Annotated in this window: 46 protein-coding genes and 1 pseudogene; 28 read left to right on the top strand and 19 right to left on the bottom strand. The window is 59.1% G+C overall.

Features of this window, described 5'->3' with window-relative positions; genetic code table 11:
* Positions 1-125: 125 nt before the first annotated feature.
* The 6 genes from hflX to Q0I19_RS10315 all read right to left on the bottom strand — a co-directional run bounded on the left by hflX (position 126) and on the right by Q0I19_RS10315 (position 7,771).
* Positions 126-1,418, bottom strand: a complete 1,293-nt coding sequence (gene hflX / locus Q0I19_RS10340; RefSeq protein WP_294760338.1) for a GTPase HflX — start codon at positions 1,416-1,418, stop codon at positions 126-128.
* On the bottom strand, positions 1,415-1,993 hold the full coding sequence (locus Q0I19_RS10335) for a GNAT family N-acetyltransferase (protein WP_294760336.1): 579 nt from the start codon (positions 1,991-1,993) through the stop codon (positions 1,415-1,417). The genes hflX and Q0I19_RS10335 overlap by 4 nt, the downstream gene beginning before the upstream one ends.
* Positions 1,994-2,000: 7 nt before the next feature.
* Positions 2,001-3,455 carry a hypothetical protein gene (locus Q0I19_RS10330; protein ID WP_294760334.1) on the bottom strand — a complete coding sequence of 485 codons (1,455 nt, stop codon included), beginning with the start codon at positions 3,453-3,455 and terminating at the stop codon, positions 2,001-2,003.
* Positions 3,456-3,964: 509 nt separating this feature from the next.
* Complete coding sequence (locus tag Q0I19_RS10325; RefSeq protein WP_294760333.1) at positions 3,965-5,278, bottom strand: surface carbohydrate biosynthesis protein; 1,314 nt, start codon at positions 5,276-5,278, stop codon at positions 3,965-3,967.
* Between the two features lie 12 nt (positions 5,279-5,290).
* Positions 5,291-6,235, bottom strand: a complete 945-nt coding sequence (locus Q0I19_RS10320; RefSeq protein WP_294760330.1) for a hypothetical protein — start codon at positions 6,233-6,235, stop codon at positions 5,291-5,293.
* Between the two features lie 36 nt (positions 6,236-6,271).
* Positions 6,272-7,771 (bottom strand): MBOAT family O-acyltransferase, encoded by a 1,500-nt coding sequence (locus tag Q0I19_RS10315; RefSeq protein ID WP_294760328.1) that lies wholly within the window; start codon positions 7,769-7,771, stop codon positions 6,272-6,274.
* A gap of 574 nt (positions 7,772-8,345) precedes the next feature.
* On the opposite strand from Q0I19_RS10315, the gene Q0I19_RS10310 reads away from it, so the two are divergent.
* From Q0I19_RS10310 to Q0I19_RS10300, 3 genes are all read left to right on the top strand, one after another.
* Positions 8,346-9,170, top strand: a complete 825-nt coding sequence (locus Q0I19_RS10310; protein WP_294760326.1) for a transporter substrate-binding domain-containing protein — start codon at positions 8,346-8,348, stop codon at positions 9,168-9,170.
* A gap of 82 nt (positions 9,171-9,252) precedes the next feature.
* Positions 9,253-10,020 carry an amino acid ABC transporter permease gene (locus Q0I19_RS10305; RefSeq protein ID WP_294760325.1) on the top strand — a complete coding sequence of 256 codons (768 nt, stop codon included), beginning with the start codon at positions 9,253-9,255 and terminating at the stop codon, positions 10,018-10,020.
* Complete coding sequence (locus Q0I19_RS10300; protein ID WP_294760323.1) at positions 10,007-10,723, top strand: amino acid ABC transporter ATP-binding protein; 717 nt, start codon at positions 10,007-10,009, stop codon at positions 10,721-10,723. The genes Q0I19_RS10305 and Q0I19_RS10300 overlap by 14 nt, the downstream gene beginning before the upstream one ends.
* Before the next feature lie 56 nt (positions 10,724-10,779).
* On the opposite strand, the gene Q0I19_RS10295 is transcribed toward Q0I19_RS10300, so the two are convergent.
* A complete protein-coding gene (locus tag Q0I19_RS10295) occupies positions 10,780-11,808 on the bottom strand; it encodes an acyltransferase (protein WP_294760321.1) in 1,029 nt (342 codons plus the stop codon).
* Between the two features lies 1 nt (position 11,809).
* The gene (locus Q0I19_RS10290; protein WP_294760319.1) at positions 11,810-13,045 is read right to left on the bottom strand and encodes an aminopeptidase; all 1,236 of its coding nucleotides are present in this window, start codon (positions 13,043-13,045) and stop codon (positions 11,810-11,812) included.
* A 215-nt stretch (positions 13,046-13,260) separates the two neighbouring features.
* Between Q0I19_RS10290 and Q0I19_RS10285 the strand changes: the two genes are divergently transcribed.
* Together Q0I19_RS10285 and Q0I19_RS10280 are read left to right on the top strand one after the other, a co-directional pair.
* The gene (locus Q0I19_RS10285) at positions 13,261-13,989 is read left to right on the top strand and encodes a VTT domain-containing protein (RefSeq protein WP_294760316.1); all 729 of its coding nucleotides are present in this window, start codon (positions 13,261-13,263) and stop codon (positions 13,987-13,989) included.
* A gap of 47 nt (positions 13,990-14,036) precedes the next feature.
* Positions 14,037-15,407 carry an MATE family efflux transporter gene (locus tag Q0I19_RS10280; RefSeq protein ID WP_294760314.1) on the top strand — a complete coding sequence of 457 codons (1,371 nt, stop codon included), beginning with the start codon at positions 14,037-14,039 and terminating at the stop codon, positions 15,405-15,407.
* A 64-nt stretch (positions 15,408-15,471) separates the two neighbouring features.
* Here Q0I19_RS10280 and Q0I19_RS10275 read toward each other — a convergent pair whose 3' ends face one another.
* Genes Q0I19_RS10275 through Q0I19_RS10250 form a run of 6 tightly spaced genes read right to left on the bottom strand, consistent with a single transcriptional unit; the run spans position 15,472 to position 23,528 of the window.
* Positions 15,472-16,125 (bottom strand): hypothetical protein, encoded by a 654-nt coding sequence (locus tag Q0I19_RS10275; protein ID WP_294760313.1) that lies wholly within the window; start codon positions 16,123-16,125, stop codon positions 15,472-15,474.
* Positions 16,122-18,212: a hypothetical protein gene (locus Q0I19_RS10270; RefSeq protein ID WP_294760311.1), complete on the bottom strand. Its 2,091-nt coding sequence runs from the start codon at positions 18,210-18,212 to the stop codon at positions 16,122-16,124. The genes Q0I19_RS10275 and Q0I19_RS10270 overlap by 4 nt, the downstream gene beginning before the upstream one ends.
* A 12-nt stretch (positions 18,213-18,224) precedes the next feature.
* Positions 18,225-18,869 (bottom strand): hypothetical protein, encoded by a 645-nt coding sequence (locus Q0I19_RS10265; protein ID WP_294760309.1) that lies wholly within the window; start codon positions 18,867-18,869, stop codon positions 18,225-18,227.
* Positions 18,866-20,851 carry a hypothetical protein gene (locus Q0I19_RS10260; RefSeq protein WP_294760307.1) on the bottom strand — a complete coding sequence of 662 codons (1,986 nt, stop codon included), beginning with the start codon at positions 20,849-20,851 and terminating at the stop codon, positions 18,866-18,868. Before Q0I19_RS10260 ends, Q0I19_RS10265 begins: the two co-directional genes overlap by 4 nt.
* An 18-nt stretch (positions 20,852-20,869) precedes the next feature.
* Positions 20,870-22,543 carry a DUF2142 domain-containing protein gene (locus tag Q0I19_RS10255; RefSeq protein WP_294760305.1) on the bottom strand — a complete coding sequence of 558 codons (1,674 nt, stop codon included), beginning with the start codon at positions 22,541-22,543 and terminating at the stop codon, positions 20,870-20,872.
* Position 22,544: 1 nt separating this feature from the next.
* The gene (locus tag Q0I19_RS10250) at positions 22,545-23,528 is read right to left on the bottom strand and encodes an NAD-dependent 4,6-dehydratase LegB (RefSeq protein WP_294760303.1); all 984 of its coding nucleotides are present in this window, start codon (positions 23,526-23,528) and stop codon (positions 22,545-22,547) included.
* 106 nt (positions 23,529-23,634) lie between these two features.
* On the opposite strand from Q0I19_RS10250, the gene Q0I19_RS10245 reads away from it, so the two are divergent.
* The gene (locus tag Q0I19_RS10245; RefSeq protein ID WP_294760404.1) at positions 23,635-23,811 is read left to right on the top strand and encodes a hypothetical protein; all 177 of its coding nucleotides are present in this window, start codon (positions 23,635-23,637) and stop codon (positions 23,809-23,811) included.
* 116 nt (positions 23,812-23,927) lie between these two features.
* Here the strand turns inward: Q0I19_RS10245 and Q0I19_RS10240 are convergent, their stop codons facing one another.
* Positions 23,928-26,870 carry a glycoside hydrolase family 2 TIM barrel-domain containing protein gene (locus tag Q0I19_RS10240; protein WP_294760301.1) on the bottom strand — a complete coding sequence of 981 codons (2,943 nt, stop codon included), beginning with the start codon at positions 26,868-26,870 and terminating at the stop codon, positions 23,928-23,930.
* A 340-nt stretch (positions 26,871-27,210) separates the two neighbouring features.
* Here Q0I19_RS10240 and Q0I19_RS10235 point away from each other — a divergent pair, with 340 nt between their 5' ends.
* The 21 genes from Q0I19_RS10235 (at position 27,211) to Q0I19_RS10135 (ending at position 51,483) form a co-directional block, all read left to right on the top strand.
* Complete coding sequence (locus Q0I19_RS10235) at positions 27,211-27,930, top strand: LytTR family DNA-binding domain-containing protein (RefSeq protein ID WP_294760299.1); 720 nt, start codon at positions 27,211-27,213, stop codon at positions 27,928-27,930.
* Positions 27,931-27,939: 9 nt separating this feature from the next.
* Entirely contained in the window at positions 27,940-29,271 is a 1,332-nt protein-coding gene (locus tag Q0I19_RS10230; protein WP_294760297.1) for an ATP-binding protein, read from the top strand.
* Positions 29,272-29,343: 72 nt separating this feature from the next.
* The gene (locus Q0I19_RS10225) at positions 29,344-30,051 is read left to right on the top strand and encodes a LytTR family DNA-binding domain-containing protein (RefSeq protein WP_294760294.1); all 708 of its coding nucleotides are present in this window, start codon (positions 29,344-29,346) and stop codon (positions 30,049-30,051) included.
* Between the two features lie 4 nt (positions 30,052-30,055).
* The gene (locus Q0I19_RS10220) at positions 30,056-31,390 is read left to right on the top strand and encodes an ATP-binding protein (RefSeq protein ID WP_294760292.1); all 1,335 of its coding nucleotides are present in this window, start codon (positions 30,056-30,058) and stop codon (positions 31,388-31,390) included.
* Between the two features lie 277 nt (positions 31,391-31,667).
* On the top strand, positions 31,668-34,211 hold the full coding sequence (locus Q0I19_RS10215) for a family 78 glycoside hydrolase catalytic domain (protein ID WP_294760291.1): 2,544 nt from the start codon (positions 31,668-31,670) through the stop codon (positions 34,209-34,211).
* A 54-nt stretch (positions 34,212-34,265) separates the two neighbouring features.
* The gene (locus Q0I19_RS10210) at positions 34,266-35,726 is read left to right on the top strand and encodes an MFS transporter (RefSeq protein WP_294760289.1); all 1,461 of its coding nucleotides are present in this window, start codon (positions 34,266-34,268) and stop codon (positions 35,724-35,726) included.
* Between the two features lie 52 nt (positions 35,727-35,778).
* Positions 35,779-38,856: a glycoside hydrolase family 3 C-terminal domain-containing protein gene (locus tag Q0I19_RS10205; RefSeq protein ID WP_294760288.1), complete on the top strand. Its 3,078-nt coding sequence runs from the start codon at positions 35,779-35,781 to the stop codon at positions 38,854-38,856.
* A 13-nt stretch (positions 38,857-38,869) separates the two neighbouring features.
* Complete coding sequence (locus tag Q0I19_RS10200) at positions 38,870-39,295, top strand: hypothetical protein (RefSeq protein WP_294760287.1); 426 nt, start codon at positions 38,870-38,872, stop codon at positions 39,293-39,295.
* A 122-nt stretch (positions 39,296-39,417) separates the two neighbouring features.
* Entirely contained in the window at positions 39,418-41,175 is a 1,758-nt protein-coding gene (locus Q0I19_RS10195) for a leucine-rich repeat domain-containing protein (RefSeq protein ID WP_294760286.1), read from the top strand.
* A complete protein-coding gene (locus tag Q0I19_RS10190; protein WP_294760285.1) occupies positions 41,172-41,378 on the top strand; it encodes a hypothetical protein in 207 nt (68 codons plus the stop codon). Before Q0I19_RS10195 ends, Q0I19_RS10190 begins: the two co-directional genes overlap by 4 nt.
* Positions 41,375-42,706, top strand: coding sequence for an MBOAT family O-acyltransferase (locus Q0I19_RS10185; RefSeq protein WP_294760283.1), 1,332 nt, complete (start codon positions 41,375-41,377; stop codon positions 42,704-42,706). The genes Q0I19_RS10190 and Q0I19_RS10185 overlap by 4 nt, the downstream gene beginning before the upstream one ends.
* Positions 42,707-42,734: 28 nt before the next feature.
* Positions 42,735-44,108 (top strand): hypothetical protein, encoded by a 1,374-nt coding sequence (locus Q0I19_RS10180; RefSeq protein WP_296023702.1) that lies wholly within the window; start codon positions 42,735-42,737, stop codon positions 44,106-44,108.
* Positions 44,109-44,272: 164 nt separating this feature from the next.
* Positions 44,273-44,851, top strand: coding sequence for a GntR family transcriptional regulator (locus Q0I19_RS10175; protein WP_294760281.1), 579 nt, complete (start codon positions 44,273-44,275; stop codon positions 44,849-44,851).
* On the top strand, positions 44,848-45,504 hold the full coding sequence (locus Q0I19_RS10170; protein ID WP_294760280.1) for a GntR family transcriptional regulator: 657 nt from the start codon (positions 44,848-44,850) through the stop codon (positions 45,502-45,504). Before Q0I19_RS10175 ends, Q0I19_RS10170 begins: the two co-directional genes overlap by 4 nt.
* An 866-nt stretch (positions 45,505-46,370) precedes the next feature.
* Complete coding sequence (locus tag Q0I19_RS10165) at positions 46,371-47,645, top strand: SLC13 family permease (protein WP_294760279.1); 1,275 nt, start codon at positions 46,371-46,373, stop codon at positions 47,643-47,645.
* Between the two features lie 44 nt (positions 47,646-47,689).
* The gene (gene ttdA, locus Q0I19_RS10160; RefSeq protein ID WP_294760278.1) at positions 47,690-48,589 is read left to right on the top strand and encodes a L(+)-tartrate dehydratase subunit alpha; all 900 of its coding nucleotides are present in this window, start codon (positions 47,690-47,692) and stop codon (positions 48,587-48,589) included.
* Positions 48,589-49,221, top strand: coding sequence for a L(+)-tartrate dehydratase subunit beta (gene ttdB / locus Q0I19_RS10155; RefSeq protein WP_215691275.1), 633 nt, complete (start codon positions 48,589-48,591; stop codon positions 49,219-49,221). Before ttdA ends, ttdB begins: the two co-directional genes overlap by 1 nt.
* Positions 49,222-49,316: 95 nt before the next feature.
* Entirely contained in the window at positions 49,317-50,594 is a 1,278-nt protein-coding gene (locus Q0I19_RS10150; protein ID WP_294760276.1) for an SLC13 family permease, read from the top strand.
* A gap of 65 nt (positions 50,595-50,659) precedes the next feature.
* Positions 50,660-50,830, top strand: a complete 171-nt coding sequence (locus tag Q0I19_RS10145; RefSeq protein ID WP_294760274.1) for a tyrosine-type recombinase/integrase — start codon at positions 50,660-50,662, stop codon at positions 50,828-50,830.
* A complete protein-coding gene (locus Q0I19_RS10140; RefSeq protein ID WP_294760272.1) occupies positions 50,820-51,038 on the top strand; it encodes a hypothetical protein in 219 nt (72 codons plus the stop codon). The genes Q0I19_RS10145 and Q0I19_RS10140 overlap by 11 nt, the downstream gene beginning before the upstream one ends.
* A 145-nt stretch (positions 51,039-51,183) precedes the next feature.
* A complete protein-coding gene (locus Q0I19_RS10135) occupies positions 51,184-51,483 on the top strand; it encodes a transposase (RefSeq protein WP_294760270.1) in 300 nt (99 codons plus the stop codon).
* Here Q0I19_RS10135 and treC read toward each other — a convergent pair.
* Entirely contained in the window at positions 51,480-53,114 is a 1,635-nt protein-coding gene (gene treC / locus Q0I19_RS10130) for an alpha,alpha-phosphotrehalase (protein WP_296023698.1), read from the bottom strand. The genes Q0I19_RS10135 and treC overlap by 4 nt on opposite strands.
* Before the next feature lie 18 nt (positions 53,115-53,132).
* A complete protein-coding gene (gene treP / locus Q0I19_RS10125) occupies positions 53,133-54,548 on the bottom strand; it encodes a PTS system trehalose-specific EIIBC component (protein ID WP_366012792.1) in 1,416 nt (471 codons plus the stop codon).
* Positions 54,549-54,776: 228 nt separating this feature from the next.
* Here treP and treR point away from each other — a divergent pair, with 228 nt between their 5' ends.
* On the top strand, positions 54,777-55,502 hold the full coding sequence (gene treR / locus Q0I19_RS10120) for a trehalose operon repressor (protein WP_294761746.1): 726 nt from the start codon (positions 54,777-54,779) through the stop codon (positions 55,500-55,502).
* 93 nt (positions 55,503-55,595) lie between these two features.
* On the opposite strand, the gene Q0I19_RS10115 is transcribed toward treR, so the two are convergent.
* Together Q0I19_RS10115 and Q0I19_RS10110 are read right to left on the bottom strand one after the other, a co-directional pair.
* Positions 55,596-55,847 (bottom strand): DUF6061 family protein, encoded by a 252-nt coding sequence (locus Q0I19_RS10115; RefSeq protein WP_294761745.1) that lies wholly within the window; start codon positions 55,845-55,847, stop codon positions 55,596-55,598.
* A gap of 848 nt (positions 55,848-56,695) precedes the next feature.
* Positions 56,696-57,535 (bottom strand): annotated as a pseudogene (locus tag Q0I19_RS10110) (hypothetical protein); the annotation flags it as partial.

Raw genomic sequence — 57,535 nt, 5'->3', positions numbered from 1 at the left:
ATAACAAATACAATCAACAGAATGAGACTCACAATGTTGCATATCATAGGTACTTTCTGTTTCATTCTAAACACCTCAATAAATTCCGATTTGTCCATCTTACACCAGCCCAACCTCCCGCCGCGTTATACCAAAAACGGCTCAAAGCGGTGCAGGTCGTCAATTTTTACGGTGGCACGGTAAAAAACGCCGTCCTCGCGGTATTCCTCTGCCGCCACGCTGCCGCGGCTGCGCAGGATATCCGCCAGCGCCAGCTTGTCATAGGGCAGCAGCAGCTCCAGCGTGCGCACGCGGTGCGCCAGCACATCGTCCAGCTTTGCCAACAGCTCGGGCAGACCGCGCCCGGTTTTGGCGCTGGTCAGCAAAATATCGGGGTCAAAGGAAGAAAGATTCGCTGTATCGCACTTATTGTAGACGACCAGCTGCGGGATATCGCCGCAATCCAACCCGGAAAGCACCTCGTCGGTCACGGCAAGCTGCTCGGCGGCCTGCTCGTCCCCGGCGTCCGCCACCTTGATGATGACATCGGCAAAGGCGGCCTCCTCCAAGGTGCTGCGGAACGCCTCGACCAGATGGTGCGGCAATCGGCTGACAAAGCCGACGGTATCCACCAAGATGATTTGCAGCCCGCTGGGCAGGGTCAGCTTGCGGGCGGTCGGGTCCAACGTGGCAAACAGCATATCCGCCTCAAAAATCTGCTCGCCGCAAAGGGCGTTCAGCAAACTGGACTTGCCCACGTTGGTGTACCCCACCAAAGCTACCACAGGTACGTTGTTTTTTTGGCGGGCGCGGCGGGTTTCGCCCCGGCGCTTTTCCAGTTCCTTCAGCTTTTCTTCCAGATGCTCAATGCGGTGGTGCAGGTGGCGGCGATCCAGCTCCAGCTTGGTTTCACCGGCGCCGCGGCGCGCGCCGCCCCCGCCGCCACCGCCGCCGCCCTGACGGCTCATCGACTCGCCCAAGCCCTGCAGGCGCGGCAGCTGATAGCGCAGCGTGGCAAGCTCGGTCTGCAATTTGCCCTCGTTGGTGGTGGCGCGGGCGCGGAAAATCTCCAAAATCAGCAGCGTGCGGTCCAGCACCTCCACCTGCAAAGCGGCGCTTAAATTGCGGATCTGGCTGCCGGTCAGCTCGCCGTCAAAAATCGCGGCGGCGGCATGGACGTTCTGGCAGACAAGGCGCGCCTCGGCGACCTTGCCCTCGCCCAGCAGGGTGGCGGCCTCCGGCGTCTGGCGCTTTTGCACAACCTCCGCCACTGCCTGCATCCCGTTGGCGTCCGCCAAAGCGCGCAGCTCGTCCAGACTGCGGGGCATATCGTATTTGCCTTGGTCCAGCGCCAGCAGCACCACGGGCAGCTTTTCGGCGGCGGTGGCTTTTTGCGCGGTGGTGCCAAGGTCGAGTTGAATCACATTTTCTTCGCTCATACGTCCTCTTTCAATACCTTGCAGGCGCGGCAGGCTACCGCTGCGCCGTTAAAACGGTGGATGGTCACATCGTGGTCGTAGGTAAAACCGGCTTTTTGCAGCACGGCGCAGCTGGCGTCGTTGCCGTTGGCAAAGCAGGCGGTCAGCCACGGCGCGCCCACGGCGGTAAACCAAAAATCCCGCACCGCGCACAGCGCCTCGGTCATATAGCCGCGGTTGTGCCACTTGCGCCCCAGCGCAAAGCCGACCTCATACGGAAAGCCCAGCAGCTCCAAATTGGCGTGCCAGCCGGTGCGCATGTCGCTGCTGGTAAAAATGCTGATGCTGCCGATCAAAATGCCCATGCTTTTTTCGCAGATGCCCCACTGGTAGTAGTCCGGCTCGGCGTAGTGCTTTTCCCACTCGTTCAAAAGCTCGGCGGTGTACGCCCAGCTGGGGTGGGCGTCCCAGCGCAGATAGCGGGTGACTTCGGCGTCGCCTGCCCAGTTGTTGAACATCATTTCGCAGTCGTCCATGCGCAAAGGGCGCAGCAAAAGACGCGGGGTTTCCAGCGTTTGGGTGCCGCAGTGTTTCATAGTTGCCTCATTTCTTGGCGATGCTGCGCAAAATACCGCAGCCGATGCGCCACAGCTTTTTCAGCTGCGGCAGGTACATGGTGCAATAGATAAACAAAATCGCAGCGGTTAAAAGCAGCTTCAGCAGGAAGTTGCCGTAAAAAATCGTGCCGACGGCGGTCACGGCGAACGCCAGCAAAAAGCCGGAGATCGTGCGCGGAAAGCTGGGCACTGTGCGGTAATACGCCTGCCCGGTGATGCTGCGGTACAAAAACGCTGCGCCGTTGCCGCCCGCCAGCGCCAGTGCCGCGCCGCGCAGCCCGTAGACGGGTACCAGCAGGGCGCACAGCCCCAGGTTGGCAGCCGCGCCCACGGCGATGCCGATGGTATCGTGCCACGGTCTGCGGGCAATCGAGTTGCCGTAGACGGTACCCTCGCACAGAATGTTGAACACCACCGCCAGCATCAGCAGCGGGAAGATGGTCATACAGCCCTGCTTGTCGCGGAAGATGACGAAAACGATATCCTCCAGCATGACCAGCACGGTGAAAAACGCAAAAATCAAAAAGTTCAGCACGTCATGCACACTGCAGATGCGCTCCTGCTCGTCCTGATAGTGGGCGTACACATACGGACCCCAGTAGGTCGAAAACCCTGCCTGAATGGCGGTGACCAGCTGCGCCAGGCTGTACCCGAAGGCGAACAGCCCCTGCGCGGTGGCGTCGCAGTAGTTGCTGACAAAGGACAGGCAGATGCCGCTGGACAGGCTGAACAGAATCTGCGCAGGTGCCAGCGCCACGCCGTAAGGCACGGCGACCTTGGCGATGCCGCCCAGCGTGTCGGCGGGCAGGGGCGCCAGCGCGGCGCTGCGGTACTTGTACCCAAAGGCGATGGCGACCACGCCAAAGCTCAATATGGCTGCCAGCGCCAGCAGATATACATTGGCGGTAAAAAAGCCCGGCAGCAGGTAAAACAGGTTGAAGCAGCCCTGCATCCACAGGGTTTCGGCGGTGTAGGCGCGGATGTCGTTTTCCAGACGCAGCAATACGTTCAGATACCGCACCAGCATATACAGTGCGGCGTTGATGAACAGCAGCGGCACAATACCGGGACCGGCGCTGCCCAGACCCAGCGCGGCGGCCAAGGGGCGGGCAAAGAACACGCTGCCGCCGACGCCCAGCACCAGCATAAACGCGCCGGAAATGCGGGTGCAGGCGGCAAACAGCTGGCGCGGCTCGGCCCCGGCGGGCGGCTCGTGATAAAAGCGCAGCAGCGCCTGATCCAGACCCAGGATGCCAAGGTTCATCACGGTGGCGGTGTAGGTCATAAAGGTCACGGGTGCGCCCAACGCCTCGGCGGGCAAAAGTCCCTTGACGATCAGCGCCACACCGGTAATGACAAAGCCCAGATAGGTGGCGACGGAGTATTTCATGACGTTGCCGGCAAAGGATTCGCCGGACGTTTTTTTGGAATCAGCAGACATAGTGAGGTCCTTTGTTGAGAGTGGAGAGTTTAGAGTTTAGAGTTAAGAGTTGAGATAAGGTGTGTCCGCTATGCGGACACGGTTTTATTTTGTTGCAAGTGTCCCTTTGGTTGTAGGGGCGAGCATTGCTCGCCCGCGGGGGTTACCCGATAGGTTGGCGTTACCGCAAAGCAGCACGGGCGGTCAATGACCGCCCCTACAAATCGGCGGAAAGTGAGCGGTTATAAGGCAAAGTATCCGTTTCCGGCAGGTTTGTAGGGGACGCATAGTTGCGTCCCGCAGCTTGTGGAAAAAGTCTGTTACCGGAAGATTTGTAGGGATGGGTCTTGACCCATCCGCACATATGGCCGCGCGCAGCGCATAAAATCGCGCCGAATGGCGCGTGGTTTTCTCGCTGCGTCGTGCTTTTGGTGAAGCGGCACGGAACGGTCAAGACCGTTCCCTACAAACTAACCGAAAGGTCGCGAAGGATTCATAAGGTCAAATAAGGTTTATCGAACATGCAGCCGTTACTTCACAAACGGACGAATTCTCGCTTCCATGGCAGCAACCTGTTCGGGCGTGACGTGCGCCTTGTCCACATAGCCGTAGATGCGCTGGGCAAAATTGGCCAGCGGCGGGCAGAAGGCAAATACCCGCTTCGGCTCCCAGCCGCGCCGGTAGAGAAAATGCACACCCGCCAGGGCACAGAATTTCAGCAGATTAAAATGCGGATGAAACCCTTCGCCCATGGGGGTGTCGCGCGGCGGGTTGCGGTATACATCCTCCAACAGATCCGCCATCCGGCGGTAGGCAGGTTCGGCGCAGGGGTCAAAATACCCCTCGATCACCTCGCGCGCAATGGGGAAGGGCGGGTCGTTTTCTGCCATGGCAGCGTCGAATTCCTCGTAAGAGGTCACATACTGCGCGTCCTTGTAGATGACGGGGTCGTACTCGTGCTCAATGGGTACGGGGCGCAGGATATGGCAGCTTTTGCCCGCCATGTACACCTCAGCGATGGCGGTGCTCATCCAGATGGAAATCGAATCTGCCGCCACGATCCACTGCTTGACCGAATCGGCAAAAATCACATGGAAGTTCGGGCGCTTGCGGCTCAATTCCTCCAGCGCGGGGCTGTTCCACTCGCTGGGGTGGCGGCGGTAGACCAGCTCCACCTCAGGGTGCGCGCCCAGATATTCATCGAACCAGCGCAAGGTTTCCGCCATCGAAACGCGGTTGGTCTTGGCAAAGCCGGTAAAATCCGTGCCCGCCATCTTGGAAAGCTCAGCCACCTCGTCGTCGTTCATGCTGGCATAACCGAAACTGGAAATATACAGGTGCAGCTTTTTGGCGGGGTCCAAACCGAACTCTCGGCACAGGGCGGCCTTGTCCTTAAAATAGCCCGCAAATTCCGGGCGCAGAAAGTCCATCATCACCGCGCCGGTCACGGGGGTGTTTTTGGCGTCCATGCCGTGCGCCTGCAGGCGGGCGGCGGTGCGCTTGCCCCAGCAGGTTTGCACACACTTTTTGGCGTTGCCGTTCATGTTGAACCAGTCGCCCTCCTCCTGCGTGTCCGAAAGCATCTGCTCCCAGTGCAGGTTGACGATCTTGTTGCAGCGGCCGATGTTGTTGTACACATGGCTGTTGATGGCCTCGTTGTCGTACATGCAGCTGGCCACCAGTACCTCCGGCTTGTCCTTGCCGAACAGCCGCAGATGCTTGGGGTCCAGCAGCTGGCGGATCTCGGCGGTGTAGCCGCGGCGTTCCAGCTCCAGCTTTAACAGCAGGTCACTCTCATATTCGCGCACCGTGTGCTCGTACAAAATCAAAAAATCCAATGCCATAGTTTTTTCCTTTTACTTTTGCATATCCTCAAACAGCTGGCGTGTCCAATCGGGCAGGCCGTACAGCTCGTCCAAATGAAATCCGTCAAAAAACTGCGTGTCATCGTCTGTAATGCAGCTGCCCTGCCATTCGTAATCCAGCAGGGTAAAGCCGTAGGTATCGGCGGCGGTGTGCAGTGCGGGCAAGACCGTGTCCTGCATCGCCTGCGTGATGCCAAACTCGTCGCACACCTCGGTACGCACGTTCTGCGCCATCGGCGGCATGACCACCGTCAGCGCAATGCCGCGCTCACGGCAGGCATCGGCCACGCGGTACAGGTGTTCCAGCTGCGTTTCGTTCAGTGCCCACGCCTTACACTTGGGTGTGATGATGGCGGGGTAGTCGTATAATTTGCGGTGCAGCGGCAAAACCGTGCCGTCGTCCGCTTGGTAATCCGCCGCGACCCAGTCGCCGGATTCGATCGCGTCCGGCGTGCCGCGCAGGGTGTCCATGGCGGCGGTCAGGGCGTTGACGTTGTATTCCAGGTTGAAACAGTACGCCAGGGGGTTGTTCAGCGTGGTTTCCAGCGTCGCAAAACGGTCGGTGTTGTAGCCCTCGTTCAGCGTATAGAACGAGACCGCCAGCAGCAGGCGGTCGACCTCGTGGTCGCTTTGCAGGATGTAATCGGCCAGGTCCAGCGATTCTTTCAGCGATGCACCGCCAAAAGCAAGGTTCTGCCATTCCTGCCCCGAAACCTCCTGCACCAGCGCAAGGTCAAGGTGCGCCAAGCGGCTGTCGCCCAGGATCAGGTTGCGTCCGGGGTGCTGCTGGTACGCGCGCACCCGCGCCACGGGCTGAGAGGACGACGCCGACGATTTCAGCCCAAAATAGTTGTTCGGCTCAAAGGCCGCAAAAAATACAAACCACACCGCCAGGGGAATTGCCAGCAGCGCCAGTTTTTTGCAGATGGATTTCACGCGGGCAGACCGCCTTTCCTTATAATATAGAACACATCAGAAGTTGGCATACATGCCGAACCCTGCGTCGGCAAAGCCGCCGCTTTGCATAATGTAGCCCGCCAGCAGGCCCAGCACCAGCAGATAATACACGACCCAGCGGTGTTTTTCGGCGGCAAGGCAAACCTCGGACGGCTTGTTTTTATAGATAAAGGCGCGGCGATGATCCAGCACAAAGCAAAACGCCAGGCCAAACACCGTAAACGCATAGTAGAACGCCACCATAATGGGGTTGGCGTAAAAGGCCGTGTACACGGCGCTGTACAGCTCGGCCGCAAAGCGGGCGGGTGCCCAGCCGGCAAACCACCCCGCCAAAATGCCAAAGGCATCGGCGGTGGACATGTTGTACATACCTACGCAGAAAAACACCATGCTGAAGGTCCACAGCACAAACACGCCCGCGCGCTTGGCCCACAAGACCCGCGCGGGGGCCTTCTTTTTGGGCTTGCCGAGGCGGCGGTGCAAAAGCTCCTCGCCCAGGCGGTAGACGGCCTGCAAAAGCCCCCAAATGACAAACGGCAGCGTGTTGCCGTGCCAGAAGCCGGACACAAAAAACACCGTGAACACGCAAAATTCTGCGGGCAGGCGGCTCAGGCGGCCGCCGGTCACGCTGCTGACATCGGCCCACGCCAGCGGCATAAACAGGTAATCCTGCAGCCAGGACGAAAAGCTGATGTGCCAGCGGCTCCAAAAGCCGGAAAAGTTGGTGGCGTAAAAGGGCGTTTTGAAGTTTTCGGGCAGGTCAAGACCCAGCAAAAGACCCACGGCGCGGGCAACCTCCGAATAGCCCGAAAAGTTGAAATACAGCTGGAATGTATAAAAAACCGCCGCCAAAATCAGCATCGGCCCGCCGTAGCTTTGGTAGCGGCCGAACACCTCGCCCACAAAAACGCCCAGCACATCGCTTACGGCGACCATCTTAAACAGGCCCAGCGCCAGCAGCCGCAGGCCGCGCACGGTGCGGGCAGCGTCAAAGCGGTGCTCCTGCTTAAACTGGGGCAAAAGCTGCCCCGCACGGCAGATGGGGCCTTGCGTAACGGTGGCAAAAAATGCGGTATACAGTGCAAAATCGACAAAATTGGTTTCCGGCTCGCAGTCGCCGCGGGCGGTGTCGATCAGGTAACTGATGGCCGCAAAGGTGTAAAAGCTGATGCCCAGCGGCATGGCAATGCCCTGCCAGCCGTCGGGGGCGGCAAAGGCGCCGTTGTACTTAAAAAAGGCCAGGATCGCCAGCAGCCCCACAACGCCGATGCGCAGCACGGCAGTTTTGTGCGCCCCGCCGTGCAGGTTCAGCGCCCGCCCGCACAGGTAGGCAAACCCGCTTATGGCAATGCAAAGCGGCAGCATGGCGGGCATGTCCATGGCTTTTCCCGCTGCAGCGTAAAAAAACCAGCTGGCCGCCAGCAAAAACGGGCTTTGCAGCCGTTTGGGCAGCAGCAGGTAGATAAAGACCGTCACCGGTAAAAAACCAAAAAATGTAAAGCTCTGCAGGCTCACCGCAGCAGTCCTCCTTCAAAAAATGACACTAAATCATCTTATTATACATTATTTTATTATATAGCGCAAGGGGGGAGCGCAGAGTGGAGAGGTTAGATTTGATGTGTCCGCTTTGCGCGGATACGTTTTTATGCAGTGCGATGCAAGGCTGCAAGGAGGGGTCAAGACCCCTCCCTACGAATTGCCGGAGGGTGAGCAGTTATAGGCAAAACGCGTATTTCCGACAGGTTTGTAGGGGGACGCATATATACGTCCCGTGGGGGTTGCCCGGTAGGTTGATTTGTCGGGATGGCTGCGGCGGGCGGCATATATGCCGCCCCTACAAATAACCCGGTAAATAGTGGTTATCGTTATGTCGCGGGCGGGGAATGCCCCGCCCCTACCGCGCGATGACTGGTTCCCCGCGTAAGTCTCTGCTGTTTTGCACAAAAAACGGCGCGTGCGGCGCGCGCGTACACGCAAAACGCCAAAGTTTGTATTTATGCATTGACTTTGCATAGTTATACAGCTATACTATCCTCATAGCCAAGTGAGGGCTTGGCCGATATTTGATTTAAGAATAGAGGGAACATCCATGAAAAAACTGTCTGCTGTATTGATGGCCGGTGCCATGATGATGAGCCTGGCCGCCTGCGGTTCCGCCGCAAGTTCTGCCCCCGCTTCCTCCGAAGCCGCTTCTTCCGAAGCCGCTTCCTCTGAGGCCGCCTCCGCTGCCGAGCTGACCACCGTCACCCCCGGCAAGCTGACCATGTCCACCAACGCTGCATTTCCTCCGTATGAGTCCACCGACGACAACGGCAACTTTGTCGGCATCGACATCGACGTAGCCGCCGCCATCGCCGAAAAGCTCGGCCTGGAGCTGCAGGTCGATGATATGGACTTTGACGCCGCCCTGCTGGCCGCCCAGAACGGCAAGAGCGACTTGGTCATGGCCGGCGTCACCGTCACCGAGGATCGCCAGCTGGTCATGGACTTCAGCGATTCCTACGCCACCGGCATCCAGTCCATCATCGTAAAAGAGGATTCCGATATTGCCACCCCCGACGATCTGGCTGACAAGATGATCGGCACCCAGCGCGGCACCACCGGCTACATCTACTGCTCCGACGATTTCGGCGATGAGCACGTCACCCCGTATGACGACGGTCTGACTGCCGTTCAGGCGCTGGTCAACGGTCAGGTGGACGCTGTCGTTATCGACAATGCCCCCGCCAAGGAGTTCGTCGAGGCCAACCCCGGCCTGAAGATCCTGGACACCGCCTATGCCGAGGAGGACTACGCCATCGGCGTGGCCAAGGGCAACACCGCGATGCTCGACGCCATCAACGGTGCGCTGGAGGAGCTGAAGAACGACGGCACCCTGCAGGCGATTGTTGACAAGTACATCAAAGCAGAGTAAAATCTGTTGTAACGTCCGAAATAACGGGCACGCCGGTTGACCCGGCGTGCTCTTTTTATTCAAAAGGAAAGGTTGTGGTGAGATGCAGGCACAGTACGAGCTGCTTTCACAAATGGCCAAAAGCGGGCAGACGCTGAACGTTTTGCAGGACTTTTTTGTAAAGTTCTATCAGGCGTTTATCGTGGCGGACCGCTGGCAGCAGTATATCAAGGGCGTGGGCACCACGCTGATGGTCACGGCCATGGCGCTGGCACTGGGTGTCGTGCTTGGCTCTGTGGTGGCCATGATCCGTGTGGCGCACGACCAGCAAAAGCCCCATCACCGCAACCCGGTATTGGGCATTTTTAACGCTGTTGCGAAGGTTTATGCCACCATCATCCGCGGCACGCCCATGATGGTGCAGCTGCTGATCATGAGCATGGTCGTCTTTAAGAGCAGCCGCGAGTTCACCCTCATCGGTGCGCTGACGCTGGGCATCAACTCCGGCGCGTATGTGTCGGAGATCATCCGCGGCGGCCTGATGGCGGTTGACCCCGGCCAGATGGAGGCGGGGCGCAGCCTGGGTCTGAATTATATGACCACGATGCTGGAAATCATCATCCCGCAGGCGATCCGTTCGATTTTGCCGGCGCTCGGCAACGAATTTATCGTCCTGCTGAAGGATACCTCGCTGATCACGGTCATCGGCGGCAAGGAGCTGCTGTACGCGGCGCAGGGCATCATGAACCGTACCTACGAGGCGATGTTCCCGCTGCTGGGCATTGCGTGCATCTATCTGGTGCTGGTCATGCTGCTGAGCTGGCTGCTGAGCAAGGTGGAAAGGAAGTTGGCGCAAAGTGATAGACGTTAAAAATCTGAAAAAAGACTTCAACGGTCTGCAGGTTTTGCGGGGCGTAAACCTGACCATCAACAAGGGCGACTGCGTCGTGCTGGTGGGACCGTCGGGCTGCGGCAAATCGACCTTTTTGCGCTGCCTCAACCACCTGGAAGAGCCGGACGGCGGCGAGATCATCTTCAACGGAAAGCCTGTCACCGACCATGACATCGACCATGTGCGGCAGAAAATGGGCATGGTGTTCCAGCATTTCAACCTGTTCCCGCACCTGACCGTGAAAAAGAACATCACCTTAGCGCCTGTGCGTCTGGGCCTGATGAAACAGGACGAGGCGGACAAAAAGGCGATCGAGCTGCTGGAGCGCATCGGTCTGGCAGACAAGGCGGACACCTACCCCAATATGCTGTCCGGCGGGCAGAAACAGCGCATTGCCATTGTGCGCGCGCTGGCCATGAACCCCGACGTGCTGCTGTTTGACGAGCCGACCAGTGCGCTGGACCCCGAAATGGTCGGCGAGGTGCTGGAGCTGATGAAGGAGCTGGCGCGCGGCGGTATGACGATGGTATGCGTCACCCACGAGATGGGCTTTGCCCGCGAGGTCGCCAACCGCATCATCTTTATTGACGAGGGCGTTGTCAAGGTGGACAAGCCCCCGCAGGAATTTTTCACAAACCCCGAAAACGAGCGCCTGAAGGCATTTTTGTCCAAGGTGCTGTAAAAAAGCGCGTCCCCTGCCGAACTCGGCAGGGGACGCGTTTTTTGTGCGGTATGGTTTTAGGTTTCGTGTGCCCGCCCGGCGGGCGCATTTTGTTTGCGTGGGAAAGGACACTTGACCATCCACGGCAAAAAGCGGTTGACAGGCCAGACGATGCACACGCAGGTCAGCGCCGCACCGAACAGGCGGTACAAAATCGCGGCCCAGCCGACGGGCTGCAGCGGGGCAAACCCGGCGCTCTGCCACAGGTAGGGCGGAACGATTTCGGAAATTTCCTCGCAGCAGCAAAGAATTACCGTGCTGCGGCCCAGCCTGGCCAACAGCGATGCGTTTTGCAGGGCATGGGCGGCGGTGTACAGCAGGCAAATCAGCGAAAGCGTGGTCACAAACTGCTGCAGGTACTGCCCCGCCAGCGGCAGCGGGCGGCCCAACAGCCGCTGCGGCAGTTCGCCCGCATCACGGAGTGTCAGCGCCGCCCACGTGCAGCCCACCACCAAGGCGGCATACCGCGCCCGCTTGGACAGCGCCGCGCCGTGTTGCGCCAAAAAATCCCCCAGCGCATAGTAGATGAGATACCGCGCCGCCATGTCAAGGCCCCAGGGCAGAACAGGTGCCTCGTGCAGGATCTTTACCGCGCAGCTCAGGGCAAAACATAACGCCAGAACGCCGTATTTGTTTTTTACAGCCCGCGAAATGCCGTAATAGTACAGCGTCATCACAAACAGGCACGGCAGAAACCAAAAGGTGATGCTGCAGCAGTAGCTGCGGCTGCCGTATAAAAAGCTCTTGATAAAATCCGCAAGGTCGACCTCGGTCAGGCGGGAGCGCACCGCCAGCGTAAGCAGCGCAAAGGTGGTGTACGGCCAGAAGATCGCCACAAATTTATCCCGCGCAAACTGCCAAAAATTGCGGGCGTGGTGGCGGGACGCCACATACCCGGAGCAGAAAAAGAAGGCACCGTTGATGTAGGCAAACAGCGCCATATAGTGCGGCCCCGCACTGCTGTGGTTGCAGTACACCCCCAAAATGCAGAGCAGCTTCATGACGTCCAGCCAGTTCAGGCGGCGGTTTTGCACAGCGTTTTCCATATCAGAACGCCCACTCGCCGCCGTCGAAAATCAGCACCTCGCGGCCGTCCTTGGTCAGGCCGGTGATGCGGGTGTCGGGCGCGCCGATCATGACATCCTCGTGGATGGCAGAGTCGTTCAGGCCTTTTTCCAGCAGCTGGGCGCGGGTCTGGGCGCTGCCGTTCCTGATGTTGGTGGGGTAGCCCGCACCGAAGGCAATGTGGCAGGCGGCGTTTTCGTCAAACAGGGTGTTGAAGAACAGCACGCCGCTTTGGTTGATGGGGCTGGACGCGGGCACAAAGGCAATTTCGCCGATGCGGTCAGCGTTTTCGTCGGTGGAAAGCAGCTCCGCCAGCAGGGCGGCGTTTTCCTCGGCACCCTGCTCAACGACCTTGCCGTCCTTAAAGGTGACGTGCCAGCCTTTGATCAGCTGCCCGTTGTAGACGTAGGGCTTGGTGCCGTAGACCGTGCCGTTGACGCGGTCGCGGTGGGGCGCGCAGAAAACCTCCTCGGTGGGGACGTTGGCGATGAACTCAAAGCCGCGGTCGGTCTTGCTGGAGGCACCCTCCCACACGGCGTCGTCGGCCAGGCCGATGGTCAAATCGGTGCCGTTGGCGCTCTGCAGATGCACGCTGTCCAGCTGCCACTCGTTCAGGCGGTCGCGGCGGGCGGATGTCTTAGCGACGTGCTGCTGCCACTCGCCCACGGGGTCGCCGCCGGTGACGCGGCAGACAGTAAAGATGACCTGCCACAGCTTTTCCACGGCCTCGTCCTGCGGCAGGTCGGGGAACACCTTGGCAGCCCAGCCGGGGGCGGGCACGGCGGCCACGCACCACTGCACGCGGTCGTTCATCGTGTACTCCTGCCAGGGTTTCATAAAGGTGCGGCGCGCCAGATTGACGCGGTTGATCTTGCCGGCATCCAGCCCGGCCAGCGCCTCGGGGTCGGCGGCGTGGATGGCCAGCGTGCAGCAGCCGTCCGGGTCCTCGGCGTAGTCGAGGTAGCTGCGCAGTTCATAGGGTTTCATCTCGCAGAGGTCCTGCTCCTGCGCAAGCTCCATCTGCAGGCGGGTCAGCTGCTCGTCCTCCCAGCGGACAACGACATTTTTGGCGCCGGCCTCATAGGCAGAGCGCACGCAGGCGTGGGCAAAATCCGGCATGGTGACGGGGCAGCGCAGGATCATGGTCTGGCGCGGGCGGACGTGTACGCCCACCTTGACGATGAAATCGGCGTAAAGCTGCAAAAACTTCTGGTTCATGGTTGGTTCTCCTTTTGATAGGTAATACCGCATAATTCTAAGTGCCGCAGCCGCCGGAGCGGTGCTTAAGCCGTAAGGCGGGAATTGTGCGGTGTTGCCGATGGTTTTGTTACCAGTATACACGATTTTTGCGGTTTGGAACAGGGGTTTGCTTGCTTTTGTCAAGATTTTTTGCTATGATATAAAGTAGCGGATTCTACCAAAGAGGGTTTTACATGAACGAAGAACTGACCAAACGCGAAAAATTCTGGCTGCGGCTGGCGCTGGTTGCCGTGTTCACCGTGACCGCCGGGCTGATCATAGAGACCTTCCGCCTGCTGCTGCCGGGGCTGTGGACGGCGTTTTCCTCCGGCGATGAGGCGGCGCTCAGTGCCTATCTGGCCGGGCAGGGGCGGCTGCGCAGCTACCTGACGCTGTGGTTTTTGAGCTTTGTGCAGGTGGTCTCGCTGGTCATACCCGCCATGCCGGTGCAGCTGGCGGCGGGGCTTGCCTACGGCCCGTGGAAGGGCTTTGTGACCAGCTTTTCGGCGTCGGCGCTGGCGAATTTTGTCGTGTTTTTGCTGGCACGGCGGCTTTCCCGCGTGATTTTGCGGCTGGCGGCGGGGCACCCCAAGCTGGCGGCGCGGCTGAACAGCATCCGCAACAGCCGCGACCCGTGGTTTTACACGATCCTGGCGTTCATCACGCCGGGGCTGCCCAACGGGCTGATCCCCTACGCGGCGGCCAATGCGGGGATGCGCCCCGCGCATTTTGCGGCAGCCATCTGCCTGGCGCTGCCGGTGCCCACCCTGCTGACCTGCCTGGCGGGCAGCTTTTTGCTGACGGGTGACTGGCACATTACCGTGCTGATCGAGGCGGGGCTGTTTGCCTGCGTGGGGCTGCTGTTTTACAAGCGCAATGCGGTGATCGCCTGGGCCAGACGCACCTTAAAAAAGAACGGGTAGTTTTTGGGGCCTGCCCCCTGCATGATAAAGAAGAAGGAGAATTCTCAATGACTGCTGCAAAAACGAAGGACATGGGTTCCGGCAGTGTCGGCAAACTGCTGCTGCAGCTGGCGCTGCCCGCCGTGGTGGCGCAGGTGGTGAACCTGCTGTACAACATCGTGGACCGTATCTACATCGGCCACATGGCGGAGGTCGGTGCCTCGGCGCTGACCGGCGTGGGCCTGTTTACCCCCATTTTGATGCTGCTGACCGCCTTTGCCATGCTGTGCGGCGCGGGCGGTGCGCCCCGCGCTGCCATCGCCATGGGCCGCGGTGACAACGATGCCGCCGAACAGATCATGGCCAACTGCTTTACCCTGCTGCTGATTCTGGCCGCCGTGCTGACCGCCGTGTTTTATTTTGCCGCGCCGAGTCTGCTGGTGATGTTCGGTGCCAGCGCCAACACCCTGCCTTTTGCGCTGGACTATGCGCGCATCTACGTTTTGGGCAGCGTGTTTGTGCTGGTGGTGCTGGGCATGAACCCCTTTGTGACCACGCAGGGCTTTGCGGCGTTCAGTATGCTGACGACCGTCATCGGCGCGGTGTGCAACATTATTCTTGACCCCATCTTTATCTTTGTGCTGGATATGGGCGTGCGCGGCGCTGCCACGGCCACCGTGCTCAGCCAGGCCGTGGGTGCCGTGTGGGTGCTTGAATTTTTAACGGGAAAACGCACAAAATTAAAGCTGCGCGCCCAAAACATGCCGCTGCGCGCCAAGGTGCTGCTGCCCTGCCTTGCCTTGGGTGTTTCGACCTTTGTCATGATCTCGACCGAGAGCATTTTGTCCATCAGCTTCAACGCCAGCCTGGCGCGCTACGGCGGCGACCTGGCGGTGGGTGCCATGACCATTCTGACCAGCGTGACCCAGCTGCTGAATATGCCGCTGCAGGGCATCTGCCAGGGCGGCCAGCCGCTGATGAGCTTCAACTTCGGCGCGGGCAAAACCGACCGCGTCAAAAAGGCGTTCTACCTGCAATTTACCTGTTGCGTGGCGCTGGCCGCCGCGTTCTGGGGTGTCAGTATGCTGGCGCCGCAGGTCTTTGCGGGCATCTTTACCACCGACGCCGAGTTGGTCAACTACACCGCCTGGGCGATGCGCATTTACATGGCGGGCATTTTCTCCTGCGGGTTCCAGGGCTGCTGCCAGCAGAGCTTTGTGGCGCTGGGTCAGGCGAAGATCAGCCTGTTTATGGCGTGCCTGCGCAAGCTGATTTTGCTGATCCCGCTGATTTTCATCCTGCCGACCTTTATCCCCAACAAGGTGTTTGCGGTGTTCCTCGCCGAGCCGATCAGCGATATTCTGGCTGCGCTGGTCACCAGCATTGCATTCTTTACCCGCTTCAACAAAATTTTGGCCGGTGACGCCAAGCAGGCGTAACGGCAAGAACCAGACGCAAAAAACCGCCCCTCCGATTGGAAAATCGGAAGGGCGGTTTGCTGTTTTATGCCTTGAATCGTTTTACCACCGCGCACAGCCAGCTTATGGCCGCTGCCGCAAGCCCCGGATAGAGCACCAGGCAGAACAGCTGATACCAATCGGGCACCAGATAGCCCAGCCCTGAGGGCAGGGTGTCCTGCGCGTTAAAAACGATGCTGCCGGGGGTAAAGGTCAGCGTCACGGCGTGGCCTTCCACAGGGCTGCAGGGGTCGATGCGCAGCGCGTCCAGGCGGGTGCGGGGCAGTTCAAACAGGTAGCGTCCCTCGCCCAGATATTGGGCGTACACACGGCGGTCGGGGCTGTAATCCTCGCCGGGCTTGGTCGTGTAATACACGCAGACCTCCCGCGCCTGGTCGTCCATGCTTACCGTGTAGCTGATGGTGCGCACCGTGCCCTGTACGCCGTCCAGCAAAAGCTGGGGGTCCATGTCCTGCGTGCGCAGTGTCACGCTGTCGGGCTGTTCGTCCAGCAGCTCCAGCGCCACGGGCTGCCAGTCCGTCACCGACAGGGCGCGCTGCTCCAGCTTGCCGCTTGCTGCGGCTGCGGCGTCCTGCAGGGCAAACACCAGCGCCGATGCCACCCACAGCAGGGCGGCGGCCAGGTAGCAGGTCAGCGGCAGCGCCCCGCGGCGGGAAAACCAATGTTTCAGCTTGTTCATGCGCCGTTCACCTCCATCTGCATCGGGGTGTAGCCCGTCGGTGTCACGCGGTACAGCAGGGTACTGCCGTTTTGCGCGGCGGCCAGGCCGTCGGTAAACAGCTCCGCGTAGCTCTTGACAAAAATATCGTCGATATGCTGCAAATACAGCACCGTGCAGCCGTTGCGGGCAATGACGTCGGCCAGTTCCTCGGCGGTGTAGGCGTGGTAGTAGCGGCTTTCCAGCCCGCCGTCGGCGGGGTTCAGCTCGGCCAGACCCAGCGTGCCGCCGCCGCCGTTCATGCCGGCCGTATCGCCGGAGTAATCCACCAGGATCGGGTAAAAATCAAACACGGCGGCGAACCAATCCTGCCCGTCCTCGCCCTGATGCACAAAAAACACGCGGTCGTCGTCGGTCAGGTATTCGCTGACCAGCGCGGCCTCCTGACGGGCGTTGCGGCGGTCGGTAAATTCGCTGTCGGAAAATCCCAGCACACTCAGCTGCGGCAGGATCATCTGATTGCTGCGCAGCAGCATACCCGCCGCCAGCAGCAGCAAAACGCCCTGCCCGGCCAGTTCGTGCTTGGGTGCAGTGCGCGTGGAAAGAAAAACGGCGGTCGGGCCGTCCGGCTCGGAAACCTGCCGCACGGTAATTTGGGTGCGGAGTGCCGCCAGCAGGCAGCCCAGCGCCAGCAAAAACCAGCCGATGTAATAGCTGTAAATGTAGCGGTTGTAATCGACCAGCTGCGCGGCCTGGCTTGCCTTAAAGATAAACCCGTAGCTGAGCGCCAGCTCCAGATTGTACCCGCCGAAGCAGACCAGCGACAGCACCCCCATGGCACCGATGCGCGCCTGCAGCCGGCGCGAACCCGCCACGGCGATGGCCGCCGCAAAGACCAGCAGAATGAACACCACGACATTGCGGCCCTGGCCGATCATGCTCAGCCGGCCGGCGGGGGTCCAGAACTGCTCGCCCATCTGGGCCATGGCCGTGCGGAACTGCTCCTCCCGCGCGGCGTAGTAGGCGGGCACAGGCTTGCCCAGCAGGAGTTTCAGGCCGTTGATGACGACCGCGGCCAGCGGCTCGGAGGTTTCGCCCACGCCGCTTTCCAGCGATTTCTGCGCCACGACCCAGCTGATGTAGCGCACGTTCCAGATATAGTACACGGCCATGGGCGCGGCCAGGCAGCCCACGGCAAAGCCCGTGCGGCGCGCAAGGCCTTTTTTGAACGGCCCCTCGGCAAAAAGCCAGGCGTCCACAGCCACAAGACCCGCCGCCACCAGCGACAGCACAAAGTCGTTGGCCTTGATGTTGGCCGCCAGCGCCAGCACGGGGAACACCGGCCAGCGGGGGGCGTCCTGCCCGCGCAGGTTCAGCCACAGCGCCACCGCGCCGCCAAACACCATGCCCGCGGGGATATCCCCGTAGCAGGACATATACACCGTGCTCAGGTACAGGGTGTGGTTGTAGGTGGTAAAAAAGTAGGGCACAAACCACAGCACCGCCGCAGCGGGCACCGCCGTGCGCCAGCTTTTCCACGGCAGGGCGCCCAGCACCGCCGCATACACGGCAAAGTACAAAACGTTGTAGGCAAGGTAGATCTTCCAGTCGGCATAGTGGCCGAAAAACTGGAAGAAATAACTCAGCAGCGGCAGACCCGCGTTTTGGGTGGCTGCCCACGGGGTGCCCAGCTCGACCGTGGTGTGCAGCCGATGGCTGACGGTGGTGGTTTTTACCGCCGTGGCCCACAGGCTCAACTCGTCATAGCCGGTGCACAGCGGCTGCCGCACAAAAAAGTACACCGCAAAGCCCAGCACCGCCGCCCAGAACAGCACGGTGGCGGGGCAGAAAAGCTCTTTGGCGCGGTGGCGCAGCCCGTCGGCCCCGTTAGGCCAAAGTGCCCACACGCCGCCCGCCAGGCATAAAAGGTACAGCACCCACAGGGTCGGGTACAGCAGGTTGGCGATGCCCGCCAACGTCAGCACCGCAGCCAGACACCCCAAGGCCGTAAGCGGCGCGGCAGAGGCGGGGATATGCAGTTTCAGGGTAAGCACCGCGCAGAAGAAAAACAGCGCTGCAACGGCACAAAGCACAGCCAAAAGTTCCATAGGCAAGGCTCCTTATGCGTTTTCTTCACCGGGGTATCCCAGTGCCCTGGCGGCAAGCCCTGCCAGGGCGGCGGCCGCCGCAGGTGCCGTAAGCAGCAGCACCCACTGCCCGATATCGGGCAAAATACGGCGCAGGTAAGAGGTATTTTCGTTCAGGTAAATACCGTCCAGCCGGGTGGGCACACCGCCGCGGCTGTCGGGGTCGATGCGCAGCCCGGTGACATAGCGGCCGCCCACGTCAAAATACACGCCGCCGTCCACGACCTTGCCGAACACCTTTTGCTTTTCGGTGTAGTCGGTCTGGCCGGGGGTCAGGTAGTACAGCACCACGGCGTCCGGCGGCAGCTTGTAGTGTACCTTCAGCGTCACGTTGTCCAGGTAGCCCTGCCCCTGCCAGTAGATGCGCGGGTCAGAGTCGGTCGAAATGCACCAGTTGCCGCCCTCGTCGGGGGGCGTCCAGCCGTTTTCGGCGTAGAAGGCCACGCCCTCATAGCGCAGCTCCTGCGCGTCGGCCGCGCCGCGGGGCATCTGCCCCTGCAAATTCCAGCGCAGCAGCACAAAGCCGCCCCACAGCCAGCTTGCCACCCACAGGGCGGCGGCCAGGCCGTAGCAAACCGCCAAAAGCTGGCGCAGACGCAAGGGTTTGCGGTCGTTCATTGTGCCACCCCGCTTTCCTGTGCCGCCGGTACAAAGGGCACGGCGGCCTGTTCGCCCACAAAGCGATAGAGCGTTGCGGGCATGGATTCCTGCAAGCCGCCCGCAAAATAGGGGCTGAACGCCTGTGCCAGATACCCGTCCGAACGGTCCAGCAGCAGGTACTCGCAGCCGATCTCCTGCATATAGGCGATCAGCGCTTCGGGCGTGCAGACGGTGTTGTCGCAGGGGTACAGCGATGTGCTGTCCGCAGCGACAAGGTTCATAAAGTCGCCCTTTTCGCGCAGGGCGGTGTCCCCGGCTTCGGTGTAGCTGCCGGAAAATCCGTCTGCCACCGTGCCGGTCAGCTCATAACGGTAGTAGTACCAGCGGGTGGCGTCGTCGCCCTGGCTGATGACCAGAACCTTGTCGTCAACGGTCAAGGCAGGGTTCAGCGCTGCCGCCTTGGCCTGTACGTCCTGCCGGACGGTATAGCGGGTGGAGGCATCGCTCCAGAAACCGGCGGCGGGCACACCGCGCCAGGCAAAAATACCCAGCACCGCCGCACCGACGGCGCACAGCGCTCCCGCACCGCGTCGGCTGCGGGCATTTTGCCCCAAAAGCGCCAGCAGCGCCAGCATCCACGCCTGGTAGTAGGGCGTCAGGTAGCGGTCATAGCCCTTCAGGGCCAGGGCCTCGGACTCGGCAAAGTTGTAGTTGTACAAAATCAGGTGGAACAGATACAGCGCGGCAAAGCAGAACGCAAGCCCCAGATGCACGACGACCACACGGCGGCGGGCAGGGCCTTTTTCGGCGCTGAACCAGGCGGCCGCCGCAGTCAGCGTCAGGCAGGCGACCGCCGCCGCACCGCTGCCCAGCAGGCAGACCTTGCGGGTAAAGAACGCGCGGAACATCAGCGACAGGAGTGCGGCAAATTTTTCTTCCCGCCCGATGCCCAGCAGCTGGCGCACACCGCCCAGCAGCACGGCACCGTAGCTAAGCCCCTCGCTGCCCACGGCGGCGGCGGTATCCTGCAGCGGCGTGACAGCCGCCGTGTACCGCCCCCAGCTGACAAAGGCCAGCACCACGGCCACGGCAAGCGGCAGTGCCCGACCCAGCGCAGGCAAAAAGCCCTTGCGCGGGCCTTTGTCACCTGCCAGCCAGAGATCCAGCCCGATGATAAATACGGCGATCAGCCCGTAGGCAAAGCAGATATCCTTTGTAAGGGTCAGCAGCATCAGCGGCAGTGCCGTCAGCCAGTAGGCGCGGCCCTTGCCGCCCAGCGCAAAATACAGGCACAGGCAGCCGCCGAACAGCATAAACAGCGGCAGGTCGGCCATGGCGTTGGCGTACTGCCCCGCGTAGCTGCCCGCAGGGGTATCGGCAAAAAAGTAGGGCAGCACAAACCCGCAGGCAAACACCGCCACACCCGCCGTGCGGCGGTCCCCGGGCAGGGCCGATGCGGCGGCCAGGCAGGCCATGGCCAGGGTGTCCAGCGCAGCCATGCAGGCCCACTCGCTCCAGCGGGCAAACGGCTCAAACAGCACCGTCACCACACTGGTGGCGGGGTAGGTGAAGCTGGCCTTCAGGTTGCCGGGGCGGGCTGCATAAAAGCAGCCGTTTTGCACGACCATCTTGGGCGCAAGACCCCAGGCGGTAAATTCGTCCCACTGGAAAAACATCGGCTGCAAACAGAACAGCACGATCCACAGCAGCGCCGCGCCGCCCAAAAACAGCATAAGACCGCTGCTTTCCGTCAGTTGGCGCAGGGCCTCACGCCGCAGGCGCACAGCCCCCCAGACGGCCAACGCCGCCCAGGCGGCCACCGTCACAAAAACGCCCGCCCGCAAAAAGCCCGGCATGGCCAGAAGGTAGACCGACAGCGCCCCCGCACTGAGCAGCGGCAGCGGAAAAACAGCCGCCGGACGCCGGAATTCAGCGGCCAGCACGGCACTGTCCCAACCGAGCAGCGCCACAAGGCAAAGCCCCCATGCAAGCTGCAACACGGCAGACACCTCCCTTTTTCAGGAATAGATCACATACACCGGCCCCACAAAATAGTGCCGGAACAAAAGCACCGCCGATACCACGGCCAGCCCTGCGCACAGGCGCAGCGCCGTGCACTCGGCTGCGGCGATGCCGTTCTGCCGGCGCGCACCGCGCCGCAGCAGGGCCGAAAGCACCACGGCCAAAACCAGCCAGCAGGCCAGGAAATACCGCGTTTGCAGCCCCACGATGCGCACCATGCCCACGGGGGTATAGGTGATGTACATGGCGGTCATCGCACCGACCATGTACACGGCGGCAAAGATGCCCAGCCACGCCGTGCGGCGGCGGCCCAGCGCCTGTTCCTGCCCTGTGCAGAGCAGGGCGGCAGCCGTCAGGGCGGCCAAGGCCAGCAGGTTCACGACGGTGATGGGCATGTCCTTCCAGCCAAAAAGCCCCAGTTGCCCCACAAAGCCCTGGTTTTCATACAGTGTGCCCCACAAAACGGCCAGATACCGCAGCGGGTTGCGCAAAACAAAGGCAAGCTGCGCGGCACCGTTCACGGCCTCGCCGCCCTGGCGGGCGACCACGCCGTAATTGCGGCGCAGCAGGGTGCCGTATTGCTCCACAAAAACGGTCAGCCCCAGGCTGCCCGCCAGCATGGCACCGCACCATGCGCCGCGCCTGGCTTTGGCTTTCCACTCGCACCTGCGCACCGCCAAAGGCAGCAGCACCCACAGCAGGTTGATGTAGGGTTTGGTGCCGTTGGCAAACACACAGGCCAGCGTGTAGCACAGCGCCGTGCGGCCGTTCCATTCGGGCACGGTCAGCAGCGCCAGCATCAGGTAATAGCAGCCCAGCAGGGTGGCATCGTAGCTCAAGGACGCCCCCATAAACAGCGATACGGGCAAAAACATGACGCAGACAAACGCCGGGCGGCAGCGCCTGGCGGTGCGCAGTGCGGCAAAGCAGAGCAGCGTGTACGCCAGCAGATTGCACAGACGCCCGCCGTACAGGCAGCCCAGCGCACCGAAGCCCAGCAGCCGCGCCGCCACCATGCCGAGCGCGCCCGGCAAAAACGGCAGGATCAAAAAGCTGATGGGTTCCTTTGCCTTTGCGGCGGTGCCGTCGTGGGCAAGGTACTGGGCAAAGCTGTCGGCTATGCCTTGCACGGCGCCGTCCTTGCCGTACTGCTTTAAGGCGTACCCGGCGGTGTCGTAGGTCTTTTCGGCGCCTGTGTCGGGGTCGGTGCCGATGCCCACCGAGGTGTGCGCATTGACCCATGCCCCGGGAAATGCCGCCAGCAGATCGGAGACATCGTCGGGGTAGCCGCGCGCGGCGTCAAAGTCCAAACGACCCATGGAAATCGCGTAGGTGCGCAGATAATGGTCGCTTTCATCGGGGGTTTGCAGCGGCGGGTTGGCAAAGGCAAACACCACGCCGCACAAAAACAGGCAGACCGCGCTTTTGGCGGCAAAATCCCGGATATGCCGCACGGCCAGCCCCGCCGCAGCCACGGCAGCGCCAAACGCCGCGCAGCCCGCCGTGACCGCCAAGGCCGACACGCCGCGGGCGTCCAGCTCGTACAAAACGCGCCAGAAATAGCTGACGCCCACGCCGAGCACCGCGCCCGCAAGCAGCACAAAAGCCCACCGCGCGGCGGGGTGCCATTCGGTGGGTGAAAAAGCTCTTTTTTTCCAAGAATGTTCCATATTACAGGATATACTGCCCGACCTTGTACTGGTCCAGGTTGCCGCGCAGGAACTCGATGGTCTCGGCCAGGCCCTGTTCAAAGGTGTAGTTGGGTGCCCAGCCGGTCAGGCTGCGCAGCTTGGTGGCGTCGCCCAGCAGGCGGTTGACCTCGCTCTTTTCGGGGCGCAGGCGCTCGGCCTCGCAGACGATCCTGGCGTTGGGGTTGATCTGGGCAATCAGCTCGTTGGCCAGATCGCCGATGGAATGTTCCACGCCGGTGGCAATGTTCAGCTCCTGGCCGATGGCGGCATCGCAGTCGGCAATGGTCATAAAGCCGTTGGCGGTGTCCTTGACGTAGTTGAAATCGCGGGTGGGGGTCAGGCTGCCGAGCTTGATCTCGGTCTGCCCGGCCAGCAGCTGGGTGATGATGGTGGGGATGATGGCGCGGCCGCTCTGGCGCGGGCCGTAGGTGTTGAAGGGACGCACGATGGTGACGGGCAGGTCAAAGCTGCGGTAGAAGCTCTCTGCCAAACGGTCAGCGCCGATCTTGGTGGCAGAGTAGGGGCTTTGCCCCTGATAGGGGTGTTTTTCGTCGATGGGCACATACTGCGCGGTGCCGTAGACCTCGCTGGTGGAGGTGACCAGTACACGTTGGGTGTCCAGTTCGCGCGCGGCGTTCAGCACGTTCAGTGTGCCCTTGATGTTGGTGTCAACATAGCTGTCGGGGCTGTGGTAAGAAAACGGAATGGCGATCAGCGCGGCCAGATGGAACACGCGCTCCTGCCCGCGCATGGCGGTGCGCACACCGTTGGGGTCGCGCACGTCGCCCATGAAAACGTCGATCTCGCTGCGGATCTCCTTGGGCAGGGTGTCGATCCAGCCCAGGGAGCCAAACGAATTGTACAGGCAGAAGGCGCGAACCTTCTCGCCGCGTTTTACCAATTCCTCGGTCAGGTGGCTGCCGATAAAACCGTCTGCGCCGGTTACCATTACGGTGTGTGCCATAGCTATACTCCTTTTATAAACAGGTATATTTTTGCAATGTACAATACTTGTAAAACAGTATACCTTATTTTTATGAAAAATTCAAGGCAATACAGCATAATTCTAAGTGCCGATACGGCATTGGGACTTGACCTTTGCGGACGGGGACGAGCCGCGCGATTCCTCCGCCGCGGCGATCGCCGCCTGCGGTATGCTGGCGATGGCGCCCTATCTGAAAAAGGCAGACGACCCCAGCCCCTTCCCCGCGCTGACGCAGGTGGAGGTCTGGGGAACAAATTTGTGACAGAAGCAGCCTTGTGCCTGCACACCTGCACCCAAAACAAAAAGCCTGTTGTCGGTTATCACAACAGGCTTTTTTGTTTTGTGGTGCTGCCGCACAGCAGTGGTCAAATGGGTAGGTTACACTTGCTCCACCCGGACAAGGAATTGCAGGATGCAATCCTTTTTTAAGGTATACTTGAACTCCGGCATGATTCCCGGACCGCAGGCCCCGGTGCCGATGCCCTGCTGGAATGCCTGAATCGTCACATACGTTCCCGTGCGGGTCTCGTCCTCGCGGTGCTTCATGGTCAGCAGGGCGCGGTCGGTGTAGGGCTTGATGGCAAGTTCAAACGGCCTGTCCACAGCCTCAAACACCACGCGGGTCTTGCCGTCGGAAACCGAAGCCACGGTGCAGTCCATGCGGTTGCCGCTCTCCTGCGGGCGCAGGTTCGGCTCGGTCATATCGGCTACGGTGCAGTCCACCCTGCGGATGGGGAACTGGTCCTTCATGTCGCAGTAACTCTCGCCGCAGCGGCCCAGATACTGCACGGCGTCAAAGGCCTCGTCCAGGCGGAAGCATTTGCCAAAGCGCGGCAATTCCCGCACGCCGAAGTCACAGTGCAGAACGCTTGTCACCAGCACACCGCGGTCGGTGCCCTGATAGGTGTCGGTTACAGTGTATGTGCCGCGCTTGTTCTTCACCCTCGTCACGACCTGCCAGCCGTCAGCGGTCTGCGCTGCGGAAAGCATTTTCTCCGTCTGACAGGTGTACGGCTGCATCAGCTTGCGGAACATCAGGTCCGTGTCGTTGTCGGTGGGGGCACGGTACAAAAGTGTACCCTCGTCGGCCCCGACCACGACGACCGCGTTGTCCTTGCGGCAGACGAGCCGCCCGTTCTCGACACACGCTTCGGGCAAAAGCGGCTTGACATCGGGCGCGGCGGCGACATCCTGCGCCAGCACCAGCTGTTCCTCAGACACAACCCGCCCGGTGGTCAGGTCGGTGGTTTCCACTGTGACAGCCAGCAGACCGTCCACGGCGCTGCCGAGCGGCACAGGAACAGTCTGCTTGGAGAGAGGCGCAGTCTGCGGCGTCAGGCGCTTTTCGCTGCCGTCATTCCAACGGAATGCCAGCGAATAGCGCCCGACAGAGAAGGCCGTCGTGTTGAAAATCTCGAACTGCTCGCCGCCCAAATGAGCCACACGGATGGGCCGATAGATGAACCGCATGAGTTTGGCACCCGTGGACGGTGTGCGGTCGGGGTAGAACAGGCCGTCGACGCAGAAGTTGCGGTCGTGTTCCCACTCGCCGTGGTCACCGCCGTAGGTGTAGCTGCCGTCGTCGTGCAGCACGGCGTGGTCGACCATCTCCCACACGCAGCCGCCCATCAGGCTGTCATAGCGGTAAATTTCCTGCCAGTACGCCTCGGTGTTGCCGGGGCCGACGCCCATCGCGTGGGCGTACTCGCACATGAAATAGGGGCGATCGTTCAGCCGCGTCTGCTTGCGGCGCTTTTCGCCCACATCGTGTACCATCTGCACGCTCGGGTACATCTCGCTGCCTACATCGTAGGCTTGGCGCTTGCAGTGGACAGCGCTCTCGTAGTGTACGGGCAGGGGAGAGTGCTGCTTGAGGTAGGTGTACATCGCGTCGGTGTTGTGATAGCCGCCCGCCTCGTTGCCAAGGCTCCACATGATAACGGACGTGTTGCCGTGAATCTTGTCGCGCTGATAGAGCCGCGTGATGCGGTCCATGTAGTGGCTTTCCCACTTGGGGTCGTTGCTGATGGAATTGTACGTCATCGACAGCTGCATCGCAAACGTGCCGTGCGTTTCGAGGTCGTTCTCATCCACAAGGTAGATGCCCAGTTCATCCGCCAGCTCGAGCAGCAGCGGGTCGGGCGGGTAGTGCGACGTGCGCACCGTGTCCATGTTGAACTGCTTGCAGAGCAGCATGTCGCGCTCAATGTCGTCGGGGGACATGGTGTAGCCGTTCTTGGCGTCGGTGTCGTGGTGGTTCACGCCTTTGAACTTGATTTTGCGCCCGTTCAAAAGGAAAACATCCCCCTTGATTTCCACGGTGCGGAAGCCGATGTGCTCCTTGACGCAGGAGGTCGCCGTCTCGTAGTACATATCGTACAGCGTCGGGGTCTCGGCGTTCCACTCGGTCACGCCGGGGCAGTTGAACACAGCCTGCGCCTTGCCGTTCTCGGCGCGCACGGTCTGCGTCAGCTCCAAGCCGTGGCCGCGCACGGTGAACGTCACATCGGTGTCGGAGAGCATTTCCGCGGTCATCGTCAGCACATAGCCGTCTGCGGTTTTCTCGGTTTTGGCATCAATGTCCCACAAATCAGTGGACTCTTCGGTGCGCAACAGTACATCGCGGAAAATGCCGTTGTTGCGGAACATATCCTGGTCTTCCAAATAGGTGCCGTTGCACCAGCGGTGTACGACGACGACCAACTCGTTCCGGCCCGCTTTCAGCTTGCCCGTCAGGTCAAACTCGGCCGTGTTGTGTGCGCCCTCGGAATAGCCGACGAAGAAGCCGTTGACATACAGATCCATGCAGCTGGCCACGCCCAAAAAAGAGATGACGCGGCGCTTGTCGGCATCGGCAATGTCCACAAAGCGGCGGTAGATGCCCACGAAGTTGTATTCATCGCCGGGGTCCTTCCACCGTGGACGGATGCCCGTATCACACCCCAGCCACGAGAATACGCGCCCGACTTTGCCCGTGGTGGGGATGACGGGCGGCTTGTAGGGGAACTGATAGCGGATGTTGACATAGAACGGGCGGTCATACCCGCGAAACTGCCAGCAGGACGGCACATCGAGCTTGTCAAACTGCACGGCGTCGGTATCAAAGGCGGTGGGCAGTTCGGCGGGGCGGGGGTAAAATTTAAAATCCCATTCGCCGTTCAGGCATTGTACCTTCGGCGACGCGTAGCGCTTTTGCTTCGGCGCCACGACGTCCGCGGCGGCGCGGCCGGGGTAGGGGATAAAGTAGCTGCGTGCGGGCAGCTTGTTGACCGCGAACGTGGAAAAATCGCAGTAGTTCGTTGTGTTCAGCTGGTACTTCATTGTGTGTCACCTTTTTCCGTTTGGCAATGGCGGCCCGCTCGGCGGTCATGGCAGAGCAGGACAAATTCGTTGTATATAGTATACCATGAGGCGCGGGGCTGTGCGCATTTTTTTCCTCGAATGTATGGTTTTATTTCGTAAGTGATGCGGAATTTACAAAAGAATGGTAAAGCCGCAGATAAGAATCGGCAATCTGTACCAATGTCCGGCGGCGCGTTTGTGCAGCCTGCGCATAGCACGACGCTCCAGGATATCGCACACAAAAATCCGAAAACAGCAGATTGAAATACGGCGAGGCACTGTGCTATACTGATAGCAGCAAACTGACGGGAGGTTCTGTATGGTACGCATCAAAATACTGGAAGATGACCCGACGGACCGCGACATGCTCATCGACTGCCTGCGCCGCTGCGAGCGGGAGCAGGGGCAGAACTTTTCCATCACGGTCTACGAGAATCCGTCCGATTTTATAGACAATTACCATATGGACACCGACCTGATTTTTATGGATATTGAGTTGCCCGGTATGAACGGCATTGAGACCGCCCGCCAGCTGCGTGCCGCAGACCCCGTGGTTGTGCTGGTGTTCATCACGAATATGGAGCAGTACGCCATCAACGGTTACGAGGTCGACGCGCTCGACTTTGTCATTAAGCCCATCAACTATTTCCGCTTCTCGTCCATGATGCTGCGCGCACTGCGCAATCTGCCTGTGCGCGAGGAGAAAGAAGTGATTTTGCAGGCTGCAGGTACGATTCACCGCCTGCGCATCTCGCAGATTTATTATGTTGAGATTCAGGACCATCTGCTGCTGTACCATACAGACCAGGGCAGCATCAAGGCGTGGGGCAAGCTGTCCGATGTCGAGGCCGAACTGGGCACCTGCAATTTTGCGCGGTGCAGCAGCGCACACCTTGTCAATATGCAGCACATCACGTCTGTGACAAAGACCGAAGTCATCGTCGGCAGCACAAAGCTGCCCATCAGCCAGCGCAGGCGCAAGGCATTCAGCGACCGCGTTATCGCCTACCTGAACAAAACCTCCCGAAAGGACGGGTGATGTGCTGTGATGCCGCTTTCGCTTATCCGCCGCTTTCTTTTTCATGTGAAGTTCTGGGACATCTTTATGGCGTTCCTGCTGGCGACAGTGCCGTTTATCTTCCGCTGCGGCCGCCGCCCGCATTTTGTGCGGCGGGCCGTTGTCTGTCTTGTGCCGGTACGCCTGCTGTGCCTGCTGTTCGCCTACACCTACGGCGGCAGCATCGCTGTGGAGGCAGTTTACTCCGGTATCCTTCTCGTTATAATGATCTGCGGGCTTCTGTACTGCTTTGAGGAAAGGCTCTCCAATGTGCTGTTCTATTTCAGTGCGGGCTTTGCGACGTGGTATATCTCCGACCGTTTGTTTTTGGTCGTCGCGTCCGTCTGCCGCCTGAACAGCAGCCTTGTGCCCTATTTTGTCGAGCGCACACCCTCGCACATCTTGGTGTATATCAGCTGTTTCTGCGTCGTGTATCTGTTTATCTATTTTACCGTCGGCAAAAAAATGCACGCGCTGGGCGACAGCGAGATCCCGATGCAGAACGCGCTGCTGTTCCTGCTGCTGGACAGTATGCTGACGCCGATTTTCTATTTTGAGAGCGGCGCAATTTCCCGATACAACTTGTTCTTTTACAACCTGTTGAATGTCGGAGAAATAATTTTCTATGTGTTTATGCTGCTTTTGCAGGTGCAAATGCTGGCCGCAGCCAAGGACCGCTTGGAAATCGGTACGATGAAAAAACTCTGGGCCGAGGAACAGAAACAGTATCAACTCGTCAAGGAGAACATCGATGCCATCAACATCAAGTGCCACGATTTGAAGCACCAGATACGCAATCTGCGAACGACGGGGCAGGTCGACCCCGCGTATCTGGACGACCTGGAAAAGTCGGTGTCCCTCTATAACAGCGCCGTGCGCACCGGCAATGAGACGCTGGACATTGTGCTGACCGATAAGCGCCTGCACTGCGCGACGCATGAGATTCAGTTCACCTGCATGGCTGACGGCAGCGGCGTGGCGTTTATGGAGACGATAGATATTTTCTCGTTGTTCGGCAATATTCTGGACAACGCCATAGAGTGCGAAACGAATCTGCCGCCCGATACGCGGTTCATCCACCTCGCGGTGCGCACGGTCAACCGTATGCTGACCATCCACGCCGAGAACCACTTTGAGGATTCGCTGCAATTCAGGGACGGGTTGCCCATCACGACCAAAGCGGATAAGGATTCCCATGGTTACGGCATGATGAGTGTGCGCCATATCGTTGAAAAATATAACGGCAGCTTCTCGATTTCGACGCAGGATAAGCTGTTCCAAATCGACATTGTGATGCCGATACCGGAAATTCAGAAAAAATAAAAACGGAAATGCTTTCCTTGCAACTTCCCGGCGAATATGCTACAGTTACTATAAAAAGGGGGTGTGCCGGATATGATTCGTTTGGCCCTTGTCGAGGATGACGAGCTCTACCGCAGCCAGCTGCGCGAATATATTGACAAATACAGTGCGGCGTCGGGCGAAAAATTTACCGTGACCGAATTTTCCGACGGCGACGAGATCGCACTTGGCTATAAGGCGGTCTATGACATCATCCTGATGGACATCGAGATGAAGTTTATGGACGGCATGATGGCTGCCGAGGAGATCCGCAAGGTCGACACCGAGGTTATCATTATCTTTATCACAAATTCGCCGCAGTATGCTATCAAGGGCTATGCCGTCGATGCACTGGACTATGTGCTGAAGCCGGTCAATTACTATGCGTTTTCGCAGAGACTCGGCCGCGCCGTGGAGCGCGTGGCACGCCGCGCACGGCACTTTTTGCAGATCAACGCCCACGGCACGGCCCATAAGCTGGACACCTCGGCCATTTATTGGATCGAGAACTGCGGGCATGACTTGATCTTTCACACGGCGGAAGGGGAATTGACCGCCCCGGGCTCCATGACGGAGACGGAGGAAAAATTGGCGCAGGACAGTTATTTCCGTGTAAACAAGGGCTGCCTTGTGAATCTGGAACACGTTGATCGAATGGACGGTGAGGATGCCATCGTCCACGGCGACCGTGTGCCGTTGGCGCGCGCGCGGCGCAAGGCATTTCTGGATGCGCTGAACGATTATATCAACGGGGCGGGGTGACGATATGCCGCTGAAAATCCCTTATTACGAGATGGATATTCCGCGCCTTGTCACGGCGCTGGCAGACTGGCTGGCCTGCCTTTTGTACCTGCGGTTTCTGCCGCCGCGCTACGGCGGGGTCAAGCGCGCGGCGCTGTACGGGGGTGCCTTGGCGGCCTTGGCGGTCTATCTTGTGGCCACCGACGGCTTTAGCGGCTGGCGGTTCAATGTGCTGTACGCGGTTTCTGTCGCACTTATGCTGCTTTTTATGGCGGCGGCCACCCGTGCCGACCGCTGGCAGGTGGGGTATTTCTGCACGCGGGCGTTTATTCTGGCGGGTTTTGCCGGGGCGCTGACGTGGCAGATGTATGTATATTTTGCGCGTGACATCGCGGTATTGCAAAGCCTGCCTGCGCTGGTGCTCTTTATTGCGGCGGGGTTCGGCATCATCTTCGGTCTGATGTGGCTTCTGGAGGATGGCGGCAGCACGGGCAGTGTTCAGTTTGACATTCGACCCCGCACGACCTGCATTGCGGCGATCATGGCGACGGCCATCTACATTTTGTCCAGCATCAGCTATACGCAGCTGAACACGCCGTTTTCGGCCCGCGGCACGATGGAAATTTACACAATGCGCACAGTCGTCTACTTCGGCGGCGTGGCGCTGCTGTTTGCGTATCAATCGCAGCTGCGCGATTTATTGACACAGCGCGAGGCGGATGCCCTGCGAAATATGCTGCACATCCAGTATGAAACCTACAAAATCCGGCAAGAGAGCATTGACCTCATCAACCAGAAATATCACGACTTAAAGCACCAGATCGCGGTGCTGCGCGCCGAGAGCGGCGAAAAACGCAATGCCGTGCTGGACAATATGGAGCAGGAAATCAAAGCCTACGAGGCGCAGAACGACACCGGCAATAAGGTGCTGGACACAGTGCTGACAGGCAAAAGTCTGACCTGCCGCACCAAAAACATTCAACTGACCTGTGTGGCTGACGGCACAGCGCTGGACTTTATGGACGTGATGGACATCAGCAACCTGTTCGGCAATGCGCTGGACAACGCGATCGAGAGCGTCGACAAAATCACAGACCCGGAGCGCAGGCTCATCCACCTGAGCGTGGCGAGGCAAAAAGGCTTTGCGGCCATCCGCATTGAAAACTGCTTTGACGGTGAGCTGAAATTTGAGAAGGGGCTGCCCGTCACAACGAAAAAGGATGTCTTGTACCATGGCTTCGGTGTAAAAAGCATACAAAACGCCGCCGCAAAATACGGCGGTACCGCGACAATTACGACCCGCAAGGGCTGGTTTGAGCTGCGCGTGCTGATTCCGCTGGGGCAGCCGCAGCAAGAATAAATAAATGAAGAATTGCGCCCCCTGCATCGGCAAACGCCGTGCAGGGGGCGTTGTTTGTGCGGTATTGCCCTATGTTTGGATGCCGCGTTGAGCAGTGTGCACAAAAAATAAACGAAGACCCTTGTGAAATCCGACGAAGCCCAAAACCGTTTGTGCGAAAAAAGGCGCATTTCGTGCAAATTATGTGCCGCCGTACGATTTTTGTGATAAGGTAGGCTTACAGAAAAAGAGAAACAATCTCCGGATGGGCTGCCCGTCCGACGAAGGAGGAGAGCCTATGTTTGAAATCACACGCCTGACGGTGGAGCATCTGACCGCCGGCTGCGTGACCGACAGCCCGGCCCCGCGCATTGCCTTTGCCGTCAAGAGCGACCGCAGCGGCGCACAGTTGGCCGATGCCGAGTTGACCGTCGGCGATTGGTCCGCCCATGTGACCAGTGGTCAGAGCACTGCCTATGTCGGTCCTGCGCTGCTGCCTTTCACCACCTACAGCGTGCGCCTAAACGCCACGGACGACGCAGGCGAGACCGCCACCGCCGCCACCACCTTTGAGACAGGCCGCATGGAAACGCCTTGGAAGGGGCAGTGGATCACCGACGGCGACTATCACTTCACCGAGGCCAAGGTCAGCCCCGTGCCGATGGTTTTCCGCAAGGAAATCACAACGAACAAACCCGTTGCCCGCGCGCGGCTCTACGCCACGGCTATGGGCATCTACGAGGCAGAGCTGAACGGTCAAAAGCTGGGCGAGCAATACTTCGCCCCCGGCTTTACGAGCTACAAGTCCCACTTGCAGTATCAGACCTACGATGTAACGCCGTTTTTGACGGGAAACGACACGCTGACCTTCACGGTCGCAGGCGGCTGGGCTGTGGGCAGCTTTGTGTTTACCCGCAAAAACCGCGTGACCGCTGACCGTCAGGCGCTGCTGGCAGAGCTGCGCATCGAGTACACGGACGGCACAGTGGAGACCATTGGCACCGACGCCACATGGCAGGTCAGTGAGAACGGTCCCGTGCGCATGGCGGATCTGTACGATGGTGAGACCTACGATGCTACGCAGGAAATCAGCGATTGGCACAACGCCGCGCCCGAAACGCTGAAAGTCACCCCCGCCATCACGGCGGACTACGGTGCCCCGGTCAAGGCCCATGAGGTTATGAAACCCGTGGCCGTAACTGCCACGAAGGACGGCGAGACGATTTACGACTTCGGCCAGAACTTCGCAGGCGTCGTCCGCATGAAGATTCACGGCAGGGCGGGTCAGGTCGTGACCGTGCGCCACGCCGAGATCCTGAACCCCGACGGCACGCTGAATGTCACCTTCCTGCGCACGGCCAAGGCGACCGCCACCTACACCTGCCGCGACGGCGAGCAGACCTACAGCCCGCGGTTCAGCTACATGGGCTTCCGCTATGCGGGGGTCAAGGGCATCGATGCGAAGGATCTGGAAATCGAGGCCGTGGCGCTCTACTCCGACGGGGAACACAGCGGTTCCTTCCGCTGCTCCGATGAGATGCTGAACAAATTGCAGTCCAACATTACATGGAGCGCCAAGTCAAATTTCGTTGATATACCGACGGACTGCCCCCAACGCGATGAGCGCATGGGCTGGACCGGAGACATTGCCGTGTTCTCGCCCACGGCGCTGTACAACTTTGAACTGAGCCGCTTTTTGGAGAAGTGGCTGCGCGACGTCAAGGCGGAGCAGCTGCCCACCGGCGGCATCCCCAACACCGTGCCCGTGCAGGGCTACGGTTTCCCCGCCACAATGCCCGAGATGGCCGTGGACTGGTGGGGCGATGCCTGCGTGCTGGTGCCGTGGGCTTTGTACGAGGCCACGGGCAGCCTGGACGTGCTGCGTATGATGTACCCCACGATGCAGAAGTACGTCAAGGCGTGCTGCTTCTGGGCCGGGTTCGGCATCGGCAAGCACCGTTACATCTGGCACACGCCGTCGGTGCTGCATTTCGGCGACTGGGTCGCCCCCGATGTGCCGAAGATGAGCCAATGGCAGGCGCGCAGCAAGTACACCGCCACGGCGTCCCTGTGCAACACCAGCGGTACGCTGGCGAAAATTGCACGCATCCTTGGCAAGACCGAGGACGCCGCCAAGTACAAGGAGCTGAGCCGCAAGGTGGCCGATGCCTATTGCAGCGTGCTGACCGACGGCAGCGGCAAGACGAAGGAAGAGTTCCAGACCGCCTATGTGCTGCCGCTGTACCTGAATATGTTCCCCGAGAACGTCAAGGCGAAAGCTGCCGAGAATCTGGTCAAGCTGGTCGAGAAGAACGACTACAAGATCGGCACAGGCTTCCCGGGTACGCCGTACATCCTGTTTGCATTGACCGACAACGGTCACGCCGACACTGCCTACAAGATGCTGCTGAACACACAGTGCCCCAGCTGGCTGTATGAGGTCCGCGTGGGCGCAACCACGGTTTGGGAGCGTTGGGACGGTCTGGACGAGAACGGCGAGTGCCCCATCGGCGACGACGGCACCGACAAGATGATCTCGTACAACCACTACGCCAGCGGCGCGGTGGGCGCCTTCCTTTACCGCCGTGTGCTGGGCGTGGAACCCACCGAGGCCGGGTACCGCAAGTTCAGGTTTGCGCCGGTGGTCGGCGGCGGCATCACCGAGGCCGAAGGCACGGTGGGTACGCCCTACGGCGTGATCAAGGCGGCATGGAAGGTCGCGGACGGCGAGATGACGATGACCGTGGCGGTACCCGTCGGCACCGAATGTACCGTCGTGCTGCCGAGCGGGGAAGAAAAGGTGCTTGGCAGCGGGGAATATACCGTTGCGGCAAAGGCGTAAAAGCATACGGTAAACAAATTGCATCTATACACAAAGAAGGAGTGACTCTCTATTATGTCAACCTCGAAATCCAATTTCTGGTCGTCGCCGCTGACGAAGTCCCGTATCACCGGCGACGACGTCAAGATGCCGGAAATGCTGCTGGGCTACTTTATCGGTCCCTTCGGCGCACTGCTTTCCTCGGGCATCTTCACCAGCATCCTGCAGAACTACTTCACCGATGTCCTCAAGCTGGATCTTGGCTTTTTGACGACCCTGCAGCTGATCTCCACGGTACTCATCGTGGCGTCCAACCTCATCGTCGGCCAACTGATCGAGCGCACCAAGGCTCTGGCCGGCAAGGCGCGCCCCTGGATCTTGCTCTCTGCACTGACCCTTTCCGTCGCCAGTGTGCTGATGTTTATCGTGCCGTTTGAAGGCATGGCTAAGATGGTCTGGATCGCCATCGCGTATAACCTCTATTACGCCGTGGCCTACCCCATCTACAACACCGCCAACTCCACCATGATCCCCGTTTCCACCCGCGACAGCAAACAGCGCGGTGCGCTGGCCTCCTTCACCAACGTGGCGGGTCTGGGCGTTATGGGCTGCGGCTCGATGGTATTCCCGATGCTCGTTTCCTTCGCGCTGAAGGAGAACCAACACCTGTGGTTCCTGACCATGCTGGCCGTCGCCATCTTCAGCGCACTGACCATCTACCTGCAGTTCCTCTTCACCCGTGAGCGCGTCACCGAGGAAGGGCGCACCGACACCGAGACCCCTGCCAAGTCCGCCACGCTGGGCGAGCAGCTCAAGGCCGTTACCGGCGACCGCATGTGGTGGATCGTCATGGCGTTCTATATGCTGTTCCAGTGGAGCGGCGCGATGAAGAACGGCTCCATGAGCTACTTCTGCAAATGGGTCCTGGACAACACTTTCTTTGGCACGGCGGACGCATGGGGCGCCTCCCAGGGCCTGCTGAGCATCATGGGTGCTATCCCGATGGCTGTGGCTGCGGTCTTTGTGGTGCCTCTCGCCAACAAGTTCGGTAAGCGTCTGGTCTGCGGCGGCTTCATGCTGCTGGGTGCCGTGGGCGGCATCATCGCAGGTCTGGGCGGCGGCAGCATCGTGCCGGTCGCCATCGGCGTGGCGCTCAAGTGTCTGGGTTCCTCCCCGGCCTGCTATCTGATTTTGGCTATGATCGCCGACGTTATCGACCACATTGAGTATCGCACCGGCATCCGCACCGACGGTCTGACCATGAGCATCTACAGCTCCCTTATGGTCGCCGCCACGCCGATCTGCAACTCCATTTTCAGCGCCATGCTGAACGGCAGCGGCTATAACCAGGCCGCCGACGTTGCGCTGGGCACCGCCGCCCAGACTGCCGGTGTGCAGGCCGCGATCTCCGTCAGCTATATCTGGGTCGAGACCGTCTGCTATATCATCGGCGCCGTCATCCTGATCCTGTTCTGGACGGTCGAGAAAAACCTGCCCGAGGAGCAGAAGGCTATCAAGGAACGCAGCAAGAAGTAATGCGCCCTACACGCGTTTACGATATACACAAGGATACACAAGGAGGAAAACCATGAGTAAGAAAAATTCCGGCCGCCGCGTCTGGCGCGGCGTGACCACAGCCACGGCGTCGCTGCTGGCACTCAGTGTCTGCGCCTCGACCGTCGTGGATGGCTTCCGCACCGATATCGATAAGTTCCTGGGCACCAAGAGCACCAAGCTCGTGACCGAGAACTCCGACGGCACGGACCTGTATACCTTCAAATCCGACTACACCTCCACTACCGAGCTGCTGCACGGCATTCAGGACGTGGGCGAGCGGATGAGCGAAGAGGGCAGCGTCCTGCTGAAGAACAACGGTGCCCTGCCGCTGACGAAGGATGAGACCCAGAAAATCACACTGCTTGGCTTCTCGAGCTACTATCCCGTTCAAGGCGGCGACATGGGCTCCAGCTATGTTGCAAACACCGGCACGGATGCCGATACAGTCGATATGGTCGGTGCCTTTAAGGCCAAGGGCTTTGGTCTGAACCAGACTGTGGCCGATATGTACGAGGCCCTCAAGCCAATCTACAAATCCGAGGTCCAGAGCTGGGGCGGCACTGTGGAGTACAACCACATCACCGCACCTTCCACCACCGGCGTTTTCTCCAGCAAGGAGCCGAGCCAGGCTGCCATGGACGGTCAGGATGCCGGCTGGAAGGACAGCATGAATGACAACAATGTCATGATCGTCACGATTGCCCGCTCTGCCTCCGAAAACGGCAGCTACAACCCCGGCACCGCCGGTGTTGACCCGACCCAGAACCTGAACCAGACCGACCCGCTGGGTCTGTCCGATGACGAGCGCGACCTGATTCAGGCTGCCGTCGACGCCAAGGCGACCAACGGCGGCAAGGTCGTTGTGCTGCTGAACAACGCCAGCGCCATGGAGGTGCAGGAGATCGAGGACAATGACGGTGTTGACGCCATCCTGCAGGTCGGCCTGCCCGGCGGTTACGGCTTCTACGGTGTAGCTGACATTCTCTCCGGTGCGGTCAGCCCCTCCGGCCATCTGACCGATACCTATGCCGTCAAGAACGCCAACGCCCCCAGCGCCCAGAACTACGGCGACCTGCAGTGGGCCAACGCCAACCCTGACATCAGCATGAACGATGCCATTGTCGAGGCGGAGAACATCTACATCGGCTACAAATACTACGAGACCCGCTATTTTGACACCGTCATGGGGCAGGGCAATGCCGCCTCCACCGTCGGTTCCTCCACCGGCAGCGCATGGAACTATGACAATGAGGTCACCTATCCGTTCGGCTATGGTCTGAGCTACACTACCTTTGAGCAGACCCTCGATTCGTTGAACGTTGACCTCGGCAGCGAGACCGTCACCGCCAAGGTCACCGTCACCAACACCGGCAGCGTAGCCGGCAAGGATGTTGTGCAGCTCTATGTCAGCCTGCCCTACACCGACTATGACAAGGAACACGGTGTTGAGAAGGCTGCCATCCAGCTGCTGGACTACGGCAAGACCGCCGAGCTTGCGCCCGGTGCCTCCGAGACTGTGACCATCACCGCAGATATGCAGAATATGGCCAGCTGGGATTCCACCGCTGACAACGCGGCCGGTACCAAGGGCTGCTACATTCTCGATGCCGGTGACTACTGGTTCACCATCGGCAACGGCGCACACGAGGCCGTGAACAACGTTCTGGCCGCCGAGGGTCAGAGTGTGGACGGCAGCGCCGACAAGGCTAAGAGCTGGACGCTCGATTCCTTTGACGGCACGACCTTTGCCACCACCAAGAACGGCACCGCCGTTGAGAACCAGCTGGCCGACATGGACATCAACAGCTGGCTGCCCGGCACTGCTACCTACATGACCCGCTCTGACTGGGAGGGTACCTTCCCCAAGACCTATAAGAATCTGACCGCCTCCGATGAGATGATCGACATTCTGGACAATGACATCTATGAGATCAACGCCAACGGCGATCCGTCCACCGTCACCTTCGGTGCCGACAACGGTCTGACGCTGGCTGACCTGAAGGGCGTCACGGACCTGGATGATGAGCGCTGGAGTATGCTGATGGATCAGCTCACCCTGGAGGAGGGCATGATCCGTCTGGGTCTGGGCGGCACCTCCACCAAGGCCATCGAGTCTATCATGAGCCCCGAAACCATCCAGAACGATGGCCCCAACGGCATCTACAGCTATCCTCTCGGTCAGTACGCCAACACCGACAAAGCCGGCACCGACCCCTGCGCCGTCGATGCCAACGACCCCAACCTCGCATACAAGTTCGGCACAATGGTCAACGAAACCGTCATTGCCCAGACCTTCAACAAAGACCTCGCCAACGAGTACGGCAAGATCTGCGGCAACTACAGCCTGTGGAGCAACCTGACCATCTTCTGGGGCTGCGGCACCAACCTGCACCGCTCCCCCTATAACTCCCGCAACCATGAGTATTATTCCGAGGATGCCGTCCTTACCGCCGGTCAGGCCGTTGCCTTTATCAGCGGCGGCAAGGAGTACGGCGTTATCATCGCCCCCAAGCATCTTGCCTTCAACGATACCGAGATCAACCGTACCGGCGTTTCCGTCTTTATGACCGAGCAGCAGGCTCGTGAAAACGAGCTGCGCGGCACCCAGGCTGCCATCGAGGATGCCGGCGCTCTGGGCGTCATGACCGCCTTCAACCGCGTCGGCATCACCGCCGCCAACGCCCACACCGGTCTGCTCAAGAACATTCTGCGCGGCGAGTGGGGCTTCAAGGGGCTGGAGAGCCAGGACTTCATCATGAACCCCAACTACGCCGTGCTGAAGGAGTATGCCCTCAACGGCGGCACGATGACCACCTTCACCGGTGAGAACACGATGGCCGCTGTCAGCGAAAAGTTTGCCTACTGGACCACCGAGAACGTTGGTCAGGACACCGAGCTGATGAGCGCCATCAAGCAGGCTATGACGTGGCAGGCCTACGCGCTGGCAAACTCCAACGCGCTGGACGGCATGGCTTCCAACACCAAGCTCGTCAGCGTGCGCACCTGGTATGACAACGCCCTCGTTGCCGTGCAGGTCGTCTTTGCCGCCCTGACCGTGCTGGCTGCCGCCATGTATGTGCTGAATGACCGCAAATCCAAGAAGCAGTAAAGGAGTGCAAACCATGAGTTCTACGAATAAAAAGGGCGCAGGTCTGATCCTGTCGCTTTTGACCGCCGTTGCCGGTGTGGTGGGTCTTGTGTTCACCCTGATCAACGCCGGGACGGATTCCTTCCGCAAGATCGGCACCAGCCCGGTTGTCATCGGCTGCGCCGTCATCGCCATCCTTGCACTGGTGCTGCGCGTCGTGCTGGACAAGAAACTGACCATCGCCGCCGATGCGATGAGCGTCGTTGCCGGTATCACGCTGGTCGTGGCTGCCGTGCAGTTCATCAGCCCCCGCGTCAACACCATCGCCTCGATCATGACCTTTACGAACAACGCCCAGACGATGGCTGACCTGTCCAGCGCCATCTACGGCACGGCCGCGCTGCTGATTGCCGTGGTGCTGAACATCATCGCCGCCTTCACCAACGTGACGAAGGAGTAATCCCCCAGACATTCCCGCGTCACTTCATCGTGACAGCCTTTTCCTCATCCGACCCCGGGGACTTGCTCTCCGGGGTATTTTCTGTAGAATCGTATGTAGTTACGAAAGGATGTGACTTTTCTTTGCGCCGCTTGTTTTCTCTGCTGTTGACCGCTGTGCTGCTGACGTCCTGTGCGCCTGCCGCTGCCAAGCCCGCGGCGCAATGCCGCATCGTTTTGGAATCTTCGCCTGCGTTTACAGCGCAGACCCAGACCGCAGCCGTTACCCCGGGGCAGAGTGTGACCTTCACCCTGACCCCGACCGACGGCTATACCCTGACAGGGACAGACTACGCCGGTGCATCGCTTACCCACACCGGCGCGGCGTACACCTTGACACTGCCCGATGTCCGCTACTCCGTTGCCGTGGCAGTGACCGCGGAAAAGAGCGATACTGCGCTGTATTATAAGGACAACTGCGGCGGCGGCTGGGTCACGGTACCCGTCACCCCCAGCCATCTGCGGCTGAACACCGCCATCGACGGTGCGCTGTTTACCCGCCCCGGCTACACGCTGACGGGCTGGAACACCGCCCCGGACGGCAGCGGTCAAGCCGTCGGACTTGGCAGCCGCACCGAACCCGGCGCGCGGCTTTACGCGCAGTGGGCCGCCCAAAACGACGCCGCAGAGTTTACCTACACGGTCGAAAACGGCGCCGCAACCATAACGGGCTGGCAGGGCGGGGGAGAAGCGCTTGTCATCCCCGATACGCTGGGCGGCGCACCTGTCGTGGAAATTGCGGCGGGGGCCTTTGCCGATGCGCCCTGTAAAACGGTCATCTTCCCGGATACTTTGCGCCGCGTGCAGTCCGGGGCCTTCAGCGGCTGCGCCGCAGAGAGTGTGACCCTGTTTGACAACCTGCAGCAGATCAGCGATTACACATTTGAAGATTGCACAAACCTGCAAACATTGCACATCAACGCTGCGACTGCGCCCGTCTACAGCGGCAGCTACTACGCGACGTTCGCCGATAAGTACGACCGCTTGCTCTCGTTGACCGATACGCAGAAGCTTGTGCTGTTCTCCGGCTCCTCGGCGCGGTTCGGGTATGACAGCGCTGCGCTGGACACGGCCCTGCCCCATTATGAGGTCGTGAATATGGGGGTGTTCGCCTACACGAACGCCCTGCCACAGCTCGAGTTGATTCGCGCACAGATGCGAAGCGGCGATTTGCTGCTGCTCTCGCCCGAATTCGACGCCGCCAAGCGCCAGTTCTGCACGACGAATGCCTTTGACGATAAATTTTTCTGCATGGTCGAAGCCAACTATGACCTTGCCGCTCAGCTGGATTTACGGCAGTACAGCGGTGTATTTTCGGCGTTCGACACCTATTTGCAGACCCGCGCAGGCATGGCACCGCGCAGCTATGCCGTCTCGCCGTCCGATTTGGACGAGGACGGAAATGCCGTCGACACGCCAAGCTACAACGAGTACGGTGACTATATCCTGTACCGCCCCGATGCCGCCGATGACACACCGATTTACGGTCTGCCTGTGGACTACACGACAGCGTCTTTCCCGTATGACACATATATAGCCCCTGCCAACGCCGAGTTTGACCGCTTTGCAGCGGACGGTGTGCGGGTGTACCTGACCTACAGCCCGCGCAACAGCCGCGCCGTTTCGGCGGATTCCACGCCGGAGGCTGTGGCCGCGCTGGATGCGTATTTTCGAGAAAATCTGGATGTTGCGTTCTTGACGCCGCTGCAGGATTCCCTGATGCCCGGGCGGTATTTCTACGGCACCGACAATCATCTGTCTACAAACGGGGTGGCCCTGCGCACGGCACAGGTCATCGATGCGCTGACAAACCAACTGCAAAACGAGGGGGTCATACCATGACGGCTGTCTATATTCTGGCCGCACTGACCACAGTGCTGGCACTGGCGTCCCATCGCTGGGCATGGGCTGCAGCACTTGGCATGGCTTCGGGTGCTGCCGTGGTTTTGGCAGCGCTGGTACTGGATGTGCCCACCCGCACAATGCTGCTCTGCCTGCTGGTTCCCTGCGCCGCGGCCCTGTGGCCGAAAGGGGGGCGCTTATGAATTTCACCGCTCCCGCTTTTGTGCTTGCGTTTCCGTTTGTGCTGGCACTGCATTGGGTGCTGCCGCCGCAAGCACGTTGGGTGTTGCTGCTGGCCGCAAGCCTGGGCTTTTACGCCGTGGGCAGCCCGCAGGCACTGCCGCTGCTGGCGGGCATTACCTTGGGAACCTACGCTGCGGCACTGGGCATTGCCAAAAGTGAACACGCACTCGTCAAAAAGTGCTGGCTGGTCTGTGCGGTGCTTTTGTGCCTTGGCTGCCTCGGCGTGTTTAAATACGCAGGGCTTTTCGGCGCAGGAACGTCCCTTTTGCTGCCCGCGGGCATCTCATTTTACACATTCCAGACGCTTGGCTACGTCATCGACGTCTACCGCAGGCGGCTGAAACCGGAGCGCCATTTGGGATACTACGCCCTCTTTGTCAGCTTTTTCCCACAGCTTGTGGCGGGCCCGATTGAGCGCAGCACCATTCTTTTGCCGCAGCTGCATGACCCGGAGCGCCGCATGGATACAGGCGGCTGGCTTTGGATGGTGCGCGGCTTTGCCAAAAAGCTGCTGCTGGCCGACACCGCCGCCGTCTTTGTGGATGCCGTCTACGCCGACCCGTCGCAGGCCATCGGCCCCGCTGTCGTGCTGGTGACCGTGCTGTTTGCATGGCAGATCTACTGGGACTTTTCCGGCTATTCCGACATTGCCGTCGGGGCTGCTGCCTTGCTGGGCGTGCGGCTCAGCCGCAACTTTGACCACCCCTACTGTGCGGATTCGCTGCGGGATTTCTGGCACCGCTGGCACGTCAGCCTGACGCGGTGGTTTACGGACTACGTCTATATCCCGCTGGGCGGCTCCCGCTGCAGTGTGCTGCGGTGGGCTGCGAATACGATGGTCGTCTTTCTCCTCAGCGGCCTGTGGCATGGTGCAGCCCTGCACTATGCAGTGTGGGGTGCGGTGCATGGGGGGCTGCTGATCATGGAAAAGATGTTGGCGTCTAAAGGCGGGCGACCCAATCGCCTCCGCACATTTGCACTTGTCTGTGCAGCATGGGTGTTCTTCCGCGCGGCGTCTGTTTCCGACGCGTTGACGCTGTTTTCCCGCCTTCTGTTTGGCTGGACACTTGCCGATCTGCGCACCACCGTCCTGTCTTTGGGTATGGAACCCGCGCTGCAGCTGGCTCTTGGCGCACTCTGCCTGCGGCTGCTGCCGGAGATACCGTCCGAAACGCCGACCCCGCGCGGGGTACTGGCGTTCTGCCTGCTGACGCTGGCCGCCGCAGCCGCGTGGTTCGCCGCGCTGCACACGGGGACTGCCAACGCCTTTATCTACTTCCAATTCTGACGAAACCATGAAGAAACTTATTGCAGTTATGCTTGGTGTTTTCCTCGCCATACCGCTGATTTTGGCGGTGTGGGGCTTTGCCCTGCCCGCGCAGTACGGCAACACGTTTGTGGGGGAACTGCCCGCCAAGCGTGCCCTGCTGGCCGCGGAAAGTGATAAACCGCGTCTTATTCTTGTGGGCGGCAGCGCGGTTGCGTTCGGCGTTGACAGCGCCCTGCTGAGCCGGGAACTGCCTGACTATCAGCCCGTTAATTTTGGCCTGTACGCAGCACTCGGCACGCGGGTCATGCTCGATTTGTCCATAGATGAACTGCGACCGGGAGACCTTGTTGTCGTCATGCCGGAGCAGCAGCGCCAGGCGCTTTCCGATACCATCGGCGTTGAGTCTCTCTGGCAGGCTGTCGACGGCGATTTCTCGGCGCTGGGCTGCCTGCACGCACGGGATTTCGGCCCCATGCTGGGGGCGTTTCCGCAGTTTGCGGGGACGAAGTTTCGTTATTTTTTGACGGGTGCGCCGGAACCCGACGGCGTGTACCGCTGCAGTTCTTTCAACACGGCGGGCGATGTGGTAAACCCGCTATGCAGCGCCAATACGATGCCCGATGGCTACGACCCGACGATGCCGATACGCTTTGACAATGCGATGCCGGACGCCGATTTCTGCGCCGCATTGAACGACTACACGGCGAAAGCTGAAAAAATCGGCGCGACGGTCTACTACCACTTCCCGCCGATGAACGCCGCCGCAGTGGAAAACGCCGACAATATAGACGCCTACGCGGACTTTTTGCAGACGCAGATCACCGCTCTGTTGGCGGGTGATCCGCACACCTGTGTGATGGATGCCGGGTGGTTTTACGATACAAATTTCCATCTGAACGCCGACGGTAAGACTGTGTTCACGCGGCAGTTTATCCGCGACCTGAAAGCAATGCTGGGGGATACCTCGGTAACGGAAATCGCGCTGCCCGCCATGCCCGCGCATCGGATGCAGACCGACACAAAAGCCGCAGATAACAGCGATGCTGCGTATTTTACATGGGAAAGCAGCCGTCTTGTCGTCAATGCGGCGGGACGTAGTCGCCGCACCTTGACGGTTCCGGGAGAGGTGGACGGCCGACCTGTGACGGCGCTGACCCCAGATACGTTTGCGGGATGCGGTATGCTGGAAAAACTGACGATACAGCAAAATGTCACGGCGCTCTCGGATGGACTTTTCGCCCAATGCTCTGCGCTGCAGGAAATCACGCTGACCCAGCCGGACCCCGCGCGGCTTTCCGTGGGGCAGGCCCTGCTCGACGGCGCGCCCGTGTTCTGCCGTATCCGCGTGCCCGCCGCAAGTTACACCGCCTACTGCCTGAACTACGCATGGTCGCCCTACGCGGAGGCCATCGCTCCCTAAAAAATGCGCTGCTGTACAGGGAAAATCCCATGCACAGTAGTGGTCAAATGGTGGTCAGGCATGGAGGGGCATAAAAGCAGAAACATAGAATACGATCCTTGCCACTTGACGCAACGGATGATTTTGTATACAATATTAACAAACAACAAATATGGAGGCGCTTGATGAAAAGTGTTTCTCTTGTTTCCTTAAAGGACCAAGCTGCCGCGGCGCTGCGGCGGGAAATATACGCGGGTGAACTGCCGGATGGTGCCGAGCTGCGGCAGGAGGATATTGCCGCGCAGCTGGGTATCAGCCGGTTGCCGGTGCGCGAGGCGATGCAGCAGCTGCAAAACGAGGGGCTGCTGGAGCGCCTGCCCAACCGCCATGTGCGGGTGGTGGGGGTGACCGCCGCGCGTCTGCGGCAGAGCTTTGCCGTGCTGGCGGCTATGGAGTGCGAGTTGTTCGCGCTGGCAGACACCGCCCTGCGGGAAAAGGGGCTGCCCGACCCGGCATGTGATGCGGAGTTCCATTTGGCAGCCGCCGAGGTACTGAACAATCCGACGCTGTATCAACGCTTTTTTACCCAACGGCAAGGGCTGTTGGACGCCGCGCAGGCGCTGGGGGCGGCTGAACCCGCCGCACTGACCGAGCGCAACCGCGCCATTGCCGAGGCATTCACGGCGGGGCAGGATACCGCGCCGCACATCCGCCGTTACTATGATGATCTGACCGAACAGACCGCAAAGGAGCTTGTCGTATGAGCCTTGCGCCATTGAATCCCATCCAGATGCTGCCCGCCCGCGACCGTGTGGCGGCGGCACTGCGGGAAGCTATTTTAAGTCACCAGTTTGCCGAGGGCGAAGAACTGACCCTGAAGGGCACCGCCGCCCAGCTGGGCGTGTCGTCTACGCCGATCCGCGAGGCATTCCAGATGCTGGCGCGGGAGGGACTGATCGAGCTGCGCCCCAACCGCGGCGCCATCGTGCTGGGCATGAACGAGAAGCGCCTGCGCGACCACTACGAGACCCGCGCTGCGCTGGAACGCGCCGCCGTGGTATTGGTATGCCGCAAAAAGGCAGACATTGACCCCATCAAGCTGGCCTACATACAGGCAGCGTCCGCGCTGGCGCAGAATGACAGCGCGGGCTACAGCGCGCAGAACCAGGCGTTCCACATGGCGATCTGGACTGCAGCCGACAACGACGCCATGAAAGAACTGCTGTCGAGTCTGTGGAACGGTCTGTCCATGGGTCACAAGGTCACGCAGGAGCACTACGCTGAAATCAGTATGAACGAGCATTACAAGATTCTGGACGCGCTGAAAGCCCGCGATGAGGTGCTGGCGGGCAATTTGATGGAATCCCACATCCTGCGCAGCTTGGAGAATGTGCTGACGCATTTGAAGGCGGAGTGATTGACGGCGTAAGGAAAACCGGATGTTCGCCCTTACTAGTCTGTTAAAATTAAAGCTTCACCTTTTTCGGCAGGTTTGTAGGGGACGCATATATGCGTCCCGCAGCTTGTAGAAAAAGTCCGTTTCCGGGACATTTGTAGGGATGGGTCTTGACCCATCCGCGCATCTGGCCGCGCGCAGCGCATAAAATCGCGCCGAAGGGCGCGCGGTTTTCTCGCTGTGTCGTGCTTTTGGCAAGGCAGCACGGAACGGTCGAGACCGTTCCCTACAAACCAACCGAAAGGTTGCAAAGGGTGCATAAGGTCAAATAAGGTTTTTCGACAGCCTGGGGGACGCATATATGCGTCCCGTGCGGTTTACGCGTTATATCGCATTGTCGGGACGGCTGCGGCGGGCGGCATAGTAGCCGTGCCTACAAGCCAACCCATTCTATTCATTATAGTATATGGTCGCGGGCGGGGCGTGCCCCGCCCCTACCAGCCCATTAAAACGAAAAGTAAAGCTTTAGAATTACCACGCTACTACAAGGGTGTAAAGTGCGCTTGCATTGTTCACTCTGCACAAATCAGCTGCCACAAAATTTGCAGTTTCTACAAACTTCAAAACACCCTATTGACATTTTCGGTCATTGGGTGTATTCTCTGGTTGTCGATTGGATACAATATCATAAATCAATTATCACTCTCGGCGTTTCACAGATAGGTTTGCGGCAGACCTCCTCTCCTTGCTGCCGCAAACCGCGTATCCATCGGGGCAGCCGGAACGACCGCCCCGTGAAAACCCGGACATGGGCCTATCCGGGTGATAGATTTCCCCACGAATTGGATACAATATTAAATATCAAAACAAAAAGGAGGCAACATCCAGTGAGTCCCACAGTTATCACCCTCTGCTTTCTGGCATTCGCAGTCATTATGTTCGTGCTGGAAAAGATTCCTCTGGGCCTGACAGCCACGATCGTTTCCGTGGGTCTGTGCGTGACCGGCGTCCTTGAACCCAAACAGGCGTTCGCCGGGTACGTCGATTCCAATGTCATCCTCTGCGTGGCCATGTTTGTGGTTGGGCAGGCGCTGTTTGAAACCGGTATGGCCAACAAAATCGGCGGTCTGGTCACCAAGTTCGCCAAATCGGAGCGTCAGCTCATCATCGCCATCATGGTCATCACCGGTCTTATGTCCGGGTTCCTGTCCAACACGGGCAGCGCGGCCGTACTCATTCCTGTGGTAGTCGGCATTGCAGCCGAGAGCGGTTACAGCCGCAGCCACCTGCTGATGCCGCTGGTTTTTGCGGCGGCACTGGGCGGCAACATCTCCATCATCGGTGCGCCGGGCAACCTGATGGGCGTCAGCGCCCTGAACGAGCTGGGCATCGAAACGAGCTTTTTTGAGTACCTGATCGTCGGCGGTCCTATGCTCCTGGCGGGCATCCTCTACTTCGCCCTGTTCGGCTACAAGCTGCTGCCCAAAAACAGCGGCGCGGCATCGCTGGAGGACGACCAGTTCGCTGTCAAAGATTACTCCGACGTTCCCAAGTGGAAGCAGTATATGTCGCTGGCTGTGCTGGTCATCGCCATTCTTGCGATGGTGTTTGAAAAGCAGATCGGCATCAAGCTGCAGGTTTCCGCATCGGTTGGCGCCATCATTCTGATCCTGACCGGTGTCATCAGCGAAAAAGAGGCACTGAAGTCCATCGACCTCAAGACCGTGTTCCTTTTTGGCGGTTCGCTGGCACTGGCAACGGCGCTGGAACATACCGGCGCGGGCAGCCTGATTGCGGATACGCTGATCGGCGCTATGGGCAACGAAGTCCACCCGCTGATCCTGCTGGTCGTCATCTTTGTCATCACCTGCACAATGACCAACTTTATGTCCAACACCGCCACCACGGCGCTGATGGTTCCCATCGCGGTGTCGCTGGCGCAGGGCCTGGGCGCAGACCCCCGCGCGGTGGTCATTGCCACGGTCATTGCAGGCAGCTGTGCCTACGCAACGCCGATCGGTATGCCCGCCAACACGATGGTCGTCGGTATTGGCGGCTACAAATTTACCGACTACGTCAAGGCAGGTCTGCCGCTGATCCTCGTCAGCTTTATCATCTGCATGGTGATCCTGCCGGTAGCGTATCCGTTCTTCCCCGCATGATTCCACAAACAAACATTTGAAATTTACATAGGAGGCATCCAATCATGACCAAAGAGCAAAGTGTTGAACTCATGACCGACAAGATGGCGAAATTCGTCGCCTATGTCGGCAAGAAGCTGCCCGACGATGTCGAGGCTAAGCTGCAGGAGCTGCGCCGGCAGGAAACCACCCCGCTGGCAACCGCCATCTATGACACGATGGCGCGCAACCAGAAGCTGGCGGTTGACCTGAACCGCCCCTGCTGCCAGGACACCGGTGTGCTGCAGTTCTGGGTAAAGTGCGGCGTCAACTTCCCGCTGATGGGTGAGCTGGAGGCTCTGCTGAAGGAGGCCGTCGTCCGCGCTACCTTCGCCGCGCCCCTGCGCCACAACAGCGTGGAAACCTTCGACGAAGTGAACACCAAGCGCAACGTCGGCAAGGGCACGCCCACCGTTTTCTGGGACATCGTGCCCGATGACGACCACTGCGAGATCTACACCTACATGGCAGGCGGCGGCTGCACGCTGCCGGGCAAGGCGATGGTGCTGATGCCGGGCATGGGCTACGAGGGCGTGACCAAGTTCGTTCTGGACCAGATGACCAGCTACGGTCTGAACGCCTGCCCCCCGCTGCTCGTCGGTGTCGGCGTGGCTACCAGCGTGGAAACCGCCGCGCTGCTCTCCAAGAAGGCGCTGATGCGCCCCTTGGGCAGCCACAACCCCAACCCGCGCGCTGCCGAGATGGAGAAGCTGCTGGAGGACGGCATCAACTCCATCGGTCTGGGACCTCAGGGCATGAGCGGTAAGAACTCCGTCATGGGTGTGCATATCGAGAACACCGCCCGCCATCCGTCCACCATCGGCGTTGCCGTCAACGTTGGCTGCTGGAGCCACCGCCGCGGTCACGTTGTATTTGACAAAGACTTGAACGCAACTGTAACGACTCATTCGGGGGTGCAACTGTAATGGTAGAAATCAGAGACGGTAAAAAGGTTTTGGTCACGCCTGTCAGCGCCGAAGATCTGGCTGACATCAAAATTGGTGACATCGTGTATCTCGACGGCGATCTTATGACCTGCCGTGACGTGGCGCACCGCCGCCTGGTCGAGGGCGGTCGTGAGCTGCCCTACGACATCCGCAACAAGGCCATCTTCCACGCAGGTCCCATTGTCCGCCCCATTCAGGGCCAGGACGATGCCTACGAGATGGTTTCTGTCGGTCCCACCACCTCGATGCGCATGGAGAAGTTCGAGTATGAGTTCACCCAGCACACCGGTGTCCGCGTCATCGTGGGCAAGGGCGGCATGGGCCCCAACACCGAGCGCGCCTGCAAGGAGTTCGGCGCCATCCACTGCGTGTTCCCCGCCGGCTGCGCCGTTGTCGCCGCCACCGAGGTACAGCGCATTGCCGAGCATCACTGGGACGAGCTGGGTATGCCCGAAACGCTCTGGTGCTGCAAGGTCAAGGAGTTTGGTCCGCTGATCGTTTCCATCGACGCCAACGGCGACAACCTGTTCGAGAAGAACAAGGTCGACTTCAACAAGAAGAAAGACGCTGCCATCGAGGAGATCTGCAAGCACGTCAGCTTCATCAAATAAGCCATTCACCATTTCTCTATACAGCCATAAACAACGCACAAAGGGGCGCTTCGCATTCGTGCGGGGCGTCCCTTTGTCTTTCCGGGAGGAATTCTATGACCCCATTGGAGATCACTCTGCTCATTCTGCTGGCAACGATCCTTGCGTTTGTCAGCGGCAAAATCCCGTTTGCCGTCATCTCGTCCGGCATCATTCTGGCGCTGATTTTAACGGGCGTAATGACCCCTGCCGAGGCGTTCGGCGGGTTTATCAACACGAACGTCGTTATGTTTGTGGCGATGTTTGTCATTGGTGCAGGGCTGACGAAAACCGTCCTCATTGACAAGGCGCAGAGCCTTGTTGTGCGCTGCAAGGACAACCAGCGGATGCTGATTTTTCTGTCCTGCGCAGCGGCGGCGTTTTTGGGTGCCATCACCAGCGCCACGGCAACGGCAGCCATTATGATCCCGCTGCTGGTGGGCATTGCCAACGACATCGGCACCAGCCGCAGCAAGCTGCTGTACCCGGCGATGGCGTGCGCCAACATTGCCACCCAGATGACCTTTATGGGGCAGGGCGCCAGCAATATGGCGTGGAACGACGTTATGATGAAAGCCGGTGCGCCCAACCCGCTGCACGTCTGGGATTTTACCGTGGCGCGCATCCCGATGCTGGCAACAGCGATTTTGTACATGACCTTTGTCGGCCACAAGCTCATGCCCGATATTCCGAACGGGAAATTCTCGGATGGTGCATCGGGGCAGACCGGCAGCGAAAAAATCAGCCCCGCCAAGCAAAAGCTGGCTATGATCATCGTTCTGGCAACGATTGCCCTGATGCTGCTGGAAAATGTCATCGGCATCAAAATGTACCTGACCGCCTGCCTTGGCGCAGTGCTGCTCGTGCTGACGGGCGTGCTGAGCGAGAAGGAGGCGCTGGCGTCCATCCACCAGCCGACGATCTTCCTGTTTGCGGGTGTGCTGGCGCTGTCCGATGCCATCCAGAAAACAGGCGCCGGCGACGTTGTGGCGGACTGGATGATCAAAATCCTGGGCGGTACGACGAATACCTACTTGATCATGGCGGTATTCTTCCTTGTGCCGTTCGTGCTGACGCAGGTCATGTCGAACCTTGCCACGCTGACGATTTTTATTCCTCTCGTCACATCTGCCTGCCTTAAGATGGGGCTTGACCCGCGCGCTGCCGTGGTGGGGGTTATCACCGCCAGCTGCATTTCCATTATGACCCCGATGGCCGCGCCCTGCCAGATCATGATCATCGAGCCGGGCGGATATAAGCTGAAGGACTACTTAAAATGCGGCACACCCTTGGCGGCGCTGCTCTGTGTTATGTCCATCCTTGTGCTGCCGATGATGTTCCCGCTGTATACCTAAATGACAAAGCACCCCCACACGGCTTTTGCAGACCGTGCGGGGGTGTTGCCTTAAAACGAGTTAGCTTGCGCCACACCAATGCCAGCTTGCTGATTGCACAGGGTGTGGACGTGCGCACGGTGGCTAGTCTATTGGGTCATGCACAGGCAAGTACAACGCTGGATATTTACGCCCACGCGTTTGATAAGAACAAGCGCAAGGCACAGGAGAAATTGGGAAAGGCGATTGGACTATGAGAAAAATCAAGCTGAACCGTGCAAACAAATGAGGAAGAACACATGGAAACGAGTGCTTAAGAACAATCAGAGCTATCTCTCTGACCCGGAAAAGCAGAAAGTTCTCCGTTTTGCCATGCAGCGACCGGCCCTCTATCTGAATGAACCGGAAGCCTGCATGGAACAGATTCTCACAGAAACCCTTGAAGAAACTGAAAAGACCGCATAACGGCAGGCACTTGTAAGCCGTCAATCAATCCCCGAACAGCAAGTGCAGGGCGGAAAGCATCCGCGCCCTTGCGCCTGATATGAAATTGGAACTTTGATTTTCTCGCCCGACTTTGCCACGGTGGGACGATCAAAGGAGCGTGCGTTTGAACAAAAAGAAAAAGTCCACAAACACTTCCCCTTACCCCGATGAAGTCATCGACCGTCTGGTACGGGCATTCTACCCGGCCATCCTTGCCTGCTGGAACAGCGAGGAAGGCCAGAGAGAATTTGCTGCATGGCAGGCAGAGCAGGCTCATCACACCCCCAGCAAAGAGAAACAGAGCGTTCCCGACGGGGGAACGCTCTGTTGTACATATCGCTCTTGTCTGTGGATTTTCAGGGTGCGTCCATTCAGGGCGCACCCTGTTTTTGTTTTGAGAAAAAACTTGAGAAATAAATCTTAGGCCTTTGTTAGGATCAGGCACTCATACGGACGCAGGGCATCGTTTCTGTCAGGATAGTTTCCCAGCAGCTTATCTGCGTCTGCCCAGCCCTCTGGCAGGGTGTAAGGTGCGTCATGCTCAGTCAGGTTGCACAGCACCAGCAGTTCTTCCCCATCTTCGGCACCATAGCGGCGGTAAGCCAACAAATCGGCATTGTCCGGGTAAAGAAACTCGATCTTGCCCTCGCTGATGACCTTGTGGGTCTTGCGCAGATGCACCAGCGTTTTGTAAAAGCTGCGCACAGAATCTGGGTCATCCACCTCAGCAGCGGCGTTGATGGCCTTGTAGTTGTCGGCAATGCCGATCCACGGCGTACCGGTGGTAAACCCGGCGTTCTCGCTCGCGTCCCACTGCATCGGGGTGCGGCAATCATCCCGGCTGCGCTGTGCAATGATGTCCAGCGTTTCTTCCTCGGACTTGTCCTGCTGGCGCAGAATTTTATAGTAGTTGCGGCTTTCCACATCACGGTACTGGTCAATGGATGTGAAGTGCGGGTTCGTCATGCCCAGTTCTTCGCCCTGATAAATGTAGGGGGTGCCGCGCATAAAATGGATCGCTGCCGCCAGCATCTCGGCGCTTTCCTTCCAGTAGGTCGTGTCGCTGCCAAAGCGGCTGACCGCACGGGGCTGGTCGTGGTTGCACCAGAACAGCGCATTCCAGCCGCCGTGGGCCTGCATCCCCTCCTGCCAGGTCTGGAACAGTTTTTTCATGGCAAGGTAGTCAGGCGGCATCAGCTCCCACTTCTGGCCGTCCTTGTAGTCGACCTTCAGGTGGTGGAAATTGAAGCACATCGTCAGCTCGTGGTTGCCCTCAGCGGTGTAGCCGATGCAGTTTTCCAGCGTGGTGGAGGACATCTCCCCCACCGTGATCATGCCGTCGATGCCGCCCGCGGCGACCAGCTCCTTCAGGTACTTGTGGACGTTGCGGCCATCGGTGTAGAAGCGGCGGCCGTCGCCCTCGTAGTCATTCTCGTAAAATTCCGGCTTGGAGATGACGTTGATGACGTCGAAACGGAAACCCTTGATGCCTTTCGCCTTCCAGAAGCGCAGGATGTCGGCCATTTCCTCCCGCACGGCGGGGTTCTCCCAGTTCAGGTCGGCTTGCATGACATCGTACAGGTGCAGATACCACTTGCCGAGCCATGGTACATATTCCCACGCAGGGCCGCCGAATTTCGACACCCAGTTCGTCGGGTAACGGTCAGGCGTGCCGTCCTTGAAGATGTAATAGTCCTGGTACTTTTTGTCGCCCGCCAGTGCTTTTTTGAACCACTCATGCTCGGTGGAGGTGTGGTTGAACACCATGTCCAGCATCAGGCCGATGCCGCGCCTGTCCGCCTCGCGGATAAGCTCCTCCAGATCCTCCATCGTGCCGTAGCGCGGGTCGACGGCACGGTAGTCGGCCACATCATAGCCGTTGTCGCGCTGGGGCGAGGGGAAGAACGGCGTCAGCCAGAGATAGTCAACGCCCAGGTCGGCGAGATAATCCAGCTTGGCAGTGACGCCTTTCAAATCACCGAAACCGTCACCGTTCGAGTCCATGAAGGATTTCGGGTAAATTTGGTAGACAACTTTATCTTTAAAATCGTTCATGGTACACACCTCACAAAATCAGGAAATGCCTTTCTTTTTGCCGACGCTGACGGTCAGCACAAAGGGCACAACGATGGCAATGACCATGCACAGCGCAAAGCTGAGCATATAGGCAGGCTGGATGGACAGAATGCCGGGGATGCCGCCGACGCCGATGGCGTTGGCCGTGGTGGAAGTAGCCACGCAGACAGCTGCCGCGACGGCCGAGCCGATCATGCCGCAGATGAACGGGAAGTGGAATTTGAGGTTGACGCCGAACATAGCGGGCTCGGTAACGCCAAGGTAGCAGGAGATGCAGGAGGGTACGTTGACCTCCTGGGCGTCAGCATTTTTGCGCTGTAAGTAAATCATGCCAAGGACGGCAGAACCCTGCGCAATGTTGGACAGAGCAATCATCGGCCACAGCATCGTGCCGCCGAAGTCGGCGATCAGCTGCATATCGATGGCGTTGGACATGTGATGCAGGCCGGTGATGACCAGCGGAGCATAAACAAAACCGAAGATTGCGCCAAAGACCACGCGGAAGGAGCCGGAAATGCCAGCGTAGACAACATCAGAGATGACGGAGCCGATCTTCCAGCCGATGGGTCCAAGGATGGTATGAGCGATGATGACGGACAAGACCAGCGAGCAGAACGGTACAACGATCATCGAGATGACCGGCGGGCAGATCTTGCGGAAGAATTTTTCCAGATACACCAGCGTGAACGCGGCCAGCATGGCAGGGATAACCTGTGCCTGGTAGCCGATCATGTTGATGGTGAAGAAGCCGAAATCCCACTTGGGGATATCAGCCGCTGCTGTGGATGCGACGGCGTAGGCGTTCAGCAGCTGGCCGGAAACAAGCGTCAGGCCGAGGACGATGCCCAGGCTCTGGGTCGTGCCCATCTTTTTGGTGACGGACCAGCAGATGCAGACCGGCAGCATGTGGAAAACGGCCTCGCCGATCAGCCAGAGGAAGCTGTCCACGCCCGACCAGAACTGGCTGATATCGCACAAGGTCTGAGTGCCGTTATTGAAGAGATAGAGGCTGTCGATGCAGTTGCGGAAGCCCAAAATCAGACCGCCCGTAATGATGGCAGGGATCAGCGGGGCGAAGATCTCGGCCAGCACGGTCATAACTTTTTGCAGGGCGTTCTGGTTCTGCTTGGCCGCGCTCTTGACAGCCTCCTTGGAGACACCGTCGATGCCGGAGACCGCAATGAAATCATTGTAGAAATCGTTGACCGTGTTGCCGATGATGACCTGGAACTGGCCCGCCTGGGTGAAAGTGCCCTTGGCGGATTTCAGTGCTTCGATCTTGGCAACGTCCGCCTTGGCGGGATCGTTGAGGACAAATCGCATACGCGATACGCAGTGAGATACCGCTGCAATGTTCTCTTTGCCGCCGACGTACTCAAGCAGCAGCCGCGCGTCCTGTTCGTATTTACCCATATTGTTTTCCTCCTTTTGCCCGGTAGAGCGGGCATCTTCGAACTTGTTCATACAAGCTCTCCTTACAGCCACAGAATACCAGACTTGTTCATACAAGTCAATATGCTTTTGCAAAAAAGCAGTGCAATACGCCTATTTTCGGCACTGCTCACAAGTTACCCACTTGAAATTTAGCCGAAAAGACGGTATACTAAAGTAAATGTTTGAACAAGTTGCGAGGTACACACTATGCCAAAGGCAAAATATGAGGGCATTTATCACAGCATCAAAAAACGCATCGAGGCGCAGGACTACCCCTATCAATCGCTGCTGCCCAGCGAGAATACCTTAATAGAGGAATACGCCTGCTCCCGCAACACAGTTCGACGCGCATTGGCGGAGCTGGCAGCCGACGGCTATGTGCAGACCATGCAGGGGCGCGGCGTGCGGGTCATCTACCAGCCGGTGGGCAAAACGACGTTTACCATCGGTGCAATAGAGACCTTTCAGGAGACCGCCCGCCGCAACCGTCTGCGCGCTGTGACGAAGGTAACGAAGTTTGAGACCCTCATCGCCGATGAGCGTTTTGCCGCCAAAAGCGGTTTTTCCGTCGGGGATGAGCTGTGGAGCATCGAGCGCGTGCGGTATCTCGACGGCAAGGCGCTGATTCTGGACGTCAACTACTTTTTAAAGGAGTTCGTGCCCGGCCTGACACCGCAGATTGCCGCCAACTCTATTTACGATTATATTGAGAATACGCTGGGGATGCAAATTATTACGAGCAAGCGCCGCATCACGGTCGAGCATGCCACCGCCCGCGATGAAAAGCTGCTGGATATGGACAGCTACGACTGCGTTGCCGTTGTTGTAAACCAGACGTTCAACGCATCGGGCCTGCTGTTTGAGTACACCCAGTCCCGGCATCAGCCGGACTATTTTTGCTTTCAGGACATCGCCACCCGAAAGAAAAACTAAAGGCGATGTGCTTCGCTATAAAGCACATCGCCCAAACTCAACTCATGCAATTTTCATCTCTACCGTCTGCCGCAAAGAGCAGATGATATTTTTCTAATCCTCCAGCCCATGGCTCCCAGCCACATTCTTCAAATATTCCTTCGGATCGCCATTCAGAATCAAATCGGCATAGCCCAGCGGATCGTTGTAGATGAGGTAGTCCGGTTCCGTCCTCTGCGCCATGGTCACGTCCAATTCATCCTCGACCCCAGTGCAGTCAATGGAGATCATTCTCCCATCCTGGAGCAGCAGCTCCACGCAGCCGGTGTCCATGTTGAATTTGCAGGCTCTTGCATCATACTTCATGTTTGAGTCCTTTCCGCCTTACGGCACCTTTACAGTTGTGACTTTCGTTACACGGTTTTTCTTCTGATAAGGTTTTGGACACACAGCGGTTGGAAAAGCACCTTCGTTCTGCTTCCCGAAGAAAACAAAAAATCCGAACCCTTCTCCTATCGAGAAAAGGTTCGGATTTTCATTGTTTGGTGCGACCGAAGGAATTCGCCGAGCCGCGCCCTGGAAACGCCCCACCGGGGCGTTTCTGCCCCACGGGACGCAAAGCGCGGGGCACGGGCTGTTCGAATCCCTTCTTTTACTGCCCCATAAAATCCGTGCAAAACAAAAAGAGCAACACCCCATAAGGTGCTGCTCTTAGCTTGTAGAAAAAGCCTGTTACCGGAAGATTTGTAGGGATGGGTCTTGACCCATCCGCACATCTGGCCGCGCGCAGCGCATAAAATCGCGCCGAATGGCGCGCGGTTTTCTCGTTACGTCGTGCTTTTGGCAAGGCAGCACGGAACGGTCAAGACCGTTCCCTACAAAACAACCGAAAAGTCGCAAAGGGTGCATAAGGTCAAATAAGGTCTTTCGACAGCCTGAGAGCAGCACCCCATAAGGTGCTGCTCTTGGTGCGACCGGGAGGATTCGAACCTCTGGCCTTCCGGGTCGGAGAACTACGACAATGCGGTGCAGACAGACGATAAAACGTAAATTTTGTTAGCTCTGCACAGTGGAGCCCAAAACAGGAAAAATCCTATTGTTGGTTGTCACAACAGGCTTTTCCGGCGTTTTATAGTGCTACTGCACAGTAGTGGTCAAATGGTGGTCAAAATGCAGATGATCTGCTTTTCTCAAAAAGGTTTACAAACGGGGCGCTAGACAATACCATCCTGTCGGAACAAACGTTGTACAGCAGGTAAACGCTTCACAATTTTGACTTTTACGGAAAGTTTGTCTGCAAAATCCTGAAAAAGACCAACTGCCGCAGGTCTGGATAAATAAAGTGTTTGAGGTCTTCCGTATTGTTGGATCAATTCCGCCCATGCGGTAAAAGCGGCATCCACAATATCATCCGGATGACAGGAATAGTAGGTCAGTTGCTTGCCCGATACACGGTCGGCAAACAGCACATACATTCTGTAGTAGGGTGTTTTATCTTCTTCGTCAGCAACAGGCTCTGCATCCCATCCGAAATCAAACTCGACACGGGCAATCTTTGCGCTCATCGGGCATTTGCGCAAGGCAGCCAGCTTTGGTGAATCATCCCGCATGGTGATAGAACCCGGTGCTTTAGGCGCAAAATCTATTTTGGATGCGAAATTATACCACAAATCCGCCTTAGCGTCATAAACGCGTATCAATGCCTGCCCGGCAGCAAAATCTACCTTCAGCCCCTGTTCCAGAACGCTGCGATATTGCATGAAAAGATTCCCCAGAATATCTGACAAAATCGGGTAATCGGCGGGCGACAAATCGGCTCCGGGATGGCCATAGGTCTTGTGGCTGAACCACGGATACAGCATGGTTTTTGCAGGGGTTACGCCGATAGATGTCAGTAATTTCTGCGCTGAGGCAGGCAGCTCTGACCACGCATCAAAAAACAGTGTGTATTCTTCTGATTCGATATAATCCCGCTCAGAATGCTCATGTACGGTAAGGAAGCAAGCAACCGAAAACAAGAGATAGACCGCCAGCACTACACTATTCCGAACCAA

It is taken from the genome of uncultured Gemmiger sp., from assembly GCF_934561205.1.
Taxonomy (GTDB): Bacteria; Bacillota; Clostridia; order Oscillospirales; family Ruminococcaceae; genus Gemmiger.
The sequence above is the reverse complement of the archived record's forward strand: the minus strand, read 5'-3'. Positions and strand labels throughout refer to the sequence as shown.

Coding starts and splice junctions, on each gene's coding strand:
- hflX (WP_294760338.1), bottom strand. CDS start 1,418: ATGAGCGAAGAAAATGTGATTCAACTCGACCTTGGCACCACCGCGCAA.
- Q0I19_RS10335 (WP_294760336.1), bottom strand. CDS start 1,993: ATGAAACACTGCGGCACCCAAACGCTGGAAACCCCGCGTCTTTTGCTG.
- Q0I19_RS10330 (WP_294760334.1), bottom strand. CDS start 3,455: ATGTCTGCTGATTCCAAAAAAACGTCCGGCGAATCCTTTGCCGGCAAC.
- Q0I19_RS10325 (WP_294760333.1), bottom strand. CDS start 5,278: ATGGCATTGGATTTTTTGATTTTGTACGAGCACACGGTGCGCGAATAT.
- Q0I19_RS10310 (WP_294760326.1), top strand. CDS start 8,346: ATGAAAAAACTGTCTGCTGTATTGATGGCCGGTGCCATGATGATGAGC.
- Q0I19_RS10305 (WP_294760325.1), top strand. CDS start 9,253: ATGCAGGCACAGTACGAGCTGCTTTCACAAATGGCCAAAAGCGGGCAG.
- Q0I19_RS10295 (WP_294760321.1), bottom strand. CDS start 11,808: ATGGAAAACGCTGTGCAAAACCGCCGCCTGAACTGGCTGGACGTCATG.
- Q0I19_RS10290 (WP_294760319.1), bottom strand. CDS start 13,045: ATGAACCAGAAGTTTTTGCAGCTTTACGCCGATTTCATCGTCAAGGTG.
- Q0I19_RS10285 (WP_294760316.1), top strand. CDS start 13,261: ATGAACGAAGAACTGACCAAACGCGAAAAATTCTGGCTGCGGCTGGCG.
- Q0I19_RS10280 (WP_294760314.1), top strand. CDS start 14,037: ATGACTGCTGCAAAAACGAAGGACATGGGTTCCGGCAGTGTCGGCAAA.
- Q0I19_RS10275 (WP_294760313.1), bottom strand. CDS start 16,125: ATGAACAAGCTGAAACATTGGTTTTCCCGCCGCGGGGCGCTGCCGCTG.
- Q0I19_RS10270 (WP_294760311.1), bottom strand. CDS start 18,212: ATGGAACTTTTGGCTGTGCTTTGTGCCGTTGCAGCGCTGTTTTTCTTC.
- Q0I19_RS10265 (WP_294760309.1), bottom strand. CDS start 18,869: ATGAACGACCGCAAACCCTTGCGTCTGCGCCAGCTTTTGGCGGTTTGC.
- Q0I19_RS10255 (WP_294760305.1), bottom strand. CDS start 22,543: ATGGAACATTCTTGGAAAAAAAGAGCTTTTTCACCCACCGAATGGCAC.
- Q0I19_RS10250 (WP_294760303.1), bottom strand. CDS start 23,528: ATGGCACACACCGTAATGGTAACCGGCGCAGACGGTTTTATCGGCAGC.
- Q0I19_RS10240 (WP_294760301.1), bottom strand. CDS start 26,870: ATGAAGTACCAGCTGAACACAACGAACTACTGCGATTTTTCCACGTTC.
- Q0I19_RS10235 (WP_294760299.1), top strand. CDS start 27,211: ATGGTACGCATCAAAATACTGGAAGATGACCCGACGGACCGCGACATG.
- Q0I19_RS10230 (WP_294760297.1), top strand. CDS start 27,940: ATGCCGCTTTCGCTTATCCGCCGCTTTCTTTTTCATGTGAAGTTCTGG.
- Q0I19_RS10225 (WP_294760294.1), top strand. CDS start 29,344: ATGATTCGTTTGGCCCTTGTCGAGGATGACGAGCTCTACCGCAGCCAG.
- Q0I19_RS10220 (WP_294760292.1), top strand. CDS start 30,056: ATGCCGCTGAAAATCCCTTATTACGAGATGGATATTCCGCGCCTTGTC.
- Q0I19_RS10215 (WP_294760291.1), top strand. CDS start 31,668: ATGTTTGAAATCACACGCCTGACGGTGGAGCATCTGACCGCCGGCTGC.
- Q0I19_RS10210 (WP_294760289.1), top strand. CDS start 34,266: ATGTCAACCTCGAAATCCAATTTCTGGTCGTCGCCGCTGACGAAGTCC.
- Q0I19_RS10205 (WP_294760288.1), top strand. CDS start 35,779: ATGAGTAAGAAAAATTCCGGCCGCCGCGTCTGGCGCGGCGTGACCACA.
- Q0I19_RS10200 (WP_294760287.1), top strand. CDS start 38,870: ATGAGTTCTACGAATAAAAAGGGCGCAGGTCTGATCCTGTCGCTTTTG.
- Q0I19_RS10190 (WP_294760285.1), top strand. CDS start 41,172: ATGACGGCTGTCTATATTCTGGCCGCACTGACCACAGTGCTGGCACTG.
- Q0I19_RS10185 (WP_294760283.1), top strand. CDS start 41,375: ATGAATTTCACCGCTCCCGCTTTTGTGCTTGCGTTTCCGTTTGTGCTG.
- Q0I19_RS10180 (WP_296023702.1), top strand. CDS start 42,735: ATGCTTGGTGTTTTCCTCGCCATACCGCTGATTTTGGCGGTGTGGGGC.
- Q0I19_RS10175 (WP_294760281.1), top strand. CDS start 44,273: ATGAAAAGTGTTTCTCTTGTTTCCTTAAAGGACCAAGCTGCCGCGGCG.
- Q0I19_RS10170 (WP_294760280.1), top strand. CDS start 44,848: ATGAGCCTTGCGCCATTGAATCCCATCCAGATGCTGCCCGCCCGCGAC.
- ttdA (WP_294760278.1), top strand. CDS start 47,690: ATGACCAAAGAGCAAAGTGTTGAACTCATGACCGACAAGATGGCGAAA.
- ttdB (WP_215691275.1), top strand. CDS start 48,589: ATGGTAGAAATCAGAGACGGTAAAAAGGTTTTGGTCACGCCTGTCAGC.
- Q0I19_RS10150 (WP_294760276.1), top strand. CDS start 49,317: ATGACCCCATTGGAGATCACTCTGCTCATTCTGCTGGCAACGATCCTT.
- treC (WP_296023698.1), bottom strand. CDS start 53,114: ATGAACGATTTTAAAGATAAAGTTGTCTACCAAATTTACCCGAAATCC.
- treP (WP_366012792.1), bottom strand. CDS start 54,548: ATGGGTAAATACGAACAGGACGCGCGGCTGCTGCTTGAGTACGTCGGC.
- treR (WP_294761746.1), top strand. CDS start 54,777: ATGCCAAAGGCAAAATATGAGGGCATTTATCACAGCATCAAAAAACGC.
- Q0I19_RS10115 (WP_294761745.1), bottom strand. CDS start 55,847: ATGAAGTATGATGCAAGAGCCTGCAAATTCAACATGGACACCGGCTGC.